55 protein-coding genes (2 of these 55 cut by a window edge) are annotated in these 55923 nt (G+C 64.5%); 17 read left to right on the top strand and 38 right to left on the bottom strand.

Going from position 1 to position 55923, the window contains the following annotated elements; all coding sequences use genetic code 11:
* Together glyS and ACTJKX_RS14475 are read right to left on the bottom strand one after the other, a co-directional pair.
* Positions 1-1018 carry the 5' portion of a glycine--tRNA ligase subunit beta gene (gene glyS, locus ACTJKX_RS14480; RefSeq protein WP_440725673.1) on the bottom strand. It extends 1088 nt beyond the left edge of the window, so the window shows 1018 of its 2106 coding nt (coding positions 1-1018); its start codon is at positions 1016-1018; the stop codon falls past the left edge of the window.
* 74 nt (positions 1019-1092) lie between these two features.
* Positions 1093-2016, bottom strand: coding sequence for a glycine--tRNA ligase subunit alpha (locus ACTJKX_RS14475; RefSeq protein WP_311943182.1), 924 nt, complete (start codon positions 2014-2016; stop codon positions 1093-1095).
* 324 nt (positions 2017-2340) lie between these two features.
* On the opposite strand from ACTJKX_RS14475, the gene ACTJKX_RS14470 reads away from it, so the two are divergent.
* On the top strand, positions 2341-2748 hold the full coding sequence (locus ACTJKX_RS14470) for a hypothetical protein (RefSeq protein ID WP_440725672.1): 408 nt from the start codon (positions 2341-2343) through the stop codon (positions 2746-2748).
* 101 nt (positions 2749-2849) lie between these two features.
* On the opposite strand, the gene ACTJKX_RS14465 is transcribed toward ACTJKX_RS14470, so the two are convergent.
* Positions 2850-3023, bottom strand: coding sequence for a hypothetical protein (locus tag ACTJKX_RS14465; protein ID WP_156771628.1), 174 nt, complete (start codon positions 3021-3023; stop codon positions 2850-2852).
* Positions 3024-3053: 30 nt separating this feature from the next.
* Positions 3054-3956 carry a S49 family peptidase gene (locus tag ACTJKX_RS14460; RefSeq protein ID WP_440725671.1) on the bottom strand — a complete coding sequence of 301 codons (903 nt, stop codon included), beginning with the start codon at positions 3954-3956 and terminating at the stop codon, positions 3054-3056.
* 301 nt (positions 3957-4257) lie between these two features.
* Here ACTJKX_RS14460 and ACTJKX_RS14455 point away from each other — a divergent pair, with 301 nt between their 5' ends.
* Positions 4258-4572, top strand: coding sequence for a hypothetical protein (locus ACTJKX_RS14455; protein ID WP_311943175.1), 315 nt, complete (start codon positions 4258-4260; stop codon positions 4570-4572).
* Between the two features lie 78 nt (positions 4573-4650).
* Here the strand turns inward: ACTJKX_RS14455 and ACTJKX_RS14450 are convergent, their stop codons facing one another.
* The 7 genes from ACTJKX_RS14450 to ACTJKX_RS14420 form a co-directional block, all read right to left on the bottom strand.
* Positions 4651-5595 (bottom strand): amino acid ABC transporter substrate-binding protein, encoded by a 945-nt coding sequence (locus ACTJKX_RS14450; RefSeq protein ID WP_440725670.1) that lies wholly within the window; start codon positions 5593-5595, stop codon positions 4651-4653.
* Positions 5596-5798: 203 nt separating this feature from the next.
* Positions 5799-7085 carry a dicarboxylate/amino acid:cation symporter gene (locus ACTJKX_RS14445; protein WP_376717754.1) on the bottom strand — a complete coding sequence of 429 codons (1287 nt, stop codon included), beginning with the start codon at positions 7083-7085 and terminating at the stop codon, positions 5799-5801.
* A 581-nt stretch (positions 7086-7666) separates the two neighbouring features.
* On the bottom strand, positions 7667-8428 hold the full coding sequence (locus ACTJKX_RS14440; protein WP_311943170.1) for an SDR family NAD(P)-dependent oxidoreductase: 762 nt from the start codon (positions 8426-8428) through the stop codon (positions 7667-7669).
* Positions 8429-8463: 35 nt separating this feature from the next.
* Complete coding sequence (locus ACTJKX_RS14435) at positions 8464-9267, bottom strand: ABC transporter permease (protein ID WP_311943168.1); 804 nt, start codon at positions 9265-9267, stop codon at positions 8464-8466.
* A complete protein-coding gene (locus ACTJKX_RS14430) occupies positions 9267-10130 on the bottom strand; it encodes an ABC transporter permease (protein WP_440725669.1) in 864 nt (287 codons plus the stop codon). Before ACTJKX_RS14430 ends, ACTJKX_RS14435 begins: the two co-directional genes overlap by 1 nt.
* Before the next feature lie 229 nt (positions 10131-10359).
* The gene (locus ACTJKX_RS14425; protein WP_394311822.1) at positions 10360-11523 is read right to left on the bottom strand and encodes an ABC transporter substrate-binding protein; all 1164 of its coding nucleotides are present in this window, start codon (positions 11521-11523) and stop codon (positions 10360-10362) included.
* A 48-nt stretch (positions 11524-11571) separates the two neighbouring features.
* Positions 11572-12660 (bottom strand): ABC transporter ATP-binding protein, encoded by a 1089-nt coding sequence (locus ACTJKX_RS14420; RefSeq protein WP_440725668.1) that lies wholly within the window; start codon positions 12658-12660, stop codon positions 11572-11574.
* Between the two features lie 217 nt (positions 12661-12877).
* Between ACTJKX_RS14420 and ACTJKX_RS14415 the strand changes: the two genes are divergently transcribed.
* Positions 12878-13636: a helix-turn-helix transcriptional regulator gene (locus tag ACTJKX_RS14415; protein ID WP_440725667.1), complete on the top strand. Its 759-nt coding sequence runs from the start codon at positions 12878-12880 to the stop codon at positions 13634-13636.
* 164 nt (positions 13637-13800) lie between these two features.
* Here the strand turns inward: ACTJKX_RS14415 and ACTJKX_RS14410 are convergent, their stop codons facing one another.
* Together ACTJKX_RS14410 and ACTJKX_RS14405 are read right to left on the bottom strand one after the other, a co-directional pair.
* A complete protein-coding gene (locus ACTJKX_RS14410; RefSeq protein ID WP_440725666.1) occupies positions 13801-14577 on the bottom strand; it encodes a tRNA1(Val) (adenine(37)-N6)-methyltransferase in 777 nt (258 codons plus the stop codon).
* Positions 14574-14798, bottom strand: a complete 225-nt coding sequence (locus ACTJKX_RS14405) for a putative signal transducing protein (protein ID WP_311943155.1) — start codon at positions 14796-14798, stop codon at positions 14574-14576. Before ACTJKX_RS14405 ends, ACTJKX_RS14410 begins: the two co-directional genes overlap by 4 nt.
* Positions 14799-14912: 114 nt before the next feature.
* Between ACTJKX_RS14405 and ACTJKX_RS14400 the strand changes: the two genes are divergently transcribed.
* Together ACTJKX_RS14400 and ACTJKX_RS14395 are read left to right on the top strand one after the other, a co-directional pair.
* On the top strand, positions 14913-15929 hold the full coding sequence (locus ACTJKX_RS14400; RefSeq protein ID WP_311943153.1) for a polyprenyl synthetase family protein: 1017 nt from the start codon (positions 14913-14915) through the stop codon (positions 15927-15929).
* An 83-nt stretch (positions 15930-16012) separates the two neighbouring features.
* Complete coding sequence (locus ACTJKX_RS14395) at positions 16013-16591, top strand: DUF1993 domain-containing protein (RefSeq protein ID WP_311943150.1); 579 nt, start codon at positions 16013-16015, stop codon at positions 16589-16591.
* 40 nt (positions 16592-16631) lie between these two features.
* Here ACTJKX_RS14395 and ACTJKX_RS14390 read toward each other — a convergent pair whose 3' ends face one another.
* Positions 16632-17114, bottom strand: coding sequence for a MarR family winged helix-turn-helix transcriptional regulator (locus ACTJKX_RS14390; protein WP_440725665.1), 483 nt, complete (start codon positions 17112-17114; stop codon positions 16632-16634).
* A gap of 107 nt (positions 17115-17221) precedes the next feature.
* On the opposite strand from ACTJKX_RS14390, the gene ACTJKX_RS14385 reads away from it, so the two are divergent.
* On the top strand, positions 17222-17635 hold the full coding sequence (locus ACTJKX_RS14385; RefSeq protein WP_367626633.1) for a VOC family protein: 414 nt from the start codon (positions 17222-17224) through the stop codon (positions 17633-17635).
* Between the two features lie 73 nt (positions 17636-17708).
* Here ACTJKX_RS14385 and ACTJKX_RS14380 read toward each other — a convergent pair whose 3' ends face one another.
* A complete protein-coding gene (locus tag ACTJKX_RS14380) occupies positions 17709-19160 on the bottom strand; it encodes an MFS transporter (RefSeq protein WP_440725664.1) in 1452 nt (483 codons plus the stop codon).
* Positions 19161-19301: 141 nt separating this feature from the next.
* On the opposite strand from ACTJKX_RS14380, the gene ACTJKX_RS14375 reads away from it, so the two are divergent.
* Positions 19302-20204 carry a LysR family transcriptional regulator gene (locus ACTJKX_RS14375; RefSeq protein WP_311943142.1) on the top strand — a complete coding sequence of 301 codons (903 nt, stop codon included), beginning with the start codon at positions 19302-19304 and terminating at the stop codon, positions 20202-20204.
* Between the two features lie 47 nt (positions 20205-20251).
* On the opposite strand, the gene ACTJKX_RS14370 is transcribed toward ACTJKX_RS14375, so the two are convergent.
* The 6 genes from ACTJKX_RS14370 to hisD form a co-directional block, all read right to left on the bottom strand.
* A complete protein-coding gene (locus ACTJKX_RS14370) occupies positions 20252-20698 on the bottom strand; it encodes an NUDIX hydrolase (protein ID WP_311943140.1) in 447 nt (148 codons plus the stop codon).
* A 465-nt stretch (positions 20699-21163) separates the two neighbouring features.
* Positions 21164-21991 (bottom strand): ABC transporter permease, encoded by an 828-nt coding sequence (locus ACTJKX_RS14365; protein WP_415080570.1) that lies wholly within the window; start codon positions 21989-21991, stop codon positions 21164-21166.
* Entirely contained in the window at positions 21988-23163 is a 1176-nt protein-coding gene (locus tag ACTJKX_RS14360; protein ID WP_440725663.1) for an ABC transporter permease, read from the bottom strand. Before ACTJKX_RS14360 ends, ACTJKX_RS14365 begins: the two co-directional genes overlap by 4 nt.
* The gene (locus ACTJKX_RS14355) at positions 23160-24224 is read right to left on the bottom strand and encodes an ABC transporter ATP-binding protein (RefSeq protein ID WP_440725662.1); all 1065 of its coding nucleotides are present in this window, start codon (positions 24222-24224) and stop codon (positions 23160-23162) included. The genes ACTJKX_RS14360 and ACTJKX_RS14355 overlap by 4 nt, the downstream gene beginning before the upstream one ends.
* 228 nt (positions 24225-24452) lie before the next feature.
* Positions 24453-25502 (bottom strand): ABC transporter substrate-binding protein, encoded by a 1050-nt coding sequence (locus tag ACTJKX_RS14350; protein ID WP_440725661.1) that lies wholly within the window; start codon positions 25500-25502, stop codon positions 24453-24455.
* Positions 25503-25670: 168 nt separating this feature from the next.
* Positions 25671-26972 carry a histidinol dehydrogenase gene (gene hisD, locus ACTJKX_RS14345; protein ID WP_440725660.1) on the bottom strand — a complete coding sequence of 434 codons (1302 nt, stop codon included), beginning with the start codon at positions 26970-26972 and terminating at the stop codon, positions 25671-25673.
* A gap of 125 nt (positions 26973-27097) precedes the next feature.
* On the opposite strand from hisD, the gene ACTJKX_RS14340 reads away from it, so the two are divergent.
* The 5 genes from ACTJKX_RS14340 (at position 27098) to ACTJKX_RS14320 (ending at position 33316) form a co-directional block, all read left to right on the top strand.
* Positions 27098-27643, top strand: coding sequence for a cupin domain-containing protein (locus ACTJKX_RS14340; RefSeq protein ID WP_311943128.1), 546 nt, complete (start codon positions 27098-27100; stop codon positions 27641-27643).
* A 237-nt stretch (positions 27644-27880) separates the two neighbouring features.
* Complete coding sequence (locus ACTJKX_RS14335) at positions 27881-28948, top strand: phosphotransferase (RefSeq protein WP_394311841.1); 1068 nt, start codon at positions 27881-27883, stop codon at positions 28946-28948.
* Positions 28945-30243: an aspartate aminotransferase family protein gene (locus ACTJKX_RS14330; protein ID WP_440725659.1), complete on the top strand. Its 1299-nt coding sequence runs from the start codon at positions 28945-28947 to the stop codon at positions 30241-30243. The genes ACTJKX_RS14335 and ACTJKX_RS14330 overlap by 4 nt, the downstream gene beginning before the upstream one ends.
* A 372-nt stretch (positions 30244-30615) precedes the next feature.
* On the top strand, positions 30616-31353 hold the full coding sequence (locus ACTJKX_RS14325; protein ID WP_440725658.1) for an RNA polymerase sigma factor: 738 nt from the start codon (positions 30616-30618) through the stop codon (positions 31351-31353).
* The gene (locus ACTJKX_RS14320) at positions 31343-33316 is read left to right on the top strand and encodes a vWA domain-containing protein (RefSeq protein ID WP_440725657.1); all 1974 of its coding nucleotides are present in this window, start codon (positions 31343-31345) and stop codon (positions 33314-33316) included. Before ACTJKX_RS14325 ends, ACTJKX_RS14320 begins: the two co-directional genes overlap by 11 nt.
* Before the next feature lie 233 nt (positions 33317-33549).
* Here ACTJKX_RS14320 and ACTJKX_RS14315 read toward each other — a convergent pair whose 3' ends face one another.
* The 11 genes from ACTJKX_RS14315 to ACTJKX_RS14265 all read right to left on the bottom strand — a co-directional run bounded on the left by ACTJKX_RS14315 (position 33550) and on the right by ACTJKX_RS14265 (position 42828).
* Positions 33550-34050: a F0F1 ATP synthase subunit B family protein gene (locus tag ACTJKX_RS14315; RefSeq protein ID WP_367626637.1), complete on the bottom strand. Its 501-nt coding sequence runs from the start codon at positions 34048-34050 to the stop codon at positions 33550-33552.
* Between the two features lie 31 nt (positions 34051-34081).
* Positions 34082-34627 (bottom strand): F0F1 ATP synthase subunit B family protein, encoded by a 546-nt coding sequence (locus tag ACTJKX_RS14310; protein ID WP_440725656.1) that lies wholly within the window; start codon positions 34625-34627, stop codon positions 34082-34084.
* A gap of 159 nt (positions 34628-34786) precedes the next feature.
* The gene (locus ACTJKX_RS14305) at positions 34787-35014 is read right to left on the bottom strand and encodes a F0F1 ATP synthase subunit C (protein WP_068291855.1); all 228 of its coding nucleotides are present in this window, start codon (positions 35012-35014) and stop codon (positions 34787-34789) included.
* A gap of 43 nt (positions 35015-35057) precedes the next feature.
* The gene (locus tag ACTJKX_RS14300; protein ID WP_376717746.1) at positions 35058-35792 is read right to left on the bottom strand and encodes a F0F1 ATP synthase subunit A; all 735 of its coding nucleotides are present in this window, start codon (positions 35790-35792) and stop codon (positions 35058-35060) included.
* A 43-nt stretch (positions 35793-35835) separates the two neighbouring features.
* Complete coding sequence (locus tag ACTJKX_RS14295) at positions 35836-36204, bottom strand: AtpZ/AtpI family protein (protein ID WP_440725655.1); 369 nt, start codon at positions 36202-36204, stop codon at positions 35836-35838.
* A gap of 292 nt (positions 36205-36496) precedes the next feature.
* The gene (locus tag ACTJKX_RS14290) at positions 36497-37093 is read right to left on the bottom strand and encodes an ATP-dependent Clp protease proteolytic subunit (RefSeq protein ID WP_311942106.1); all 597 of its coding nucleotides are present in this window, start codon (positions 37091-37093) and stop codon (positions 36497-36499) included.
* 10 nt (positions 37094-37103) lie between these two features.
* Positions 37104-37529 carry an SRPBCC family protein gene (locus ACTJKX_RS14285; RefSeq protein ID WP_440725654.1) on the bottom strand — a complete coding sequence of 142 codons (426 nt, stop codon included), beginning with the start codon at positions 37527-37529 and terminating at the stop codon, positions 37104-37106.
* Positions 37526-37840: an ArsR/SmtB family transcription factor gene (locus tag ACTJKX_RS14280; RefSeq protein WP_311942113.1), complete on the bottom strand. Its 315-nt coding sequence runs from the start codon at positions 37838-37840 to the stop codon at positions 37526-37528. Before ACTJKX_RS14280 ends, ACTJKX_RS14285 begins: the two co-directional genes overlap by 4 nt.
* Positions 37841-38034: 194 nt before the next feature.
* Positions 38035-41493, bottom strand: a complete 3459-nt coding sequence (gene smc, locus ACTJKX_RS14275; protein WP_440725653.1) for a chromosome segregation protein SMC — start codon at positions 41491-41493, stop codon at positions 38035-38037.
* Positions 41494-41529: 36 nt separating this feature from the next.
* The gene (locus tag ACTJKX_RS14270; RefSeq protein WP_311942118.1) at positions 41530-42192 is read right to left on the bottom strand and encodes a DsbA family protein; all 663 of its coding nucleotides are present in this window, start codon (positions 42190-42192) and stop codon (positions 41530-41532) included.
* 96 nt (positions 42193-42288) lie between these two features.
* Positions 42289-42828 carry a DUF721 domain-containing protein gene (locus tag ACTJKX_RS14265; protein ID WP_440725652.1) on the bottom strand — a complete coding sequence of 180 codons (540 nt, stop codon included), beginning with the start codon at positions 42826-42828 and terminating at the stop codon, positions 42289-42291.
* A gap of 69 nt (positions 42829-42897) precedes the next feature.
* Here ACTJKX_RS14265 and mutY point away from each other — a divergent pair, with 69 nt between their 5' ends.
* Positions 42898-43977, top strand: a complete 1080-nt coding sequence (gene mutY / locus ACTJKX_RS14260; protein ID WP_440725651.1) for an A/G-specific adenine glycosylase — start codon at positions 42898-42900, stop codon at positions 43975-43977.
* A 51-nt stretch (positions 43978-44028) separates the two neighbouring features.
* On the opposite strand, the gene ACTJKX_RS14255 is transcribed toward mutY, so the two are convergent.
* Both ACTJKX_RS14255 and ACTJKX_RS14250 read right to left on the bottom strand, forming a co-directional pair.
* Positions 44029-44706, bottom strand: a complete 678-nt coding sequence (locus ACTJKX_RS14255; protein ID WP_394311861.1) for an aspartate/glutamate racemase family protein — start codon at positions 44704-44706, stop codon at positions 44029-44031.
* Between the two features lie 2 nt (positions 44707-44708).
* The gene (locus ACTJKX_RS14250; RefSeq protein ID WP_440725650.1) at positions 44709-46163 is read right to left on the bottom strand and encodes an MFS transporter; all 1455 of its coding nucleotides are present in this window, start codon (positions 46161-46163) and stop codon (positions 44709-44711) included.
* 197 nt (positions 46164-46360) lie between these two features.
* Here ACTJKX_RS14250 and ACTJKX_RS14245 point away from each other — a divergent pair, with 197 nt between their 5' ends.
* Positions 46361-47203 carry a MurR/RpiR family transcriptional regulator gene (locus tag ACTJKX_RS14245; protein ID WP_440725649.1) on the top strand — a complete coding sequence of 281 codons (843 nt, stop codon included), beginning with the start codon at positions 46361-46363 and terminating at the stop codon, positions 47201-47203.
* A 625-nt stretch (positions 47204-47828) separates the two neighbouring features.
* Here the strand turns inward: ACTJKX_RS14245 and ACTJKX_RS14240 are convergent.
* The 4 genes from ACTJKX_RS14240 to ACTJKX_RS14225 are packed head-to-tail and all read right to left on the bottom strand — an operon-like array spanning position 47829 to position 52991.
* The gene (locus tag ACTJKX_RS14240; RefSeq protein ID WP_440725648.1) at positions 47829-48635 is read right to left on the bottom strand and encodes a crotonase/enoyl-CoA hydratase family protein; all 807 of its coding nucleotides are present in this window, start codon (positions 48633-48635) and stop codon (positions 47829-47831) included.
* 29 nt (positions 48636-48664) lie between these two features.
* Complete coding sequence (locus ACTJKX_RS14235; protein WP_440725647.1) at positions 48665-50338, bottom strand: acyl-CoA dehydrogenase; 1674 nt, start codon at positions 50336-50338, stop codon at positions 48665-48667.
* A complete protein-coding gene (locus ACTJKX_RS14230; protein WP_440725646.1) occupies positions 50335-51948 on the bottom strand; it encodes an AMP-binding protein in 1614 nt (537 codons plus the stop codon). The genes ACTJKX_RS14235 and ACTJKX_RS14230 overlap by 4 nt, the downstream gene beginning before the upstream one ends.
* Before the next feature lie 8 nt (positions 51949-51956).
* Positions 51957-52991, bottom strand: a complete 1035-nt coding sequence (locus ACTJKX_RS14225) for a glycine cleavage T C-terminal barrel domain-containing protein (RefSeq protein ID WP_440725645.1) — start codon at positions 52989-52991, stop codon at positions 51957-51959.
* A 176-nt stretch (positions 52992-53167) separates the two neighbouring features.
* Here ACTJKX_RS14225 and ACTJKX_RS14220 point away from each other — a divergent pair, with 176 nt between their 5' ends.
* The 3 genes from ACTJKX_RS14220 to ACTJKX_RS14210 form a co-directional block, all read left to right on the top strand.
* Positions 53168-54067 carry a LysR substrate-binding domain-containing protein gene (locus ACTJKX_RS14220; RefSeq protein ID WP_440725644.1) on the top strand — a complete coding sequence of 300 codons (900 nt, stop codon included), beginning with the start codon at positions 53168-53170 and terminating at the stop codon, positions 54065-54067.
* 680 nt (positions 54068-54747) lie between these two features.
* On the top strand, positions 54748-55209 hold the full coding sequence (locus tag ACTJKX_RS14215; protein WP_440725643.1) for a DUF4126 family protein: 462 nt from the start codon (positions 54748-54750) through the stop codon (positions 55207-55209).
* Positions 55206-55923: the 5' portion of an FAD-containing oxidoreductase gene (locus tag ACTJKX_RS14210; RefSeq protein ID WP_440725642.1), read on the top strand. It continues 665 nt past the right edge of the window; the window shows 718 of its 1383 coding nt (coding positions 1-718); the start codon lies at positions 55206-55208; its stop codon lies beyond the right edge, outside the window. Before ACTJKX_RS14215 ends, ACTJKX_RS14210 begins: the two co-directional genes overlap by 4 nt.

Below are 55923 nucleotides of genomic sequence, written 5' to 3'. Positions count from 1 at the left end.
GGGGTTTCTGGTCGGTTTCCCAGAAGAACTTGGCGTCGGAGAGGCGCGCGCGGATGACGCGCTCATTGCCGGCGACGATGGCCGCTCCGCCGTCGACAGCCTCGATATTGGCGATCAGGATGAAACGGTTGGCGAGGCGCCCCGTCTTGGGATCGCGCACCACGAAGCATTTCTGGTTGGCGCGGATGGTGGCCTGGATCGCTTCGTCCGGTACCGAGAGGAAGCTCTCCTCGAAGGAGCCCATCAGCACCACCGGCCATTCCACCAGGCCGGCGGCCTCATGCAGCACCGCGTCGTCCTCGACCAGTTCCAGCCCCTGGGCGAAAGCGAGGTTGCGGGCATCGGTAAGGATGATGTCGCGTCGGCGGGCCGGATCGAGCACCACCTTGGCGGCCTCCAGCTTGGCGACATAGTCTTCGAAGCGCCTGACCTGGATGGTCCCCGGCGCCATGAAGCGATGGCCCTTGGTGGTATCGCCGACGGCGACGCCCTCGATCTCGAAGCGCACCACTTCCGGGTCCTCGGTCTCTGGGCCGAAGGTGCAGAGGATCGAATGCAGCGGACGCACCCAGCGCAGGCTGCCCGAACCCCAGCGCATGGATTTGGGCCAGGGGAAGCTGCGCACCACTTCCGGCACGATCTCGGCGATGAGGTCGGGTAGGGCCCGTCCGGCCTTTTCCACCACCGCCACGTAGAACTCGCCCTTCTTGGGATCGCTCTCGATGCGGGCCTGGTCGAGCGAGGCGAGGCCGGCGGCCTTTAGGAAGCCCTGGATAGCGCCGTCGGGGGCGCCGACACGAGGGCCCTTGCGCTCTTCGCGCGTATCGGGCTGGCGGGCCGGCAGGCCATGCACGGTCAGGGCCAAGCGGCGCGGCGTGGCATAGGCCGAGGCGCCCTCATAGACGACGCCGCGCGCAACGAGCGCATCCGTCACCATTTTCTTGAGGTCCTCGGCCGCCTTGGCCTGCATGCGGGCGGGGATTTCCTCGGAGAAGAGTTCGAGCAGGAGGTCGGGCATGGGATCGGTTTCGAAAGCTGGTGACCTGGAAGGCCGGAAAGGGAAGGGATGGGGAGCGCGGAGAGGGTCTACGATCAGGCCCCGCCGGCTTCGGTCTTGACCCAAGCCTCGCCGCAGGCCTTGGCGAGGTCGCGTACGCGCAGGATGTAGCTCTGGCGCTCGGTCACCGAGATAGCGCCGCGCGCGTCGAGCAGATTGAAGCGGTGGCTCGCCTTGATGCACTGGTCATAGGCGGGCAAAGCGAGCTGATGCCGATTGCCCTTGTCGCCGGCGGCAAGCAGGGCCTTGCACTCCTTTTCGGCATCGATGAAGTGCTGCTTGAGCATCTCGATGTCGGCATGCTCGAAATTATGGCGCGAATATTCCTGCTCGGCCTGCAGGAAGACATCGCCATAGGTGACCTTCTCGGCGCCGTCGCGGCCGTTATAGTTGAGATCATAGACGTTCTCGACGCCCTGGACATACATGGCCAGGCGCTCGAGGCCATAGGTCAGCTCCCCGGAGACAGGATTGCATTCCTGCCCGGCGACCTGCTGGAAATAGGTGAACTGCGACACTTCCATGCCATCGCACCAGCACTCCCAGCCCAGGCCCCAGGCCCCGAGCGTGGGGCTCTCCCAGTCGTCCTCGACGAAGCGAACGTCATGGACCAGGGGATCGAGCCCGATGGCGGCCAGCGAGCCGAGATACAGGTCCTGCAGCTCCGGCGGCGAAGGCTTCAGGATGACCTGGAACTGGTAATAATGCTGCAGGCGGTTGGGGTTCTCGCCATAACGCCCATCCTTGGGGCGGCGCGAAGGCTGCACATAGGCCGCTTTCCAGGCCTTGGGGCCGAGCGAGCGCAGGGTGGTGGCGGGGTGGAAGGTACCGGCGCCCACTTCCATGTCGTAGGGCTGCAGCACGACACAGCCGTGATCGGCCCAATAGCGCTGAAGGGTCAGGATCAGGCCCTGGAAGGAGCGTTCAGGGCGCATATGGGCGGGGGTAGCGTCGGCCATGACGGTTCTCGAACTAGAGCATTTTCTCCAGAAAGCCGGCCGGCTTCTCAATTGAGAAGATGCGTCAAAACAAAAGAGACCGAGAAAATTGCGGTTCAGGGAAATCGCACTTTTCTTCAGCTGAGCCGTGCCGGAGAAACTGTTTCCGCCGGTACAGACCAGGGCCCGACCCTTAGAGCAAGATCGACACTGGGGAAACCTGTTTGTGCGGCGCGCGGCCTTGTGCCTGTCCGCACAGATGCCGGGAAGCACTCATGAGACAAGGGACGCAACGGGACACCACAACCGATCCCGTCCAAACCAAAGCTCAGGAGAGTAAGTATTATGTCCAGGCAATCCCTTCTTCGTACAGGACTTATCGCGGCCTTGATCTTCGGCTCGGTAGCCGGCTCGATCTCCACGTCCTTCGCCGCTACGACCGGCCCGGGTGCTGGCGGCAATGGCGGTGGCCGAGGCGCCAGCTCGGGTGCGTCCGGCGGCGGTGGTGGCGGTAATGGCGGCGGGACCTCGCCGGAGGCCCGTGTGATCATCACGAACCCGCCGCCCTGCCGCACCCATGCCTGCAATCCGCCGCGACCCCGCCCGGCCGTGGCTCCCGTCAAGGTCAAGTTCGTCGATCAGCAGCGCTGCACCAATGTCTGGCGCCAGGTGGTGCTGGACGACGGCTCCATCATGGAGGACCGCAGCGCGCCGATGCGCAAGCATTGCCGGATCATTCGCAACTTCGATTGATCCAAGCCCCGCCAAAAAAGCAGAAGCAGGTTCGCGAGAACCTGCTTCTTTGCATTTGGCGGATCTGCATGAGGACCCGCAACCAGAACGGCCGCGCCGCTTTATTCGGGGCGATAGACGCCGCTACGCGGGTCGCGGCGCAGGTTGATGGCTTCCTGTCGCACGGGCTGGGGTTTGTAGAGTTCGTTGTTCACTCGCTCCCATTCGCGCTTGACCAGGCGCGCGAGAACCACGGTCCCGACAAGGCTGGCGACGGCTAGAACGACAGGATGCATGGCAGGTCCTCTTCATTCATCATTCCGTAACTATAAACCGAAACGGGCACGAATTGCACGCCCTTCGAGTGCGGCAAGAATGCCTTCGGTTAATTGCTCGCTTTCAGCAGCCGAGAAATGGGCGCCAAGGCCGAAGCGCCGGGCAAGCAGGCCACGCGGTTCCGACACGGTCTTGAAGCGTACCTTCTCGCCATAGCGCGCGCGCATGGTGGACCTCACATCGCCCATGGCATCGGCAAGGCCGAGCTCGATGGCCCGCGGCGCGAGCCAGAACTCGCCCGAGAACAGCAGCTCCTCCTCGCCCTTGAGCTTGCCGGCGCGGCGTTCCCGGACCAGGGCGATGAACATGTCATGGATGTCATGTTGCAGCGCCGCCAGCCTTTCGACATCCTCGGGCTTTTCGGGCCGGAAGGGATCCAGCATCGTCTTGGAGCGCCCGGCCGTGTGAACGCGGCGCTCGACCCCGATCTTCTCGATCAGCTTGTCGAAGCCGAAGGAGGCGGAGACCACACCGATGGAGCCCAGGATCGAGGCGGGGTCGGCAACGATCTCGTCGGCGGCGCAGGCGATCATGTAGCCCCCGGAGGCCGCGACGTCCTCGACGAAGGCAAAGACCGGCAGCTTTTTCTCGGCGGCGAGGGCGCGGATACGGCGCATGATCAGATGCGATTGCGCCGGCGAGCCACCGGGTGAATTGATCACCAGCGCGACCGCCTTGGCGCCTTTCACGGCGAAGGCACTGTCGATGAGCTTGTCGAGCTTGGTCATGTCCAGGCTGCTCGAGAACCGCGAGCCGGCACCGATGGTGCCGGAAAGCGGAAGGACGGCAACCACGGGCGCCGGGTGACGCCATTTCTCGGGCAGCAATTGTCGGATCCGGCCGATACTTCGCTTCAATGGATTGGTCGATTGCGGGATATCAGGTGTCGTCAACGCAGCTTCGCCTCTTCCTGTGCAGCATGGGCGGCAGTCCTCACGAGAAGGTGATGAACGCCTTTGCCGCATATAGGCATGAAATCCTGGCGGTACGATAGGTTGCCGCGCCGGCTGAATGCAGGATGAACGGGTCGATCAAGTCGCATTCAGCCAATGCCGGGATAGTGGAAGCGGGAAGGGACGAACGATAATCGCCGCTCCCCCCGGAACCTTCACGGTTTCGGCAGTTAGTATCATAGTAAGCCGGCCCGTCGGGGTCGGGTCGAGCTTTCGCCGATTTGAATCGCAGGAGGAACGAATGTTTCGCAAACTCGCTCTGGCAGCCGCTCTGGCTTTCGGCATGGGGGGCGCTGCAATGACCGCCCAGTCGGCCCAGGCTGCGGTGATCCATCCCGCAGCCAATGCTGGCGTGATCCAGGCCATTGAACAGTCGGCCCCGTCACCGGATGCCGCGCAGAAGGTCTATCACCGCGGCCGCCCGCATTATTATCGCCCGCACTATTACCGCCCGCATTGGCGTCCGCGTCCGGCACGTTACTGCCGCTGGCAGCGTGTACGCGTCCACACCTATTACGGCTGGCGCTGGGTGAACCGTCGCGTCTGCTGGCGCTGATGAAAATCGTCTCCGCTGCCTGACGATCGACACCCCCGAACTTGGTTCGGGGGTGTTTTTCATCGGGGCCTCGGTCGATCAGAACGCATCGATGCCGAGCGCCCGCCAGGCTTCGGTCAATTGCAGGGAGATCGGCAGATTGAGATTCTCCCCGGTCGGCGTCGGCTGGAGGAACCATCTGCGATAGGTCCTCACCAGCCTGCCCTGCTCGGCCATGGTCGCAAAGGCGCGTTTGACGGCCTCGGCCATCAGGGGATCGTCCTTGCGGAACATGATGCCATAGGCGTCATAGGTGATGAAATCGCCGACCACGACCAAGGTCTTCTGGGCATGGTTGCGCGCGATGAAACCATAGAGCAGCACGTCGTCTGTGGCGAAGGCATCGGCCTTTCCGGCCGCCAGCATGTCGTAGGACTGCTGATGATCGGGCGCCGAAGCGATGGTCATGCCAAGATGATATTTGTCGTTGAGCTGCTTCAGCGCCGCTTCGTTTGTGGTGGCCGCCGTCACCACCAGGGTCTTGCCCTGCAGATCCTTGTAGGAGCGGATGCCCGAGCCGCGCTTGACCAGCAGCTTGGTGCCCGCGACATAGGTGACGGGCGAGAAGGAAACCTGCTTCTCGCGCTCGCGATTGGCCGTGGTCGAACCGCATTCGAGGTCGACCTCGCCCGAGGTCACCGCCGCGATGCGGGTGTCCGAGGTGACGAGCCTGTAGTCGATGCGAACCGGCTTGTCATGCAGCTCGCGCGAGATCTCGTCGACCACGCCCTTGCAAAACTCGATGGCGTAGCCTTGCGGTTCGGCCTGTTCCGGCTGTTTGAAGGAGAAGGGGAAGGAGGCGTCGCGATAGCCGATCATGATGGAGCCCGTCTGGTTCGCCTTCAGCAGCGTGCCGGATAGCTCCAGCGGAAAGTAATCCTGCTTCGGTGCGGCCGTCAGGTCCTGCCCGATCATGTCCTCGGCCTTGGCGGGGACATTTGCCGCCAGAATGACGATGGCCGCTAGCGCCAAGAGTTTATGCAAGACTCTCTCCTGAAAAATCCGGACAGCGGGTGGATTGGCACCGCCACGCTGGAGCAAAATGGCTTTTTCGTGAGGTGCCATTTCCCCTAACTCTTTGTTTTGGCGCATTTTCCTGGTCGAAAAGCCTGTCGACTCTTCTCAAAAATGCTCTCGGATGCTCGACGACGGCAGGCGGCGGCACGAGCCGTGCCGCCGCCATTGGCTCAGGCGGGTGCCGCTGCGGGTGCCACTTCCGGCGCGTTGATGTCGTCCTTTTCCGGACCGAGGCCGCCCTCGAACTTGGCGACTGCCGACGCCGCCAGCGAGTTGCCGATCACATTGGTGGCGCTGCGGCCCATGTCGAGGAACTGGTCGATGCCGATGATCAGATAGAGCCCCGCATCCGGGATGTTGAACTGGTGCAGCGTCGCCAGGATCACCACCAGCGATGCCTTGGGCACGCCGGCCACGCCCTTGGACGTCAGCATCAGCGTGCCGGCGATGGCAAGCTGGGTGCCGAGCGAGAGTTCCATGCCATAGGCCTGGGCGACGAACAGGGTCGCGAAGGTCGTATAGGCCATGGTGCCGTCGAGGTTGAAGGAATAGCCGAGTGGCAGCACGAAGCTGGCGATGCGCTTGGGGACGCCGAACCGCTCGAGCTGGTCGAGGATCTTGGGATAGGCGGCTTCCGAACTTGCCGTCGAGAAGGCGAGCAGGAAGGGCTCGCGCATGCGCCTGATCAGATTGCCCATGCGGGCACCGAGCAGGAAATAGCCGATGGCGATCAGGAACCCCCACAGGATGAGCAGCGTCAGGTAGAAGCCGCCGAGGAACTTGACGAAGTTCAAGAGCACGCTTGGGCCGGACGTGGTGATGACGGAGGCCACGGCCGCGCAGACGGCCAGCGGCGCCAGCGTCATCACATAACCAGTGATGGTCAGCATCATGTGGGCGACGTCATCGGCAAGGTGGACGAGAGGCTTGCCGCGCTCGCCCAGGGCCATGATGGCAACGCCCGCAAACAGCGAGAACACAACGATCTGCAGGATCTCGCCTTCGGCCATCGCCTTGAAGATCGAGGTCGGAACCAGATGTTCGATGAAATTCTTGAAGCTGAAGGAGGCGGTCGCGATATTGGCGGTATTGCCGCTCTGGTCGGCGATCACGATGCCGTGGCCGGGCTGGATGAGATTGGCCATCACCAGGCCGAGCAGCAGCGACACGATCGACGCCGAGATGAACCAGCCCATGGTCTTGGCGCCAACCCGTCCCAAGGTGGCTGCGTCGCCCATGTGGCCGATGCCGACGATCAGGGTCGAAAGCACCAGCGGGCCAATGATCATCTTGATCAGCTTCAGGAAGATCGTGCTGACGAGGGACATGTAGTCGGCGATCGTGGCCGCGGTTTTCTTGTCGGGGAAGGAGTAGAAACAGGCGATACCGATCGCGATGCCCAGCACGAGACCGACCATCACGTAGATGAAGTTCCTATTCAAGTTGACCCCCCTCATTTGACCTAACGGTTGCATCTGGCGGGATGCAGACAAGCGAGATTCCCCTGGGCAAATCATCAGACAAACGACGCTGGAGAGACGCGTATGCCAAAAGTTTGCAACAGATTTGTCATGTTATTGACATAGTTGCACTCCAGCCGGCGGCCCGAGTCAAGCCTTTTCAAAGCGCTTTTGCAGATGTCGACCGACACATTTCCTGCCGAATATTGACAGGGTGTTTTGCTCGAAAAACAGGAGCGTTCATTTTGGTCAACGCGAGGCAGCACCATACCGTCCGCGTGGAAAGGCGCGCGGGAGGCGAGCAGAGCCGATTTGTATATCAGGAATCCTAAAGGCCACCCCGTCATTGCGAGTGAAGCGAAGCAATCCAGGGGCCGTAAACTCTGTGCCTTCAAGCCTCCGGATTGCTTCGCTTCACTCGCAATGACGGAACGGGTAAATCAGACGTCATCCGCGTTGGCCCAAGCTTGCGGCGACGGCCCATGCCAAGTCTTTGACACTTCCTACGATGTCTTTGACACGTCCTACGATCGCGGGAAGGCCGTGCTTCGGCACGTCGGCATCCCCGAGGCTTGGTATCAGCCGATACTCTCGCCGCCGTCGACGACCAGAGCCTGGCCGGTCATGAAGGCGGAACGATCCGAGACCAGGAAGAGAATGGCCTCGGCGATCTCTTCCGCCGTGGCCCAGCGGCCCATCGGGATCTTTTCGCGAACATAGGCCTCGATGGCGGCACGGCCGCCCATCTGGGCAATGAAGGGCTCGTTGAAGGGGGTGTCGACCCAGCCGGGGCACAGGGCGTTCACCCGGACCTTGTGCCGGGCATAGTCGAGTGCCATCTGGCGCGTCATCGCCACCACGGCGTGCTTGGACGTGGCATAGGCGATCATTTCCCGGTCGTAGAACACGCCGGAATTGGAAGCCGTGTTGAGGATGACACCGCCGCCCGCCGCGATCATCGCCGGCATGGCGAGCCGGGCCGCCAGGAAATGGGCGCGGACATTGATGCGCCAGGAGGCATCGAGCCCGTCGAGGCCGACTTCGGTGAGCGGCCCACCGACCTGGATGCCGGCATGATTGTGCAGGATGTCGATGCGGCCGTGACGGTCGAGTGTGCCGCCGATGAGGCGCTCGACGGCCGCGTCATCCGCCACGTCGGTGGCGACAGCATCGGCACGCCCGCCTCGTGCGCGGATCATGCTGGCGGTCGCCTCGCCGGCGTCCTTGTCCCGATCGGCAACAATGAGGATGGCGCCCTCGCGCGCCATGGCAAGGGCGCCGGCCTGGCCGATGCCGGAGCCGGAGCCGGTGACGATGGCGATGCGGTTTTCGAGGATCATGGTCATTCACTCGGGAATTGGTGGCGCGAGGGCCGTTATCGGCGCTTGCGCAGCAGGAACTGGGCCAGCAGCACCATCAGCACCGAGGCGACCAGCACGAGCGTGGCGATGGCGTTGATCTCGGGGGTTACGCCGCGGCGGATCGAAGCGAACACATAGATCGGCAGGGTGGTCTGGGGACCCGCCACGAAGAAGGCCACGATGAAGTCGTCGAAGGAGAAGGTGAAGGACAGCAGGAATCCCGCCAGGATGGCCGGGAAGATCTGCGGCAGCACGATGGAGCGGAAGGTGGTGAAGGGCGTGGCGTAGAGATCGCTCGAAGCCTCCACCAGGTCTCGGCTCAGGCTGCCGAGCCGGGCCCGCACGATCATGGTGACCAGCGCCATTGCGAACAGGCCATGGGCGGCGATGATCGAACCATAGCCGAGGCCGAGCCGGGGCGGGGTCTCGCCCGGCCAGATCGCCGCAAGCAGCGGGTTGGCGAAGGCGAAGACCTGCACCAGCGCCACCAGCGTGGCGATGCCGATGACCACGCCGGGCACCACGATGGCCGCGCCGAAAAGGGCGTCGAAGACGAGGCGGGTCCGTGCTCCCACGCGCGACAGGCCAAGGGCGGCGGCCGTGCCGAATACCGCGGCCAGCAGGGCGCTGCTGGAGGCGACGATCAGGCTGTTGCGCAGGGCTTCGGTGAGGAAGGGGTTGGCGAGCGCCGTGCCGTACCACTTCGTCGAGAAGCCAACGATCTCACTGGCATTGCGGCCGGCGTTGAAGGAGAACAGCACCAAAAGCCCGATGGGCAGATAGAGGAAGGCGAAGACGGCGGTGACGAAGGCTCTCATCAGATCAGGTCCACCTGCCGGGCGCCCGAGACGCGTGCGGCGATACGGTTGGCGATCATGAGCACCACGACCGAGGCGACCACCAGTGTCACGGCGATGGCCGAGCCGAACGGCCAGTTGCGCGATTGCAGGAAGAGGTCGACCAAGGCGTTGCCGATGAAGAACACCTTGCCGCCGCCGAGCAAGGTCGGGATCAGATATTCGCCGAGCAGCAGGATCATCACCAGGCTGAAGCCGGTCATCACCCCGGGCAGGGACAGCGGCAGCGTGACGCCGAAAAAGGTCGAAAAGGGTGTGGCGCCGAGATCGGCCGAGGCTTCGAGCAGACGGCGATCGAGCCGTTCGAGGCTGACATAGATCGGCAGGATCATCAGCGGCAGGTAGCCATAGACGATGCCGATCAGGACCGAGCCCGGCGTATTGAGCAGCCTGACATCGGGAATGCCGACGAGGTCGAGCAGGGCCGGGATGCCGCGCGAGCCCAGGATGTACATCCAGGCATAGGAGCGCATCAACAGGCTGGTCCAGAACGGGATGACCACCAGTGCCAGCAGGATCAGCCGCCAGCGCGGCGGTGCCTTGACGGCCAGATAGTAAGCGACGGGATAGGCCACCAGCAGGCAGGCGAAGGCGCCGGCGGGCGCCAGGATCGCGGTGTTCCAGAAGGCGGTGGAGCGTGCGCCGAGATTGGCATATTGCGCGAAGGAGAGTGCGGCCTGGTAGCCGCCTTCCGGCGCCCTTTCGCCGACGCTGAAGACGAGCACGGCGATGAAGGGCAGTACCAGGAAGACCACGAGCCAGGCACTCGCCGGTGCGAGCAGCAGGGTCGTCACGAGTGTGCGGCGGGCGCGTGAGGAGACCACTGGATCGTTTCCGAGGGAAGGATGGAACTGCACTGGCGGAATAGGTTCTCAGCGTGAGGGATGCAGTCATTCCCGGCCGAGCCGCTCGCGAGCGAAGCGAGAGAGGGTGAGAGGGAGGGAATCCAGGGGCAAACACGGCGCCCCTGGCCCCTGGATTCCCTTCCCGCCACCTGCGGTGGCGCCGGGAATGACGGAGCGACCTTACCTCCAGCCATCCTGAGGGGGCCGGTCAGGCCGATTTGAAGCGGGCCATCAGCTCGGCGCGGCCCGGATCGGTCAGTGTCGCCGCTGCCCCGAATTCCAGCGGCTTCAGCAGTTCGGCGGCCGGATAGAGAATGGGATTGGACAGGAAGTCCTTGGGAAGCAGGGCGTTGACGCGCGAATCCGTGCAGGGCGCGCCATTGGCGATGTGCTCCTTCACGGCATTTTCAGGCGTCATCAGATAGTTGAGCAGGGCATAGCCGGCCGGCTTGTTGGGCGCGTCCTTGGGGATAGCGTAGAAATCGGTCCAGATCTCTCCGCCTTCCTTGCCGAGGATGTATTTGATGTGGGGCAAATCGCGGTTGAGCTGGGCCCCGTCATTGGTCCAGCACATCGTCATCCAGGCATCGTTGGCGCGCATGGGCGGCTGGTAGTCGGAAGACACGGCATAAAGATGCGGCTTGGCCTTGATCAGCAGTTCCTCGGCCTTGGCGAGCTCATCCTGCTTCAGGGAATTGAAGGAATAGCCGAAATATTTCAGGGCATTGCCGATGGTGGTGAGCTGGTAGTCATGCACCATGGTGCGGTTGGAGCCCTCGGCCATGGCGGTGTCCCAGAAATCCTTCCAGCTCGCCAGCGGCTTGGTGAGCTTCTGGGTATTCACCGCAAAGCCTGTGGTGCCCCAGTTCTTCGGCACGGCATAGACCGTGCCGTCGACGGTGCCTTCGGCCGTGAAGCGGGCATCCTCGGTCGAGGCGCTGTAGGCCGGCAGCTTGGCAAGGTCGATGGCGTCGATGAGGCTGAGCTTCTTGTAGGTGGAAATGGTGTAGTTGGTCGGCACGAACAGGCTCCAGCCGGTGGCACCGGCCTGGAGCTTGGCCAGCATCTCCTCGTTGGAGCCGAAGACGTTGACCTCGACGGCGACGCCCGTCGCCTTGGTGAAATTCACGAAGGTCTGCGGGTCGTGATAATTGGGCCAGGTGGCGATCGACATCTTGTCGCCGAGTTCGCCGGCCGCGTAGGCGGGGGCGGGCAGCATGCCGTTCTCGCGGCCGAGCACGGCCATTGCCAGGCCGAGGCCGGTGGCGCCGAGGAAATGGCGGCGGCTGATCGAGCCTTTGCGGTAGCGCAGGAGCTGGTCGACAAAGCCCTGGGCCGAGATTGGCAGGTCGTCGCGATAGGATTTCGACATGGCTCATTTCCCTCTGGTGGCGTCGCTTTTTGCGGCTTTTCAGGTCGTTCAGGCGGCGAAGGCGAGTGGAGCACCCGGTGCGAAACCGACCGAGACGCTATCGCCCGGCCCCTTGAGACCGGGACCGTGTGCCAGGTGGTCGGCCGCGACCAGGATGGTTCCGACATCCCGGATCTCGATGGCGTATTCGGCGGTCGAACCGAGAAAGATGCGGTTGTGCACGGTACCCTGCAGCCTCGGTCCGTCACCGGTCTCCAGCCGCATAGCTTCGGGGCGGATGCTCACGCGGGCCGCCTGGCCGGGTCGTAGTGGCATGTGGGTCCGGGCCTGAAGCGTAGTGCCGTCGGCCAGCACGATGCTGGCCGCCTTGCCCTCTGCCGCGGTGACCTTGCCGTCGAGGAAATTGGACTTTCCGACGAAATCGGCGACGAAGAGATCGGCCGGATCGTCATAGATCTGGCTGGGAGCCCCGGTCTGGACGACACGGCCCTTGTTCATCACGCAGACGAGGTCGCTCATCGACAGCGCCTCTTCCTGGTCGTGGGTGACCAGCACGAAGGTGATGCCGAGGGACCGCTGCAGATTCTGCAGTTCGAGCTGCATCTCGGTGCGCAGCTTCTTGTCGAGCGCGGCGAGCGGCTCGTCGAGCAGCAGCACGGCAGGCTTGTTGACCAGGGCACGCGCCAGGGCGACGCGCTGCTGCTGGCCGCCGGAGAGCTCGTGGATGCGCCGGCGGCCATAGCCGGAGAGACGCACCATGGCGAGCGCCGCGTCGACGCGCCGGGCGATCTCCGAACCGGCCAGGCGAGGGCGGGCCTGGCGCAGGCCATAGGCGATGTTGTCGCCGACGCTCAGATGTGGAAACAGGGCATATTGCTGGAAGACCATGTTGACCGGGCGGCGAAAAGGCGGCGTTCCGGCCATGTCCTGGCCGCGGATCAACACCTGCCCGCTGCTCGGCTGCTCGAAGCCGCCGATCATACGCAGGCAAGTGGTCTTGCCGCAGCCCGAGGGGCCGAGCAACGCGACAAAGGCACCGTTGGGGATGGCAAGGTCGATGCCATGAACCGCGATGACCTCACCGTAGCGCTTGGCGACGGCGCGAAATTCGATATCGGGCGAGGTCGTGTCGTTCATCTGCGCTTGTCCCCTCGATCGGTGCCGAGCCGTTTCGTTCTGGCCGGTTCGTTCTTGCTTTTCGGCCCTCGACGAAGAGAAAGCTAGCAGAGCCGATTTCCTCTCGTATATACCTACCCGGGGGTATATGCTGCATGTTTGTTCATCATAGGGGGTAGAAATCGGCAGCTCCAGGCATAATTTGGCGGCATCCACGGCGCTGGCGGAGGCGATAAAAGTGGCGGGCCACGCTGGGCCGGGCGAGTTCGAGCGTGCCCTGCTGGCCTGGCTCGGCCTGCATGCGCGCTTCGATCACAGCGTGGTGTTCGCCTATCGCGGTTCGGCGCGGCCGCCGATGCTGTACGAGACCTTCTCGCCTGCCGAGAGCCATGTCTTCGTCGCCCTCTACCAGGATGGCGCCTATCTGCTCGATCCCTTCCACCGGGCTGCGATCGGGGGATGCGAGGGCTTCCGTCGCATGCGCGAGCTGGCGCCCGACCGTTTCTACACCAGCGAGTATTTCCGCTCCTATTACAGCCAGACCGGGCTGGCGGAGGAGGTCGGCTTCTTCGTGCAGCTTCCCGAACAGACCTCGGTGGTCTGGTCCCTGATGCGCCTGGCCGCCTCCGGCCCGTTCGGCACGGCGGAGGTGCGCGGCCTGCGCGACCTGACCCCGATCGTCCTCGCGCTCTGCGCCCAGCATTGGCGCGACCTGCCGGAGTTCGGCGAGGCCGGCAGCCGGGTGACGACCTTGCCGCTGCCGGGCAGCGATCTCGACCGGGCTCGGCTCTGGGCCAGCCAGTCGCTGACGGCGCGGGAGGGAGAAATCGTCAATCTGGTGCTGCAGGGGCATTCGTCGGATTCGATCAGCCGCCTGCTTCATATCTCGACGGGCACGGTGAAGGTGCATCGCCGCAACATCCGCCACAAGCTCGGCATCCATTCCCAGGCCGGCCTGTTCGCCCGTTTCCTCTCGCTTCTGAACGAGGCGGGGTAGGTCCGATGCGGCTCATCTCAGAAGGAAACACTGCGAATTGTCATAGCCGGGCTTGACCCGGCTATCCAGAAGCTCGGGGCTGGATTGCCGGGTCGAGCCCGGCAATGACAAAGGTCGTGCAAATCCGAAGAGCTTAGTGAACTGCATTGGGGTTATGCCCGCTGCTAGGCTTGCCATTCGATCGAGGCTTCGCCGCGATGCAGGGCGTCCGCCTCGGCGGTGAAGCCGCCGTCCTCATCATGCAGGATCAGTGGCGGCAGCAGGAGGAAGGGCGCACGCGAGCCCTTGATTGCACGAATGAGCAGGCGGGCGGCCGGCAGGCCGACGCGCGGCTGCACGGGCTTGACCCGGATGTCGCCGAAGCGGCGGTCGAGGCTTGCCAGAAGCCGGGGCAGGGCGTCGGCCCGGTGGATGAGGGTGAGGCTGCCCTTGGCGCGCAGGAGGGCGAGGGCGCAGAGGATCCAGGCCTCCTCGTCGGCCTGGCCGTGCACATGTGCACCGGCGCGATAGGCGTCGGGCGCCGGGCGAATCGTGCCCGGAAGATGGAAAGGCGGATTCATGATGACGTGGTCGGCCGTGCCGGGCAGCAGGAGCCCCTCCTTCGACGGCCTTTGCGTGACGTCGGCCTCGAGCGTGGTTACGCGTTCTGTAAGGCCGTTGCGTGCTGCATTCTCGACCGCCAGTGCTGCGATGGCCGGATCGATCTCGACCAGGACGAGGCGGCATTGCGGGCAACGGACGGCAAGGCCGAGGCCGGCGGCGCCGATCCCCGCGCCGAGGTCGTAGACGGTTTCTCCTGCAGAGGGCGAGAGGCAGGCCGAAAGCAGGGCCGCGTCGGTTCCGACACGATGACCGCTGGCGGGTTGGGCGATTTCGAGCCGGCCGCCCAGAAAGGCCGAGAGCGTGGTCCCGGCCGCGGTCCCAGTCGTAGGCTTGGTCACGGCGTGCGCAACTCCTTGCCGAGGCCTGCTTCGGTCAGCCGCTGGCGGGCCAGCACGCTCTGGTCGGTGTCGACCAGGATGCGGCGCTGGATCATGCCGAGCGAGCCTTCCAGCACGCTCATATGGGTGTCGAGCACCAGGTGGACGACGCCCGCCTCGGTCAGCAAGGCCTCGATATAGGAGATCAGCACGGGATCATTGGTACGAACGATTTCTTCCATGCCGCAATCGTTGCGATTATCGCAACAATTGCAACGAGCTTGTTGGCGCGACAACAGCAAGCTTGTATGGGGAGCCGCGCATTTCTATGGTGCCGGCAAAACGGAGTGCATGTATTGGGCGTCGTTGTCGCATTCGAGGACAAATCCGGGTCGCAAGGCTCGCTTCAGCCGATCGTCGACCTGACCAAGGCGGATATGGCGCGGGTCAACACCACCATCCTGTCGCGGACGGGATCGGAGGTGACGATGATTCCGGAAGTCGCCAACCATCTGATCTCCTCCGGAGGCAAACGCCTGCGCCCGATTTTGACCCTGGCAACCGCGCAACTCGCCCGCTATCAGGGCGATGGCCATGTGAAGCTCGCGGCCTCGGTGGAGTTCATGCATACGGCCACGCTCTTGCATGACGACGTCGTCGACGAAAGCGACATGCGGCGTGGCAAGCCGGCCGCCCGCATGCTGTGGGGCAATGAGGCGAGCGTTCTGGTCGGCGATTTCCTGCTCGGCCAGGCTTTCAAGATGATGGTGGAGGTCGGCTCGCTCAAGGCGCTCGACATCCTGTCCACGGCCGCGACCGTCATCGCCGAGGGCGAAGTGGCCCAGCTTGCCGCCGCCAAGAACACGGCGACCACCGAGGACGAATATCTGGCGGTGATTCGCGGCAAGACGGCGGAACTCTTTGCGGCCGCCTGCGAAGTCGGCCCGGTTCTGGCCGAGCGCCCCAAGGACGAGCAGGCCGCCTGCCGCTCCTTCGGCATGAATCTCGGCATCGCCTTCCAGCTCGTCGATGATGCGCTGGATTATGGTGGTTCGGACGCCAAGCTCGGCAAGAATGTCGGAGACGACTTCCGCGAGGGCAAGATCACCCTGCCGGTGGTGCTGGCCTTCCGGCGCGGCAACGAAGCGGAGCGCGATTTCTGGCGCCGGACGCTGGAGCGCGGCGAGATCGCGGAGGCCGACCTCGAGCATGCCATCGGCCTGATGCGCCGCCACAAGACGCTGGAAGACACCATCGAGCGCGCCCGCCACTACGGCGCCATGGCCAAGGACGCCCTGGCGCTGTTCGCCGACAGCCCGATGAAATCAGCCCTGGTCGATGTGGTGGAGTTCTGTATCGGCCGCGCTCACTGAGCCCGGTCGGTCGCTTTCCGGCCGGATGCGGAACTCTCCACGCGTAATGCGGACGGTTCGAGGCCGTCCAGGGAAGCAAGCCCATGGCTGATCTCTTCGACGTTTCCGTACCGGTTTTCCTGCGCTATCTCACCAATCTCGACGCGATCCTCGACAAGACGGCCGAGCATCTGCAGCTCCAGGGCACGGAGCAGGCGGAGGTCCTCAACCTCGCTTTGCAGCCGAACATGTTCCCCTTGAAGTGGCAGGTTCGCATCGCGCTCGGCTTCTCCATCCGGGCCATCAATCCGGTGCTGCAACAGCCGATCATGCTCGATGACGGCCCGATCGAATCGATCGAAGATATCCGCCTCCTGCTGGGAAACACCATTGCCCGGCTGAGGAACGTCTCACGGCGCGATTTTGCCGGCGGGGAAGCGAGGCTGGTGCGGGAAAAGGCCGGCCAGGCCGTGTTCGAGGCCAAGGCCGTGGACTTCGTCACCCAATATGCCCTGCCGAACTTCTTCTTTCATCTCGGCATGGCCTATTCGCTGCTGCGCCTCGCCGGCTGCCCGATCGGCAAGGGCGATTTCGACGGCTTTCATCAATATGAAGCAGGCGTCAACCTGGTGCGGGAGGTGCAGCCGGAGCCCAGGCCGCTGATCCAGCGGCTGCCTGGTTGAAGCGTAGGTGCTTGGCTTCGAAGGGAGCGCGAGCCCTTCGTCAAAGTGCGGTGATCAGCTTTCTGAGCAGGCTATCGAGGGTTTCCTGCTCGGCCTGCGTCAGCACCGACAGCAGCCGCTGCTCATTGGCAACATGGCGCGCAATGGTCTCATCGATCACGATCTTGCCGGCCTCGGTAAGGGCGATCAGCTTGCCGCGACGGTCATTGGGATCGGGACGCCTCTCGACCAGGCCGGCGCGCTCCAGCCGGTCGAGGCGATTGGTCATGCCACCCGAGGAGATCATCGCCGCTTCGTAGAGGCGGGTCGGCGACAGCATATAGGGCTCGCCCGAACGCCTCAGCGTGGCCAGCACGTCGAACTCGCCCGGCTGCAGGCCTGCGGTGGCGAAGAGCGGGTTCATGTGGTCGCGCAGCATCCGTTCGGAGGCATCGGACAGGCGGCCGAATACCGCCATCGGCAGGGAGGGAAGGTCGGGTCGCTCGCGGGCCCATTGTTCGACGGCTGTGTCGGCGCGGTCCATTGGCAGGTTCTCTTGGCACAAAGTATCTTGACATTAAGATACTTTGTGCTTACTAACATCATAGCGAGACAATAAATCAACTCGCCCATTCGGTGAAGGAGGAAGTGATGGCCAAGATGATTTTCTTGAATCTGCCGGTGCGCGATCTTGCCGCCGCGACCGCATTCTATGTCGCCTTGGGCGGCGAGGTGAACCCGCAATTTTCCGACGAGCAGACCAAATCGGTGATGCTCTCCGACGCGATCGTCGTGATGCTGCTCACTCACGAACGCTATGGACAGTTCACCCAGCGCCCGATCGGCGATGCGCGCCAGTGGAGCCAGGCGCTGATCGCCCTCAATGTCGATACGCGCGATGCGGTGGACGCGACGCTGGCCCGCACAACGCAAGCGGGCGGAAAGGCCGACCCCAACCCGGCGCAGGATCACGGCTTCATGGTCAGCCGCAGTGTCGAGGATCCCGACGGCAATGTCTGGGAAATCGTGTGGATGGATCCTGCCGCGATGGCGCCGCAGGGCTGAGGCGCGAATTCATCACTCTCCCCCTCCAGGGGAGGGTGAAACTTGCGCTTGGGCTTCACTTGCATCCAGCAATTTAGGGTGCGTCCTGGGGATGTGCGGCGCGGCCCGCCAGGATGCGCGTTCCCGCAGCCAGGATGATCGCCACCACGATCAGGAGCGCGGCGGTGCCGAATGTTGCCTGCATGCCGAAGGCGACGGCCTCCGGCGGGGCCTTGGCGATATCACCCGTTCCCGCGGCGAAACGGAAGATGGCGCCCATGGCCGATGCCCCGGTTATCAGGCCGAGATTGCGCGACAAATTGACGAGGCCTGATGTCACGCCTCGCCGGTCCGCTGGGACACTTGCCATGGCGGCGGTGTTGTTGGCGGCCTGGAAAAGCTGGTAGCCCGGCGTCAGGATGACGATGCCGGCAATATAGCCCGCGACGCCGAATGCCGGGCCCATTGTAGACAGGACGATGGCTCCGACCGCCATCTCGGTCAGGCCGATGAGGATCAGGCGAGGCGCACCCAGGCGATCGACGATGCGTCCGGCAAAGACCCCGCTCAGGACGGAAAGGACGGGGCCGATCGCCATCACCGCGCCGATTTCAGCCTCGTCGAGAGCGAAGACGCCGGACAGGTAGAATGGCCCGACGACGAAGGTCGTCATCATTACCGTGGCGACCAGGGCGCTCGTCGCCAAATTGGCGCTCAGCCCCTCGCTGCGGAAGGCGGCCAATTGGATCAGGGGTGGACTGATACGTGCCTCGACCAGCAGGAAAAGGGCGCCGCCGATGACGGTTGCCAGCAGTAGGCTCGCACCGGTCCAGGCGGGAGCGCTGCGCCCCGTGGTCATGGCCAGGGCGTAGGCAGCGAGCGTTGCGGCGAGCAGGAATGTGCCGAGGCTGTCGAATCTGTTGCGGGCATCCCGGGATTTGCCGCCATCCTCGCGCAGAAAGCGACGAGCAAGATAGAGGGCCAGGAGGCCCAAAGGGATATTGAGAAGAAAGATGCTCCGCCAGCCGAAGGCGGAAATCATGAGGCCTCCGAGCGATGGCCCCAGGGCGGTGCCGACGGCCGACATCGTGCCGAGCAGCCCCATGGCACTGCCGGTCCTTTCCCTCGGAACGGCTTCGCCGATAATAGCCATGCCGAGAGCCGCCATGATGGCGGCGCCGAGGCCCTGTGCAGCGCGCGCCGCGACCAGCAGCCCGAAGGTCGGCGCTACCGCGCAGCAAGCCGAAGCCAATGTAAACAGCAAGAGACCCGACAGCAGCAGCCTTCGCCGCCCGACGATGTCCCCCAATCGCCCGACGCTGACGACCAGGGTGGTCATCGCCAGCAGATAGGCCAGCACGATCCACTGCACCTGCTCGAATGAGGCCGAGAACGCCGCGGCCAAAGTCGGCAAGGCGACATTGGCGATGCTGGTGCCCAGGGAGGACAGCAGGATGCAGAGGCTGAGGCAGGCGAGGGCCCCGTGGAACGGAGGCGTGGGTTTTTCATGCACCCGTCCATCATCTCTCGTCGCTGATTTCGGCATGGATTGCGTCTTCCGTCGGTTCGAAGGGGGGAACCGCTGAAAGATAGGCCTGTGCCTGATATGGCGGAATGCGCATCATTTGCACTTCATTGGTGCATCGAACGCCATGCCATAATTACCCTTGGATGCTATGATCGGTCCATGACGCTGCCCGATTTCAATCTTCTCATCACGCTCGACGTCCTGCTGACGGAAGGCAGTGTCGCTCGAGCGGCCCGTCGTCTCAGGCTCAGCCCCTCGGCGATGAGCCGAGCCCTGGCCCGATTGCGGGACACGACCGGCGATCCGCTGCTCGTTCGCGCCGGCCGCGGCCTCGTACCGACACCGCGGGCCTTGGAACTGCGCGAAAACGTCGGCCAACTCGTCCAGGCGGTCGAAAGCGTCCTTCGTCCGGTGGAAGCGCTCGACCTGAAAAAGCTCACGAGAACCTTCACCCTGCGCAACAGGGAGGGTTTCGTCGAGAATTTCGGACCCGATCTCATCGCTTATGCCCGCGAACAGGCGCCGGGGGTCACGCTGCGTTTCGTGCCGAAAGCCGACAAGGACAGCACGCCCCTGCGCGACGGCAGTGTGGATCTGGAGACGGGTGTCATCGGCGACTCGATGGGGCCGGAAGTGCGCGCGCAGGCCCTGTTTCGCGATCGTTTCGTCGGTGTCGTCAGGATGGGCCATCCTCTGAGCGAGGCTCCGATCACGCCGGCCCGCTATGCACAGGCAAGCCATGTCCTGATCTCACGCCGAGCCCTCTATAGGGGGCCGGCCGATGGCAGGCTCGAAGCCCTCGGTCTCGAGCCGAACATCGCCACGATCGTCAGCAGCTTTTCCGAAGCGCTGGCCCTGGCCCGCTCGACCGACCTGGTCGCCACGGTGCCCGAACGTTCGACCGGCCGCCTGCGCGCCGGCCTGTTCTGCTTCCCGCTGCCGTTTCCCCTGGCGGAGATCACGATCTCTCTGCTCTGGCACCCGCGGCTCGATGCCGATCCGGCCCATCGCTGGTTGAGGGACTGCGTCCGGAAGGTCTGCACCGAGCAACTGGCCGGCTAGGTAGGCGCGTTTCTTCCGGGATCGCAGGCATCCCAGTGAACGGTGTTTTATGGCGCCATCGCCGGCTTCAGGCCGGACAGCAGCTTGGCGAGGCCGGGGTCGTCCACGATGATGGAAGCGTCGCCCAGACCCATCCATTGCACACGGCGCTGGGTCTGTTCCTTCCAGGCCGGCAACATGCCGGTGACGCGCAAGGGATAGACATTCACCTTGATCAGTTCGAAGCGATCGGTCAGGCGCTTCCAATAAACGAAGGAGCCGAGCGCCTTCTTGCGTGGCTTGCCGGTTACACCGGCCTCCTGCTCGGCCTCGATGCGGGCGGCGACATGATCCTTGCGGCCCTTGATCGGCCAGCCCTTCGGCACGGTCCAGCGATGGGTGGTACGGGTGGTCACCAGGCAGACCTCGATGCGGCCGTCCTTTTCGCGCAGCGGCAAGGCCGCAACCTGGCGGCGCGTCGGATTGGGCAGGATGTCGATGGCGATACTCGGCATGGTACTCTCACGCTCTTGATTGGAGCAAAGGCTCCTACGCGACTGACTTGCCGATATCCTCGCTCAAATACCGCTATGCCGGCGTGACATGGCGCACGTGGTGGGCGAGTCTCCAGACTCGCCTTTTTCAAGGTGTTTGACGCGATCGAGTCAGGTCTGATCGTCGAGGTCGCGCTGCCCCTCACCTTACCTCTCCCCGTAAGGACGGGGCGAGGAGGCGCAAGCGTTGTGACTGATTCTCGGAGCATTCATCTCGCCCAACCGTCGTGCGAGATGAAAGATTTCCCGAATATGATTCGACGTCAAAGCCCCCTCGCCCCGTCCTTACGGGGAGAGGTAAGGTGAGGGGCGGCGCCATCCAGCGTATTTATGGACTATTTTACAAACCTTTCCCGGTTCGTTCCAAACACTTTGAAAGGGGTGGTCATCAGACCCGCCCCCCGCGGATTGGATCGCAGCCTGGCATCACTCCTCGGCCGGCAGCACCTGCTTGCGCTTGCCGATGAGAGCCAGGATCGCGGCGCCCTTCACGGCAAGGGCCAGGACCAGCGTGATCACGATGATCAGGAAGGCGGCCGCCGCGATGGCCGGGCTGATGTTCTCACGGAGCGAGGAGAACATCTGCCGTGCCAGCGTGGTCTGGTTGGGGCCGGCGACGAAGAGGGTGATCACCACCTCGTCGAGCGAGGTGGCGAAGGCGAAGGCCGCACCGGTGAGGATGCCGGGCAAGGCGAGCGGGAAGGTCACGGCCCGGAACACCGTGCCGGGTGAAGCGCCGAGGCTGGCCGCCGCCCGTTCCAGAGCCGGATCGATGCTGGCGAGCGAGCCGGAGACGTTGACCAGCACGAAGGGCACGCACAAGACGGCATGGGCGATGATCACGCCGGCATAGGAGGAGGCGAGGCCGAGCCTAGCATAGAGGATCTGCATGCCGACGCCGAGCACCACCGCCGGCACCACCATGGGCAGCAGGAATATCGAGCGCAGAATGCCCGAGAACGGCACCAGATTGCGCCTCAGGCCGAGCGCGGCGAGCGTGCCGACCACGGTGGACAGCACCGTCGCGCCGGTGCCCACGATCATGGAATTGACGATCGAACGCTGCCAGGCGTCGCTGGTAGCGAGCGTATCGAACCAGCGCGTCGAGGGCCCCGTCATCGGATAGGTCAGGAACACGCTGTCGGTGAAGGCGAGCGGCAGGATCGCCGCCAGCGGCACGACCAGGAACGCCACGATCAGTGCGCCGAAGGCAAGGCGCAGGGCGTTGAAGGAGCTCTTGCCCAATCCCGTCATGTCTGCACCATCGGCGTGCGCGAGAGCCGTCCATAGACGAGATAGAGCACCGTGGTCGGCACCAGCAGGAAGATGCCCAGCGCCCCGGCCATGCCCCAATTGGCGGTGCCGGTGGCATAGAAGGCGATCACCGAGGAGATCATCTGCTCATTCGGGCCGCCGACCAAGGCCGGGGTGATGTAGTAGCCGAGCGCCACCATGAAGACGAGGAGCGAGCCCGAGAGCACCCCGGGCATGGCCAGCGGCAATAGGACATGCCGCATGGCCCGCAGCGGCGGAGCGCCGAGCGAGGCGGCGGCCGGCATCAGGTTGCGCGGGATTGCGACGAGGCTGGCATAGGTCGGCAGCACCATGAAGGGCAGCAGCACATGGGTCATGGCGATGAGAATGCCGGTGCGGTTGTAGATCAGCGGCAGCGAGGCATCGATCAGGCCGAGGGCCTTCAGCGTCTGGTTGATCAGCCCGTTCTCCTGCAGGAGGATCATCCAGGCGGCGGTGCGCACCAGCAGCGAGGTCCACAGCGGCAGCAGCACGGCGAGCAGCAGGAGATTGCGCTTCCAGCCGGAGACGCTGGCGGCCAGCATGGCGAAGGGCAGGCCGATGGCGACGCAGAGCAGCGTGACCTGCAGGGCGATCATGAAGGTCCGCAGCATGATCATGCGGTTCACGGCCATGTCATCAGGTACATTGGCGACGCTGCCGTCATCGGCCCGCTTGAGATCAACGGCGGCCAGCAGGTTGGCGTCGGTATAGGCCGGCATCGAACGCCTCAGCGCCAGCCAGAAAGCGGGCTGGTTCCAGCGCGGATCGATGGTGGCGAGGGCAGGCGGGCTGTTCTCGGGCGCGTTGCGGATGGCGGTCGCGGTCTTGGGCAGCAGCGTGCGGAAGCCTGCCTGCTGGCTGTTGAGGGCGCGCACGGCATCGCCGAACTGCTCCTGGGGGATCGTCGTGCGCAGATCCTTGGCGAGCGCGGCCTGGACCTCGGGCGGCGGCAGGCCTTCGCCCTGCCAGCCGGCGATCGCCTCGGCCGTCTGCGGGAAGGCGTGCCGCACGGTGCCACCCTGCACGGAGGTGACGATCATCATGCCGAGCGGCCAGAGGAAGAAGATGCCGAGGAAGGCGATGAGGGGCAGCACCAGGAGAGCAGCCTTCAGGCGCGGGGCCGCCGTCATGGCAGGACCAGCGTACAATCGTCGGGCGCGAAACCGACATGGGCATCGGAGCCGATGGGGCGGCTCGCCTCGCGCCTGTCGGCCTTGGCCACCAGGCGGCGCTCGCCGCTCTTGAGGTGCAGGCGGACGTGATCGCCGTGATAGACGTCGTCCTCGACGCGCACGGGCAGGCTGTTGGCCAGGGCCGGGGCGTCGCTCAGATGCAGCCTTTCCGGCCGCACCGAGACCAATACCGGCGCACTCGGCTTGGGCGAAAGCTCGGTGCGGCAGGAGACCGTCGGCCCCAGGGCCAACTCGACGGTCGCCAGGCCGTCCGAACAGGACTTCAGGGTGCCGTCGAGCAGGTTGGTCTCGCCGATGAACTCGGCGACGAAGCGCGTGCGCGGACGGTCGTAGAGGCCGGACGGGGTGTCGAGCTGCTCGATCTTGCCGAGATTGAGCACGGCGACCCGGTCCGACATGGTCAGGGCCTCGCCCTGGTCATGGGTGACGAAGATCACGGTAAGGCCGAGCTTGCGGTGGAGCTCGCGGATCTCGAGCTGCATGTGCTCGCGCAACTGCTTGTCGAGCGCGCTGAGCGGCTCGTCCATCAGCACCACCTTGGGCTCGTAGACGAGGGCGCGCGAGAGGGCGATGCGCTGCTGCTGGCCGCCCGAAAGCTGGGAGGGCTTGCGATCCTTGAGATGGCCGAGCCGGACGAGATCGAGCGCCTTGGTGACCCTGGCGTCGCGCTCGGCCCGGCCGATGCCGCGCATCTTGAGCGGGAAGGCGACGTTCTCGGCGATGGTCATGTGCGGAAACAGAGCGTAATTCTGGAAGACCACACCCATGTTGCGCTTGTAGGAGGGCAGGGTCTCCACGCGGGTGCCGTCGACGAGCAGGGCGCCGCTGCTGGGTGCCTCGAAGCCGGCCAGCATCATCAGGAGGGTGGTCTTGCCGGACCCGGAGGGGCCGAGCAGGCTGACGAATTCACCCCGGCCGACATGGAAGTCGAGATTGTCGACGACCTTCATCGTGCCGAAGGATTTGCTGACACCGTCGAAGTGAATGAACGAGTCCATCGGATCCGAAAAGCTCCTTCCAGGTGCGGGCCTTGGGACGTTGGAATGAGCGATGCCCGGGCGGACATCGAGACACAACCCAGCCGGCATTAACGCAGCCTTGTCATGCCCGGGCTCGACCCGGGCATCCAGTGCCTCGCCTCAACCTTGAAAGCGATCCTGGATTGCCGGGTCAAGCCCGGCAATGACAAAGGTCGGTATTTGGGGCGGGAGAATGCCGTCGGACGGCTATTGCCCCAGCCAGGCGTTGAAGCGCTTGGTCAGGTCCTCGATGTTGTCGTTCCAGAACTCGGTGTCGATGGAGACCGAATCCGTCATGTTGGCCGGAGAGGTCGGCAGGTCGACCGCAAGGTCGGCGGGCACCGCGGCGGCAGCGGCCTTGCTCGGCAGGCCGTAGGCGATGTCCTGCGGCAGTTTGGACTGGTTCTCCGGCAGGCTGGCGAAGGCAATGAAATCCATCGCCGCATCCTTGTTCGGGCTGCCCTTGAGGATGACCCAGCTGTCTACGGCATAGATCGAGCCCGGCCACACGCCCTTGAAATGGGTGCCTTCGGTCTTGTTGATGCCGGTGATGCGGCCATTATAGGCGGAGGTCATCACCACCTGGCCCGACTTCAGGAGCTGGAGCGGCTGGGCCCCCGATTCCCACCAGACCATGTCGCCCTTGATCTCGCCGAGCTTCTTGAAGGCGCGATCGACGCCCTCGGGCGTGCGCAGCACCGTATAGACGTCCTTGGGCGCGACGCCATCGGCCATCAGCGCGAATTCGAGGGCATATTTCGGGCCCCGGCGCAGGGCGCGCTTGCCCGGGAACTTCTTGGTGTCCCAGAAATCGGCCCAGGATTTCGGGGCTTCCTTCAGCTTGTCGCTGTCATAGGCGAGCTGGGTCGACCAGACGATCGCGCCCACGCCGCAATCGCTGACGGCGCTGTCGATGAACTTGTCCTTGCCGCCGAGCTTGCTCCAGTCGAGCGGCTCGTAGATGCCGTCGGCGCAGCCGATCGCCAGTTCCTCGGCTTCGACCTGCACGGCATCCCAATTGGGCGTGCCGGCCTTGACCTTGGCCTGCAGCACGCCGATGCCGCCGTCCCAGGCTTCGTCAAGCACGGGCTTGCCGGTCTTCTCGGAAAAGGGCTTGAAATAGATCTTGCGCTGGGCGTCCTGGTAGTTCCCGCCCCAGGATACCACGGTCAGGTCGCGCGCCGAGGCGCTGGCGACGCCGGCAAGGGCGGTACCCAAGGCAATGCCGGAGGCAAGAAGGAGGTGTCTGAAGCGCATAGCGGTCTTCCCCACTGGTTCGGTCTCTGGTTTGCGTCGCGGTGTCTCTTTCCTTTGGGAAAGGACCCGTCTCTTCCGTTGCACGCGGCTCGCCGCCGCATGGGATTGTCGCATCGGAACCTGCGAGGCCGCCAATGGCAATGGCGGCGCCCGCGTCCGGTGAAAAAATTAGACGCCGATCTCCGCAAGCAGCTGCTTGGGAGAAAGGCGCAGGGCTGCCGCCCGGCGATGGCCTTCCAGCCCCTCGCTGGCGCTCTGCCGGATGGCCGGCGGGGCGACGGCGGCGATGCCGCGATCGTCCAGCCACTGATGGGTACAGGTCTTGAGGTAGGATCCGACCCACAGGCCTCCTGTGTAGCGCCCCGCGCCCATGGTGGGCAAGGTGTGGTTGGTGCCGCAGCACTTGTCCGAATAGACGACGCTGGCCGAGACGCCGATGAACAGCGAACCGTAATTGCGTAGCCTGGCCGCGGTGGCGTGGGCATCGCGCGTATGGACCTGCAGGTGTTCGGCGGCGATGAAGTCCGAATAGGCCAGCATGGCCGCTTCGTCGTCGCACACGACGATCTCGCCATAGTCGCGCCAGGCCGGGCCGGCGACATTGGCGGTGGGCAGATTGGCGAGTTGGCGCTCGACCTCGGCCAGGGTCGCTTCGGCCAGAGCCCTGTCGGTGGTGATCAGGCCGACGCGGGTGCGCACGTCGTGCTCGGCCTGGGCCAGCAGGTCGACGGCGATGGTGACCGCGTCTCCGGTCTCGTCGGCCACCACGAAGATCTCGCTGGGGCCGGCGAGCTGGTCGATGCCAACCAGGCCGAAGACCTGGCGCTTGGCCTCGTTGACGAAGGCATTGCCGGGCCCGAAGATCTTGTCGACGGCCGGGATACTTTCGGTGCCATAGGCCATGGCGGCGATGGCCTGGGCACCGCCGACCCGGAAGATGCGGTCGGCGCCGGAAAGGTGGCAGCCGGCGATCATGGCCTGGTGGGCGCCCGGCGGCAGGCAGGCGATCACCTCGTCGCAGCCGGCGACCTTGGCGGGCACGATGGTCATCACCGGTGCCGACAGCAGCGGATAGCGCCCGCCCGGCACATAGGCGCCGACACGGGCAATCGGGATGATGCGGTGGCCGAGATGCAGGCCGGGCAGGGCCTCGATCTCCAGGGGCAGCAGCGTGGCGCGCTGGGCTTCAGCAAAAGCGCGCACCCGCTCGATGGCGAATTCGGTATCGGCACGGGTCTGCGGATCGAGGGCGTCCACGGCGGCCTGGCGTTCGGCGGCGGTCACTTCGAAATGCTCGACATCGATTTTGTCGAACTCGCGCGAATAGTCGCGCAGCGCCGCATCGCCACGCTTGCGCACCTCGTCGATGACCTGCTTCACGGTCGCTTCCACGGGGCCATTGTCGGTCAGGGCGCTGCGTCCCGGTGCCTTGATGGAGGTGATGCGGGCTTGGATGGCGGGGTCGAGCATTGCTGGCCTTTTCGATCGAATGAGATGCCGAAAGACTTGCCGCCGCAAGCGCCCGGGGCAATTGCCCCGGATAGCCTCGTTCAATATATTCACCACATGAATGGTGCGAAGCCCGGAGAGGGACGATGAAGATCGGAGACAAGCTGCGCGAATTACGCCACCGGCGCAAGCTCAGCGTCAGGGAGGTCGCCCTGCGCTCGGGTGTGTCGCATTCCTCGGTCTCGCTGATCGAGCGGGACCTGATCAGTCCTTCGCTCGACACGCTGCGCGCGGTGCTCGACGCGCTCGGCACCACGCTGCCGGGCTTCTTCATCGACCTCAAATCCGCGCTGCCGCAGAGCCCCTTCTACCGGGCTGGTGACCTGACCGAGATCGGGCAGCCGGATGCGATCTCCCATCGCGTCATCGGCCTCGACTATCCCAACAAGTCCATGCTGCTGCTGCACGAGACTTACGCGCCCGGTGCCGATTCAGGCGAAGCCTATGCCCATTCGGCGCAGGAAGGCGGCATGGTGCTGAGCGGCGCCATCGAGATCACCGTCGACGGCAAGGTCGAGGTGCTCCACCCCGGTGACGGCTACTACTTCGACAGCCGCCTGCCGCACCGTTTCCGCAACATCGCGGACGGACGCAGCGAGATCGTCAGCGCGATCACGCCGCCGACCTATTAGGGCCCACCCTTTTCAAGATGTTTCGAGCATGCCGGGAAAGGTTGATGGAGTAGTGCATAAATACGTAGGACAATGCTGCCCCTCACCTTACCGCTCCCCGTAAGAACGGGGGGAGGTAAGGTGAGGGGCAGCGCGACGTCGACGACAGGTGCTTTGGTCGATTTACCGATCATTGCGCTGGCTCTCCCGCCAGCCGGGGGTTGCGTTGCCGCCTGAGGGATGGGAGAGGGAGGGGCCATGGCGCTTCAGCAGACTTCGACCGTTCTCTCCACGCCGGCTCCGCCTGTTTCCAAGGCGCGTGCCGAGGCCATCATCCGTGATCATTACGGCCTCGACGTCGAGGCCTTCCCGCTGATTGGCGAGCGCGACAGCAATTTCCGCCTTCATGCGGGCGACGGGCGCGAATTTCTCCTCAAGATCGTCAATCCGGCCGAAGACGTGTCGGTGACCGATTTCCAGACGGAGGCTCTGCTGCACCTCGCGCGAGGCGACGCCGACCTGCCGGTACCGCGGGTGGTGCGCACGCAAGCGGGCGAAGCCTATTTCTGGCTGCGCGAACCGGACCAGCAGCCGAGCCTGGTGCGCGTGCTGACCTATCTACCCGGCACGCCGCTGGCCAAGCTCGAACGCGGCCCCACGCTTCGCCGCAATCTCGGTGCGGGCCTGGCCCGGCTCGATCGCGCCCTCGATGGCTTCGAGCATGCCGGCAGCCCGGCCGATCTGTTGTGGGACCTCACCCACGCCCCCAGCCTGCGGCCGCTGGTCGTGCATATCGAGGATAAGGATCGCCGTGGCCTCGTCATCGCCGTGCTGGATCGGCTGGAGACCCATACATTGCCCCTGACGGCCGGGCTCCGGACCCAGGTGATCCACAACGACTTCAACCCCTCCAACATCCTAGTCGGGCCGGGGAGGGAGGGGGCGCTGGATCAGCTCGCCGGCATCATCGATTTCGGCGACATGGTGCGTGCGCCGCTCATCAACGAGGTGGGCGTATCGGCCTCCTATCACATCGGGGAGGGAGAGAGCTTCCTGGAGCCGGTCAAGGAGTTCGTCGCCGGCTACAACCGCGTCCTGCCCCTCGCGGACGAGGAGATCGCCTGCCTGTTCGACCTCATCCAGGGACGCATGACGCTGACGGCCATCATTACGGCTTGGCGCTGCACGCTGGAGCCCGAGAACCGCGACTACATCCTGCGCAATGCCGGCCGGGCCTGGGCGGGATTGGCGGCTGCGCGCTCGCTCTCGCCAGCCCAGGCGGCGGACGAATTCCACCTTTATTTGAGCAAGGATCGCCTCCCATGACGATGGTCAATGCCTTCGATCCCAGCAACACGGCCGGCTTCGCCGCCGAGGAGGCAGCCCTGATCGAGCGTCGGCGGCGCGTGCTCGGCCCGGCCTATCGGCTGTTCTATGCCCATCCGGTGCATGTGGTCAGGGGCGAGGGGGTCTGGCTCTACGGGCCAGATGACACCGCCTATCTCGACGCCTACAACAATGTCGCCAGCGTCGGCCATTGCCACCCGCATGTGGTGGCGGCGCTGGCGCGCCAGGCCGGGGTGCTCAACACCCATACGCGCTACGTCACCGACGGCATCCTCGATTATGCCGAGCGGCTGGTCGCGACCATGCCGGCCGAGATCGCCAACATCATGTTCACCTGCACCGGCAGCGAGGCCAACGACCTGGCCCTGCGCGTCGCCAAGGCCGTGACCGGCGGCACGGGCGTCATCGTCACCGAGAACGCCTATCATGGCGTGACCGACGTGCTCGCCCACATGTCGCCCTCGCTGGGCGCGGGGGCCCCGATCGCCGAGACGGTGCGGGTGGTGCCCGCACCCACCTCCGCCGACACGAGCGGCGAAGCCTTTGCGCAAGGCGTGAAGGCGGCGATCGCCGACATGGGGGCGAACGGCATCCGCCCTTCGGCGCTGCTGGTCGACACCATCTTCTCCAGCGATGGCGTTTTCGCCGACCCGTCGGGCTTCCTGCGCCCGGCGGTGGAGGCCATCCGTGCCGCCGGCGGCCTGTTCATCGCCGACGAGGTCCAGCCCGGCTTCGGCCGCACCGGCGCCGGCATGTGGGGCTTTGCCCGGCATGGCCTGGTTCCCGATCTCGTCACCATGGGCAAGCCGATGGGCGATGGCCATCCGATGGCCGCCATGGCCGCGAGGCCCGAGCATCTGGAGGCTTTTGGGCGCGAGGTGCGCTATTTCAACACCTTCGGCGGCAATCCGGTCTCCTGCGCTGTGGGCATGGCCGTGCTCGACGTCATCGAGGACGAAGGCTTGATCGCCAATGCCCGCGATGTCGGCGCGGCGCTCAAGGGTGGCCTGGAGGATCTCGGTAGGCACGATGGCCGTATCGGGGAGGTGCGTGGTGCCGGCCTGTTCATCGGCGCCGACATCGTCGATGCCAAGGGCGCCCCGGATGCGGCCGCGGCTGCCGCCATCGTCAACGGCCTGCGCGAGCGCCAGGTGCTGATCTCGGCCACCGGCCGGCAGGGGCACAGCCTGAAGATCCGCCCGCCCATGGTGTTCTCGCATGAGAATGCGGCCCTGCTGATCGAGCGATTGAAGGCGACCCTGGCGGACCTGTAGGGGCGGCTAGGCAGGAGGCACCACCCACAAAGAACGAGCGGGCACATAACCGCTACGCAAACAGAACGAGGCGCGACTGACTTCCCCACTGCGTGGAGAAGGCAATGGCGTCTCATTCTGCGATGAAGTCGCAACTCTGTCTCTGCACCACCCGTGCGTTCGCGCACGGTCCCCTCCCGGCGCCCCTGGTCCAATACCCTGTCGCGAGCCGGCGGGGTGGGAGGCCGTAGAAAAATCTTTTCTCAACCCGCCAAGGAAATCGCCTCGTCCTGCGTCTGATGGAACGGTCAACAACTGGCCGGGAGATTGGAATGCCATCATATCATCTTGACGGGGCCGGCTCGTCCGGTGCCGGCGGCGGGGGAGAGTGTCATGACGGCCCTGGCAGCAAGCTTTGATGCAAGGAACCTTGGCCTCTCGCCGCCAAGGCTGCAGGCGTGGCCGCCGCGGCTGGCCTGGCTCTGGCTGCCGACATTGGCATCGGAGCCACCCGAAAGCCTGGGTGCGGTGCGTACGAGCGAGGGCACGGCGGATGGCGCCGATGACGACGACGCCGGTCTGGCTGCCCGGGCCTGCAGGGGCGACAGCCGTGCCTTCGAGAAACTGATCCGGCGCCACCACGCCATGATCCATCGGGTGGCCTGGCGCCAGACGGGCTTCATCGAGGAAGCCGAGGACATCGTGCAGACCGTGCTGATGCAATTGGTGGAAAAGCTGGCGAGCTATCGCGGCCAGGCGCGCTTCACCACCTGGCTGATCGGCATCACCATCAATGCCTGCCACGATCATCGCCGGCGCAAATCGAGCTTCGGACGCATGAGGCAAGCGCTGTCGAGCTTCGTGTCCGTTGGCGGAGCGGCGAGCGATGACGGCGATCTCGTCCGGCAAAGCTGGCTGAAAAGTGCGCTGGCCGGCTTGTCGCCGGAACTGCGTGCCACTGTGGTGCTGGTGGCGGGGGAAGGGCTCAGCCATCGCGAAGCCGCCGCCGAGCTCGGTATATCCGAAAATACCGTGTCCTGGCGCATGCACCAAGTGCGCGAGCAGCTCGCTGAAGCAGCCGGACACGAAGCGGCGGCCACGGGCCGCAAGGAGATCCGCGATGAGCGTTGATCACGAAGACCGCAAGATCGAACTGCCCGATGCCATCGCCTCCGAGACGGCGCGCGAGAAGGCGATATCGCAGGCCATGATGGCCTTCGAGGCCAGCCGGCCCAGGCAGGGCGCCGCTCCAAAGTGGTGGCAGGGCCTCGGCTTGGCGCGGTTGGGCGCACGCCCAAGCTTGCGCATGGCGTTGGTGACGGGAGCGGCTCTGCTCGTGATGGTGCCGATCGGCACGTATATGCTGAAGCGGCAGGAGGCACTGCTCAGTCAGGGCGGCACCGACATCGAAGCAATCACCCAGGTCCAGGTCGAAAGACTGCGTAGGCCGGACGACAACCAGAACGTGGCTCAGCAGGCACCGGCAACACCGACTGAATCGGCGCAGGACAAGACTGTGCTGGCCAGGCCCGTGGCGGCGCCGCCGCCCAGTCCCAGCGCTGCGCGCGACACACGGATGATGCCGGGGATGATCGGAGGCTATTCGGCAGAAAACCGCTATGAGGCTTCCGACGCTTTCGGCCCCAGGGCCTCGCAGGAAATCGGCCGCGACAAATTCTCCAACGCGCCGCAGAACGCCTTCATGGCTGTGTCTCAGGATCCGGTCTCGACCTTCTCGCTGGACGTCGACACCGCGTCCTATTCCTATGTACGGGCTGCGCTCAACCAGAACCTGCTGCCCCGGCCCGAAGCGGTGCGCGTCGAGGAGATGATCAATTATTTCCCCTATGACTATGCTGCCCCTGCCAGTGCCGAGGAGCCGTTCTCGACGGCCGCCACGATGATGCCCAATCCCTGGCAGCCAGGGCACAAGCTCCTGCGCATCGGCATCAAGGGCTACAGCCTCCAGGCCCAAGAACGGCCGGCTGCCAATCTTGTCTTCCTGATCGATACCTCCGGCTCGATGAACGAAGCGAGCAAGCTGCCTTTGCTGGTCAAGTCGCTCGGCATGCTGGTCGATACGCTGCGGCCGGAGGACAAGGTCTCGATCGTCACCTATGCCGGTTCGGCCGGCGTGGTACTGCCGCCGACCAAGGCGTCCGACAAGGCCTCCATCCTCTCGGCCCTCGACAGGCTGCAGGCCGGCGGCTCGACGGCCGGCGGGGAGGGGATTCGCCTCGCTTATCAGCAGGCAGAGGCGAATTTCGACCCCAAGGCGGTCAACCGCGTGCTGCTCGCCACCGATGGCGATTTCAATGTCGGCATCACCGAACCCGGCGAACTGCGCGGCTTCGTCGAGCGCGAGCGCGGCAAGGGCATCTTCCTGTCCGTGCTCGGCTTCGGCATGGGCAATCTCAACGACCAGATGATGCAGGAACTGGCGCAGAACGGGAACGGCGTCGCCGCCTATATCGACACGCTGAACGAGGCCCGCAAGGTGCTGGTCGAGGAGGCGACGTCGAGCCTGTTTCCCATCGCCAAGGATGTGAAGATCCAGGTCGAGTTCAATCCGACGGCGGTGAGCGATTATCGCCTGATCGGCTACGAGACCCGCATGCTCAAGACCGAGGATTTCAACAACGACAAGGTCGATGCCGGCGATGTCGGCTCGGGGGCGAGCGTGACGGCGATCTACGATGTCGTGCCGGCCGGTGCGACGCGCCCGGTCGACGGCAGCCGTTATCAGGCAGCCCAGCCGGTCCTGCCGTCGGACAAGGCCGACGAATATGCCTTCGTGAAGATCCGCTACAAGCTGCCGGAATCCGAGACGAGCCGGTTGATCACCACCCCGGTGACGCATGCCGGAGAAGCCGTCACGCTGGCGCAGGCACCCAGCGACGCGCGCTTTGCCGTGGCCGTGGCGGGTTTCGGCGAATGGCTGCGTGGCGGCAAATATGCCGGCACGCTCAAGCCCAACGACATCATCGCGCTCGCAGCCGGTGCCAAGGGCGACGACCCCTATGGCTATCGCGCCGAGTTCGTCAATCTGGTGCGGGCGGCCAAGACGGCGAAGGGCTTGCCGCAGCAGCCGTAATGTGGTCATCGCCCATCAAGATAAAATACCTTCTCCCCTTGCGGGAGAAGGTGGCGGCAGCCGGATGAGGGGTGGACGCGCCATACTCGGTATGCGCAGCAAAACCCCTCATCCCCCTACCGGGACCTTCTCCCGCAAGGGGAGAAGGGATCCGATTTTGCGCGCTTTCCGCAAAAGAAAAAGCCGCCCGGCCTTTCGGCGGGTGGCTTTTCAAGATGTTGTGCCAGTCCTGCTCAGTTGAGCTTGGCGCGCACTTCGTTGAGGGCAGCCGACATCAGATTGCCGGCGCTGGCAGCGGGCTGGTCGGCAAGGATCGTGGTGGCAGCCTTGACGGCGGCATCCGCAGCGGCAGCCTTGACCTCGGCAACGGCCGACGACTCGGCTTGCGCGATCTTCTGATCGGCCAGCTTGGTGCGGCGGGCGACGAAGTCTTCGATCTTGGCGATCTGCTCGGCCTTGAAACGCTCGGCCTCGGCCTTGGCAGCTTCGATCATTGCAGCAGCTTCGGCTTCCGCTTCCTTCTGCTTCTTCTGATAGTCGGCCAGCAGCTTCTGGGCTTCCTCGCGCAGGGAGCGGGCCTGCTCGAGTTCGGCACGCACGGCATTGCCGCGGGCGTCGAGGCCCTTGCCGATCTGCCCGAAGGCACCGAGCTTCCAGGCGATGGCCAGGAAGATCAGCGTGGCGATGAGGATGTAGAACTCCGGCCCTGCAGGGTTGAAGAGTTCGTGGATCATCTCGGCGAAATATTCGATCACGCCCGCCTCCTTACTTGGCCATGGCGGCGTCGACGGCGGACTGAACCGTCTGCGGCTCGGGCGCCTTGCCGAGCAGTTGCTCGACGATGGCGTTGGTGGCGTCGACGGCGATGCCGTTGACGTTGCCGAGCGCAGCCTGCTTGGTCGCCAGGATCTTGGCCTCCGCTGCAGCCAGCTTGGCCGAGAGATCGGCTTCGAGCGACTTGCGGGTGGTATCCGTTTCGGCGGTCACGGCAGCACGTGTTTCGGCTGCAATGCTCTGCGCCTTGGCGCGGGCCTTGATCAGCGCGGTCTGATAGGAGGCCACGGCCTCGTCACTGTCCGCCTTGGCCTTCTGAGCAGCCGCAAGGTCCGCCACGATCTTAGCCGACCGCTCGGAGAGGATGCCGGCGATGCGCGGCAGCGCGATCTTCGACATCAGGATGTAGAGAAGCCCGAAAGCGATGACCAGCCACACGAGCTGTGAGGCAAAGGACGAGCTGTCGAAGGGCGGGAATGCGCCCTTGGCCCCATGTGCATCGCCGGGAACCTCGGTTCCTGCGTGACTTTCAGCCATGAAACACCTTCAACGGATGTGCACTCACGTCTTTGCAGGCCAAGCTACAAACAGATGGAGCCACAAACAGGGGATTGCTGCATTCCAGCCAATCAAACGATGAACGGCCTCGCGATTTCTGATCGCGAAAGCCGTCCCGTTCGGCGTGGCTGGCGCGGATCAGACTGCGAAGAGGAGCAGCAGAGCGACGAGCAGCGAGAAGATGCCGAGAGCTTCGGTCAGAGCGAAGCCGAGGAGCAGCGTGCCGCGCTGGCCGTCGGCAGCCGACGGGTTACGCAGGGCGCCCGAGAGGAACTGGCCGAACAGGTTGCCGAGGCCGATACCAGCGCCGGCCATGCCGATGCAAGCGAGACCAGCGCCGATATACTTAGCTGCGACGGGATCCATGGAGAACTCCTGTTGGTGTAGGTTTTGTTGGATTTAGACGGGATCAATGGCCGGGGTGAAGGGCGTCATTGAGGTAGATGCAGGTCAGCGTGGCGAAGACATAGGCTTGCAGCACGGCAACCAGCACTTCGAGCGCCACCAGGGCGATCACGAGAAGCAGGGGCAGGGGCGAGAGGATTGCCGTCGCCACGCCGGCACTGGCGAGCATGACGATGAAACCGGCGAAGATCTTGAGCGCGATATGGCCGGCCAGCATGTTGGCGAAGAGACGGACGGAGAGGCTGATCGGGCGCGAGACGAAGGAGATGATCTCGATCGCCACCAGCAGCGGCAGCAGCACGGCCGGTACGCCGGAGGGCACGAACAGCTTCAGGAAATGGGCGCCGTTCTTGTAGAAACCGTAGAGGATCACCGTCGATATCACCAGAGCCGCCAGCGCAAAGGTGACGATGATGTGGCTGGTGACGGTGAAGAAGCCGGGAATCAGGCCGAGCACGTTGCAGAACAGCACGAACATGAACAGCGAGAACACCAGCGGCATGAAGCGCATGCCCTCGTTCCCGGCCGAGGAACGCACGGTGCCGGCCACGAATTCGTAGAAGGTCTCGGCGAGGGACTGCCAACGGCCCGGCACGGTGGCGCGGGAAGAAGTCGTCGCGATCATCACCAGCGCGATGAGGATCACCGCCAGGAACATGAAGAGAGCCGAATTGGTGAACGCGATGCTGCCGATATGGAAGAGCGGCTTGATCTCGAACTGCGTAATCGGACTATGCATCGCCAGCGAGGCCCTGTCTTCTAGTGTGGCGCGAGGCGCCGGTTCATTCCTGTTTGTCGGGCGTTTTGCCCAACGTATTCGAGGCACGCAACAAGTTCCGGACACCTGCCGCAAAGCCCAGCATCAAAAAGATGATGAGCCCCCACGGCGAAGTACCGGCAAACCGGTCCACGACCCATCCAAGCAGACCACCGGCGACGATGCCACCGACGAACTCGGACGAGAGGCGCATGGCCTTACCGATCGCAGAAGGATCGCCCTCCTGCTTGCGCACCTTGGCCGCTTCGGCTGCTTCCCCGGCCTTGATGGAACCGAGGCGCTCGTCGAGACGGCGCAAGCGTTCGTTTAATTCACGATCGCGGGATTCGTCTTTGCCGGATTTGCCGGCCTGGTCCGCTTCGTCGCTCGCCATTGCGGCAACATGCTCCCTGGCCGGCCAAAACAGAGCCGGACGCCCCCCTTGAAAACGGCGGGACCATACCCACGCCCCCTTGCGGTGTCAAGGCGAGGCGAAATTATGCCAAGTCTTTGAGAACAAATAAAAAATGGGGAGAATGGCATCGGCTGCCGGCTTTTCTTCACGGGACAAGCCATGGTTGCGACGTCACATTTGGCCATGTCGGCCTGCGCAAGCCCGCCTTGAAGCAGCCGCGACGCCGCCACAGATGGGCGGCGGGGCGGAAATCGGCACGAGAATCAGGCCCTCATGCCACCTCCAGGCGTTCCGGCGCAACGTGATCCACGAGGCCCCAGGCCTGGGCTTCGTCCGCCGACATGAAATTGTCGCGGTCCATGGCCGCCTCGACCTCCGCGACGGTGCGGCCGCAATGCTGGGCATACAGGCCGTTGAGGCGAGCTCTCGACTTGATGATGTTGTTGGCGTGGATGAGCATGTCGCTGGCCTGGCCCTGATAGCCGCCGGAGGGCTGGTGCACCATGATCGAGGCGTTGGGCAGGGCGAAGCGGCGGCCGGCCGTGCCGGCCATCAGGATGAAGGAGCCGAGGGAGAAGGCCGATCCCATGCACAATGTCGAGACCGGGCTCTTGATGAACTGCATAGTGTCATAGATGGCAAAGCCTGAAGTCACCGATCCGCCCGGGGAATTGATGTAGAGCGAGATCTCCTTCCTGGAGTTCTCCGCCTCCAGGAACAGGAGCTGGGCGCAGACCAGGGCGGAGACGCCGTCATCGACGGGGCCGTTGATGAAGATGATGCGCTCGCGCAAGAGGCGGGAGAAGATGTCGAAGGCGCGTTCGCCGCGGGTGGACTGCTCCACCACCATGGGGACGAGAGAATTCATCACGGGTTCCTCAAGCCGCCTTTAACAGCATGGTCGGCTGGTTGAGATTGGCGGCGACGGGCCGCAGGACGAAGCTGCCCTGGGTAATGCGCAGCAGCGTGGAACCCTCACCATGCGGCGCGAGCTCGAAGGTGACGACGCTGTCGAGGATGCGCTCCTGCATCTTTTCGCTCCAGGCATAGCGCAGCATTTGCGGGGCCTCGGCGGCGAGCAGACGGCAATCGACCAGTTCCGGCTCGCTGGAATCCCGCCGTGGCGAACGGGCGGCATCGGTGCCGTTCTCGGCCGGCCTCAGCCAGGCGGCGACATAGTCGGGAATGGTGAGAGCACGCCAGACCTTGGCAGGCGGGGCTTCCAGCACGCTCTCGAAGTGGAGGTCGTCCGGCGCCGCCTTGTCTTCCATACTCTTGGTCGTCGCGTCGCGCAGGATCGTCATTGGTCCATCTCCTTCAGCACGGCCTTGAGTCTGTCGATGCGCCCGGGCCAGAAGCTGGCATAGCGGTCGACCCATTCGGCCAGAGGGGCGAGGGCCTGGGGGGCGGCGCGGTAATGCACCATGCGCCCCTCGCGCCGCTCGGCCACCAGGCCAGCCTCGCGCAGCACGGCCAGGTGCTGCGAGATTGCCGGCTGGGAAATATCGAAGCCGGCCTTGATCTGTGAAACGCTCATCTCGCCGTCGGCGAGCCGCTCGAACACGGCACGGCGGGTGGGGTCGGCGAGGGCGCGGAAGAGGTTCGTCTGCATCATGCAAAACACATAAGCATTTACTTATGGATTCGGCAAGGGAAGATCGTGGGTTCGGTGTGCCGGTCTTCCGACCTGCAGGGCAGTACGATATTTGGGTAGAAAGTTGTGCCGGTCCCGCTCCATCTCTCGATAGAGCTGAGGAGGGGGGACACGGGGCGCATTTCCATGCCGGTCTCAAGACCGTCACAACAGGATTACACCGCTTCCAGGAACTTCTCGGCTTCGCTCAGATTGACCGAGACCAGCTGGCTGACGCCGCGTTCGGCCATGGTGACGCCGAACAGGCGATTCTGGCGCGACATGGTGATCGGGTTGTGAGTGATGGTGACGAAACGCGTCTCGGTCTCGCGAATCATCGCATCGAGGAGATCGCAGAAGCGCTCCACATTGGCGTCATCGAGTGGCGCATCGACCTCGTCGAGCACGCAGATCGGCGCCGGATTGGTGAGGAACACCGCAAAGATCAGCGCCATCGCCGTGAGGGCCTGCTCGCCGCCCGAGAGCAGGGACAGGGTCTGCGGCTTCTTGCCGGGCGGACGGGCCAGCATTTCCAGGCCCGCTTCGAGGGGGTCGTCCGACTCGGTGAGCTGCAGTTCCGCCGTGCCGCCGCCGAACAAGGTCTGGAACAGGCGCTGGAAGTGACCGTTGACCACGTCGAAGGCGGCGAGCAGCCTCTCGCGCCCTTCGCGGTTGAGGCCGGCGATCGCCTGGCGCAGGCGCTTGATCGCCTCGACCAGATCGTCCCGCTCGCTGACGAGGCCGTCGAGCTGGGTCTGCACGTCCTTCTGCTCGTCCTCGGCCCTGAGATTGACCGCGCCGAGGCGCTCACGCTCGCGCTTGGCATCCTCCAAAGTGCGCTCGACCGCACGCCGGTCGGGAATGGGTGCGTCGGCTGCGAGATTGGCGAGCTTCAGGAGGCCCGTCGGGGCAACGTTCAGCGCTTCCTCGATCTCGGCTACGATCTGGGACCGGCGCGCGCGCAGGGCGTCCAGCTTCTCCTCCGAGCGCACCTGCTCCTCGCGGGCCTGGCTCAAGGCAACCAGCGCTTCGCGGCCCTGGCGATCGGCCTGGGCCAGGCGGGTCTCGGCCTCGGCCAGGCGATCGGCGGCAATCTTGCGTGCCTCTTCCGCGGCTTCGGTCTCCGCGATCAGGCCCCGCCGCCGTGCCGCGAAGACGACCGGTGCGTCGTCAAACTCCGCCCGTTCGATTTCCAGCTCCGTCAGGCGGCTGGTCAGCGTCTCGATCTGGGCCGCGCCATTCTCCTGGCGGTCTTTCCAAGACTGGCTTTCCTGGCCGATGGCGGCAAGGCGCCTTGCGCGCAATTCGTCCTCGCGCGCCAGCGTCTGGGCCTGGGCGCGTGTCTCGGCGACCTCGGCACGGCCTTCCGCCACGGCCTGGCGCAATTCCTGCAAGCGGGCATTGAGGGCGCTGCCGTCGGGCAGCGCCGACAAAGTCCGTCTTGTCTGCTCGCAGGCCTCGTGCGCTTCGGCAAGGTCGCTGCCGAGGCGGCTGCCGGCCTCGTCCAGAGCCGAGAGCCGGCTGGCGAGTTGAGCAGCCTGACGCTCGGCCGCGACGGCGCGCTCACGCAGCTGGTCGGCTTCGCGGCTGAGATTGCGCCAGGCGTCGCGCGTGGTGCGCTCGCGATCGGCGGCCTGCCGCGAGGCGGCCTGCGCCATCTCGGCTTCGCGGCGGCGGGGCGTGACGGCATCCCGGGCCTCCAGGGCCTGCTCTTCCAGTTCGGCCAGACGGTTGCGCTCGGCCAGGCGTCGGGCGGCGGGAGAGGGGGCTTCCGCCGCGGCCACGAAGCCATCCCAGCGCCATAGATCGCCCTCGCGGCTCACCAGCCTCTGCCCTGGGGCGAGCAGGGCCTTGAGGCGGGGACCATCGGCTCGGTCCACGATGCCGATCTGCGCCAGGCGGCGCGCCAGGCCGTCGGGGGCCTGGACGAAGCTCGCCAGCGCCTCGGTACCGGCGGGCAAGGGCGGATCGCCGTCGGCGACGGCGGCACCCGACCAATGGGCCGGCGCGTCGAGATCGGTGGGGGCGTCGATATCCTCGCCGAGTGCGGCGCCGAGCGCGATCTCATAGCCCTTGGCAACCTTGAGGGCGTCGGCGATGGGAGGGTATTTGGCACCAGCCGGTGTCAGCACCAGCTTGGCCAGGGTCCGCGCCTCGGTTTCCAGGCGGTTGGCCGTGCGTTCGGCTTCCTGGAGAGGCCCGCGTGTTGCAGCTTCGGCGTCCCGCGCCTCGGTATGGGCAGCCTCGGCTTCCATGGCGGCCTGCTCGGCCTGGCTGCGCCGCTCCTGCAGCTCGGCCAGCTGTTGCTGGAGCTGCTCGGCGATGGCGGCGGCATTGGAGCCGGTGCGAAGGGCTTCGCCCTCACGCTGGATCTCGGCGAGCTGGCGTTCCAGACGGACCATACGCTCCCCGGCCTCGCGCTCGCTGCGTTCGGCCTGGACGCGCGAGGCCTGGAGTTCGGCCAGCGCGCTCTGGGCCTCGCCCATCGCCCTTTCCTCGCCGGCCAAGGCGGCTTCGGCGTCCCGCAACAGGCCGGCGGCCTCGGAGGCCCGTTCCTTGCTGCCGTCCTGCTCGGCCCTCAGGGCGGACTCCTCGGCCGTCAGACGCTGCAGCATGGTGCCGGCATCCGATATCATCGACTTCTCGCGCGTGATGTCGGCGCCGGCCTGGCGGATACGGTGGTCGAGCTCGATGCGCCGCTCGCCGGCCCGCCGCTCCTCCTGGTCCAGCTGCTCGCGCGCCAGCACCAGGCGATGCAGGGCGGTGCCGGCAGCATGTTCGGCCTCACGCAAAGGCGGCATCTCATGGGCGGCGATGGCGGCGAGGCGGGCCGTCTCGGCCTGTGCGCGCGTGCGCTCGGCCACGGTGCGGGTATCGAGGTCGAGGCGTTTCTCCGCCTCGATCACCAGCCGCCCCGCTTCCTCGAAGGCGATGTGGAAGATGAGGGCTTCGGCCTGCCGGATCTCGTTGGAGAGGCCGCGATAGCGAAAAGCCTGGCGGGACTGGCGCTTGAGGCTGTCGAGCTGGGTTTCGATCTGGGTCAGCACGTCCTCGAGCCGTTCCAGATTGCTTTCTGCCGCCTTCAATCGCAGCTCCGCCTCATGGCGGCGCGTATGCAGGCCGGAGATGCCGGCCGCCTCCTCGAGGATGCGGCGGCGCGATTGCGGCTTGGCGGCGATGAGTTCGGCAATCTGTCCCTGGCGCACCATGGCGGGCGAGCGCGCGCCGGTGGAGGCGTCGGCGAAGATGAGCTGCACGTCTCGGGCGCGCACTTCGCGGCCGTTGATGCGGTAATTGGAGCCGCGATCACGCTCGATGCGGCGGGAGATTTCCAGAATGTCGGCGTCGTTGAAGGCAGCCGGGGCGGTACGGTCCTTGTTCTCGACCGTCAGCATCACCTCGGCCATGTTGCGAGGCGGCCGGTTCCCCGAGCCGCCGAAGATGACATCGTCCATCTCGGCGGCACGCAGGTTCTTGTGGCTGCTCTCGCCCATCACCCAGCGCAGGGCTTCGACCAAGTTCGACTTGCCGCAGCCATTCGGCCCGACGACGCCGGTCAAACCGGGTTCGATCAGGAAATCCGTCGGTTCGACGAAGGACTTGAAGCCGAGAAGCCTGAGCTTGGTTAGTTTCATCCATCACCCCGCAGTCCGGCGGGGCCGGGACTGCTTTCAGGATTTGAGGAACGGATCGACGACCTGGGAGAACTCGTCGATCGTGATCTCGCCGCCCTTCCTGATACCGTTGATGAAGAAGGTCGGCGTGCCATCGATACCGAAAGCCGAAGAACCACGCTCCTTCACGGCATTTACGCCAGCATAGAGCGTCTGGTCTTTCAAGCAGGCCTGGAACTGTTCCTGTGTAAAACCGGACTGCTTGGCGATGCCGAACAGGGCCGGAAGCACCTGCTTGGCGTCGTTGACGAACGCCCAGCTCTCCTGCTGCGAGAACAGCACGTCGAGCATGGTGTAATATTTCTCAGGCGGTGCGTCCTTGGCAATGCAGCGTGCCAGCATGAAGGCGGCCGTGGCACGCGGATCGAGCGGGAACTCGCGCATCGTCCACAGCACCTTGCCGGTATCGATGTATTTTTGCTTGATGGCCGGGAACACGTCCTTGGCAAAGCGCGCGCAATGAGGGCAGGTCATCGAGGCATATTCATAGACCTTGACCGGCGCATCCGGCTTGCCGAGCGCGATATCGGGGATGGGGCCGGGCACGGCCAGTTCGAGCAGGCTGACCTTGTCGTCGGCCGCGAGGGCGGGCAGGGCCGCAAGCGCCGGACTCGCCGCAAGGGCTGCGATCAGGGTACGGCGGGAAAGCATCGGGCTCATCGGCGACTCATGTCCTTTGTCATTGCGCGCGTCGGCGCACTCTATGTGTGCGGTACTTGAGCCTTGCAATTATGGCAACAGGCAGACCGACCACCTTCACGTAGGTGTGACCGGCTTGACTGTAGCCGGCTTGGTGCGGCGGGACGAACCGCGAACCTGCCGCCCCAGCCGTTCCAGCGCCTCGCGCAGGCCGGGGTTCTCGATGCCGCTGAGATCGTCGGCCAATTGGCGGGAGGCCTCGGGGGGCAGGTCGGGAATCCCGGGCCTCTGCCTCGGTGCCGGATGGTCCACCGGCCCCTGCTTGAGGCGCAGCTTGCCGACGCAGCGCCAGCCGAAGACGGCATTGATGCGCTCGATGATCTGGCCGGCCGACATCTCGACCTCCAGCGCGAAGGCGCTCTCGACCCGCAGGATCAGGGTCGCGGCAGCAGGCGCCGCATCGGAGGCTTCACCCTTGGGGCGAGGCGGCCACTGCATCTTCACAGGCAAGGAATGGGCCGAAAGGCGGGCGCCGACAATATCCGGCCAGTGCCCGATGATATCGGCCGTGGCGAAGCCGCGTGCCTTGAGGGCGTCGGCCAGGGCCGGGCCGACGAGATCGGCGAAGGGGCGAGCCGACCTTCGCTTGATGGACACCCGCTGTTGAGATGCCTGTTGTGAAGAGTTGGGCTTGTTGATCATGGCCGATCTGTGGAATGAGGGGCCATGCTTAATAGTGTCGCTCCCGAGGTCAAGTCCCCAGAAGGCCTGCACGCAGATGCCCTGCTCGCCTGGTATGACAGGCATCGCAGGAGGCTGCCCTGGCGGGCGCTGCCCGGCGAGAAGCCGGATCCCTACCGCGTCTGGCTCTCCGAGATCATGCTGCAGCAGACCACGGTGAAGACCGTCGGCCCCTATTTCCAGGCTTTTCTGACACGCTGGCCCACGGTCGACGCCATGGCCGAGAGCGATGAGGAGGATATCCTCAAGGCCTGGGCCGGGCTCGGCTATTATTCGCGAGCCCGCAACCTGCATGCCTGCGCCCGTTTCGTCAGTGCGAGGCTGGACGGTCGTTTTCCCGACACGGTCGAGGGCCTGAGGCAGCTGCCGGGGATCGGGGCCTATACGGCGGCGGCCGTGGCCGCGATCGCCTTCGACCGGCGCGCGGCCGTGGTCGACGGCAATGTCGAGCGGGTGGTGACCCGGCTCGAAGCGCTGGAGACGCCCCTGCCGCAGGCCAAGCCTCGGATCGCCGAAATCGTCGACGGCATGACGCCGGCCGACAGGCCCGGCGATTTCGCGCAGGGCATGATGGATCTCGGGGCGACGATCTGCACCCCGAAACGCCCGGCTTGCGGCCTGTGCCCCTATCTGCCCTTCTGCAGGGCGCGCCGCGAAGGGACGCAGGAGACATTTCCGCGCAAAGCCCCCAAGGCCAGGCGTCCTTTGCGCAAGGGCGCAGCGTTCTGGATCGTCAGGCCGGATGGCTGGGTGCTGGTGCGCAAGCGCCCCGACAAGGGTCTGCTCGGCGGCATGACGGAGATTCCCTCCAGCGTGTGGAGCGAAGACTTCGATTCAGGCACTGCCGTCAACTACGCGCCGCTGAAGGCGAAATGGCGCAAGCTCCCGGGCGAGGTGAGCCATGGCTTCACTCATTTCGAGCTCGCCGTCAGCGTCTATGCCGCCGATGCCCTGCTGAGCACCAAGGCGCCCGCCGATTGCCGCTGGGTTCGCCTCGATGAGCTCGACGGCGAAGCCCTGCCCACCGTGATGCGCAAGATCGTGGCACTGGCGCGGGGGAGTTAAATACGCGCGGGCGGGATACCGTTCGCGCGTCTTCCTTGCTACGGGCGTTGGTCAATTCCGGTGCCCGTTACCGTTCTCGATCGCGGCGATCATCAGATCCACCGCCGAGCCGATGGGCGCGATGATGGGGATGTCGAATTGCGTGCGCAGATATTCCGCTGCCTCGCCCAGCGGCCCGCCGCCGATGATCACAGCTTCCGCGCCGTCCTCGATGCACTGCCTCACCGCGGCTGCCAGCTCGCAGCGCAGGCGTTCCGCATCATCGGCAAGCTTGACCGGATCGCCCGGCGTGCAGCGTATGCCCGTATAGAGGTGTTGAAGCCCCAGGCTGGTCGCGCGCGCGGCGATGGCGTCGGCCAGATCTGGCGTGACGGTGGCGACGCCGAATTTGCGTCCGCCCTGCGAGGCGTCGATCATGGATGCCTCGCAGATGCCCATGACCGGCACCTGCAGGTTTTCCTTGAGGTGGACGACGCCGGGGTCGCCATAGGCACTGACGATGATGCCGATGCAGCCCGCATCCTGCGCCCGGCCGATCTCGATGACCTGGCTTGCCGAGGCGGTAAGCTGGGTTTCGTTGACGATCATCGAGGGGCTGCGGGTTGCCGTGGCGGCTTCCAGCCGAAGCCGCCCATCCGCTTTGCGGCGGGCAATGGCCAGCATCATCCCCGTGGTCGCTTCCGAGCTGTTGGGATTGATCAATAGGACATGAGGGGACGATGCTTGCATTGTCAGGCCTGTTCTCTGGCAGTTTTGGTAAAATCGACGGTCGGGGTTTCGGATTCGGCCGGCTGGGTCAGGTCTTCCATGGAACGGCCATAGGTCTCAGGCCCGAGCTGAATGCAGAAGGCGAAGACCGCATACATCGAGGCAGCGAGGCCGAAGACCCCGAGCATGCCGAGATTGTCGAAGAGGAAGCCCGCCAGGGTCGGCACGACCGAGCCCGCGGCCGAGCCGCTCGCCAGGATCAGCGCCACGCCGAAGCCGCGAATGCGGGTTGGATAGAGTTCGGGCGCATAGATCCAGATCGAGGTGTTGAGCAGCAGCACGAAGAACTGGAAGAGCGCGCCGAAGAACAGCACCAGATAGAGACCGTTCCCCAGACAGACGATGGCCAGGGCTGCCGCGCAGGCACAGACGGAGCCGATGCTCAAGACCCTCTTGCGCGGGAAGTAATAACCGAACATCGAAGCGGTGATCGCCCCCAGCACGCTGCCGCTCTGGATGATCATGCTGAAGAGCAGGCTGCCGGAGAGCGTGTGGCCCATCGACATGAAGATCATCGGCATGAGGGTGAGCACGGAAAGCTGTGCCCCGTAGCTCATCAGGATCGCGATCGCCACGGGAATGGTGCGTCCGAGATAGCGTACCTGGAACAGCTCCCGCCAGCTGCTTTTCGCAGGCTGGTCGCTGCCGTCTTCGGGTTTCGACAGATAGGCCTTGATCCGCAATTCCTTCGGGCGCAGCGAGCCTGAGGCCAGGATGGAGAGCACCTTGTTGGCTTCGTCGATCTTGCCCTGCGAGGCCAGGAAACGCGGTGTTTCCGGAACGTAGCGGCGGAAGAACACGACGAGGAAGGCCGGGATCGCCAGCACACCGAAAAGCCAGCGCCAGGCATCGTCCCCCGCGAACAGGGTGAAGACCACGAGCCCGAAGGCCGGGGCGAGGAAATTCCCAAAGCCGCCGGCGCCGACATTGACCAGGCCAGCCGCGGTGCCGCGGAATTTCGGCGAACAGAACTCGGCGAGCATGGTGACGGCCGTGGAGATCTCGCCGCCGACTCCGAAGCCGACGATGGCGCGCGCGATGCAGAGCACGCCGAAGCTCGGCGCAAGCGCGCAAAGCGCGGACCCGAGCGTGAACAATAGCAGATTGATGGTCAGCATGACACGGCGGCCGTAGCGATCGCCGAGGATGCCGGAGAGGAGGCGACCCGCAGCCGCACTCGCAAACGTAATGGTGTTCAGGAAACCGATGTCGGCGCCGGTGAGGCCCCATTGCGCCTTCAGCATCGGCGCGATCAGCCCGATGGTGTTCTGCTCGAAGGCGTCGAACAGACATCCGATCAGGATGAGTGCGAGAATCTGCTTGTGGGCCGTGGTGACGCCGATCGTCCCCAACGCCTGTTCCATCTGCTTTTGTACCGGCGACGATGCGCCGGATGGGATCATCTGTTCCCCTGCCATGGCGATTTAATCCTTTGGATGATGTCTTGAAATTATTTTTTCATAATTAAACTCAAAGAAAATATTTTTGCAATTGGTATTTTTGTTTTCGCTTAGGGCATCAATTTGCGAGGATTTGGGACGATAAGATTGTGCAAACGGTCAAAATCTCCTACTGCTCGGAATGTCATGAAAAAGAGATTTCAGCAGCCTCGGTCATGCAATCTTCCGAAAGATCCTTCCTGACCCGCGTGCGGGACGTCCTCGACGAGCTTCCGCCAGCCGAACGGCGGCTCGGGGAATTCGTGTGTGACTTCCCCGGTGAACTGGCGAGCTATTCGGCATCGGAGTTGGCGGCTTTGGCGCATGTCTCCAATGCCACGGTGACGCGGTTCGTGCGCCGGCTGGGCTACGAGAGCTATGAGGAATCGCGCCGCCACGTGCGCCAGGAGAGGCAGACCGGGTCGCGGCTGTTTCTTTCCAGTGCGGCCGACGCTGCCGTTGGCCAGTCGCTTTCCAGCCATGTCGGCCAAGCCATCACCAATCTGGAGCAGACCTTTCTGTCGATCCGCGAAGCCCAGATCGATGCGGTGGTGGATGCCATGCTCGGCGCGCGCAGGACCTGGGTCGTGGGTTTTCGCTCCAGCCAGCCCTTTGCCGCCTATCTGCAATGGCAGATGCTGCAGGTCATCGACAATATCGTCGCCATCCCCGGCCCGGGCCAGACACTCGGCGAATATCTGGCGAGCATCGCAGCGGACGACGTGGTGGTGGTTTTCGCCTTGCGCCGCCGCATTGCCAAGCTGGACGATATCCTGGCCGCCATCGAGAGGCGGGGCGCCAAACTGCTCTACATCACCGATGAGGGTGCCCCTCTGCGCTCCTCGGCGCAGTGGCATTTCTACTGCCAGACCCTGGCGCCCGGCCCCTTGTTCAACCACACGTCGGTGATGGCGCTCTGCCATCTCATCACCACCCGCGCCATCGAGAAAGCCGGTGCCGCCGGGCGCAGGCGCCTGCGCGACATCGAAACCTTCGGGGATGCGCTCGAGGAACTCTAGCTGCGTCAGGAGGGCCGGTGCCCAGAGCAGTGCAGTTGCCTTGGGAAAGACGCTCCGATTTGTCACAGCCGGGCAGGTTTTGACCGAGACCGACACTTGCTGACCTTAGAGATTTGAAGCCAGCCCCCGCAACCGCTTCCTGCATAAATCAAGCGCCATCTGGGTCTAACCGCCCCGGTGGCGTTTTGCGTTTGAGATTCGTGAACTCGGGGGGAGTTTCGCCACGAATGACGATTTGGCGCCTCTATTCGGTCGTTCGGAACTCCTGCACCAACAACTTAGAAGCTGCCGTTTGGCTCAGGATTTGGATCTTGTTGTCGAATGCCCAGTAAAGGCACTGCTGCTATTCCGCGATGTCGGGCAATCAACTCAGCATGCCAATAGACGACCTCAAGTGACTCGCACGACCCCAAAACGATGCTTCGCCGTAATCGAGTGTCTTCATGATACCCTCGACACTTGGTTGGCTCAGACCGGGGCAGCCCGCGCCGCACAGCCCCGGAACTCGGTCAAGAACGCTGTCCGACCAATGTGATGCCAGAGAGACACAGTCGACTTCACAGACTGGACGCTGCCGGTTCAGCGCCAGTCATGTTCCTTTGGCAGGAACACGGGCGCAACCTCATCAATTGTTGGGCCGCACCCTGGCCGCCGATTTGTCGGCAAAGGCCGCAAGACGGGCGCGGGCGTCAGGCTGGGTGTTCACCACGCCCGCCACCACCGCCTCGGCATAAGCTGCATCCAGCGCCGACATGTTCTGCATGTGGCTGACTGCCGAGCAGATGGCAAAGTTCGAAAGCGGCAGGTTCTGAGCCGCCTTGCGAGCCAGTTCCATCGCCCTTTCAAGGCTGGAGCCTTCGGTGATGTACTGCGCAAGCCCCAGATCGACTGCCTCCTGCCCCTGATAGACACGACCCGTCAGCATCATGTCGATCATTCGTGACTTGCCGATCAGGTCGGTAACGCGGATCGTGGCGCCGCCGCCCGTGAAAAGTCCACGTTGACCCTCGGGCAGCGCGAAATAAGTCGTCTGGTCCATTACCCGGATATGGGCCGCGCTGGCGAGTTCCAGGCCACCGCCGACAACAGCACCCTTCAGTGCAGCGATGACGGGGACACCGCCGTACTCCATCTTGTTGAACGCCTCATGCCAACGCATGCAAAGATGCATGAACTCGGCCGGGCTGCGGTCGGCCTGATGATGTTCGACCAGGTCCAGCCCGGCGCAGAAATGATCCCCGTTGGCGGCCAGCACAATAGCGCGGATCCCGGCGCGCGGCGCGGCCGAGAAGAACTCGACGAGCTCTTCGATCGTGTGCGAATCCAAGGCGTTCCGCTTGGCGGGACGGTTCAGGGTGACAACCCAGACGCCATCCTCATGCGCATCTACGGCCAGGTTCGCGAAGCGGGTGCGGTTGATCTCAAGAGTCATTCTGCGGTCCTGTTCAAAGAGCAAGGGGATTAGACGGCGGCGTCCAGGAGGCTAGCCGCCCCCTGGATGACGCGGGCGCGCTGGAGACCAGTCTCGGGCAGGATGTGATGGGTGTAGAATCGCGCGGTGGCGGTCTTGGTGATCATGAAGTCGCGGTCGCCCGCGAATGCTTCGCCCGCAAGGACCGAGCGCGCCATCTGCCAGCCTGCGACCAGGTTTCCGGCGAGCAAGAGATAGGGCACGGCACCGGCATATGCTTCCTTCGGGGAGGCAGTGAGAAGGTAGGCGACGGTGGCTTGGAAGTCTTGCCGCGCTCCGCCGAGCCGCGCCGCGATGTCCCGAGCGGCCGGTGAGCCGTCGCTGAGCGCCGCTTCCGTCTCTGCGACCATCTCGACGATACGGGTTGTCGTGGCACCGCTGTCGCGCAGTGTCTTTCGGCCCAGAAGATCATTGGCCTGAATGGCAGTGGTGCCTTCGTAGATCGGCAGGATGCGGGCATCGCGGTAGTGCTGGGCGGCGCCGGTTTCCTCGATAAAGCCCATGCCGCCGTGGATCTGTACCCCGAGAGAGGTGACCTGCACGGCCATTTCGGTGCAGAACCCCTTGACCAGCGGCACGAGGAATTCCGCCATTGCGGCATCGCCACGGTCCTGCCAACCCGCAGCAAAGACCGCCAACGCACGGCAAGCTTCGGTTGTGGCGCGCATATGCGAAAGCATCCGGCGCACATCGGGATGCTGGATGATGGCGACTGCTCCGGGGGCGCTGCCGTCGACCGGGCGGCCCTGGAGACGGGATTTCGCGTATGCCAGCGCCTGTTGGCTCGCGCGTTCCGAGATCGCAACCCCCTGGACGCCGACCGCAAAGCGGGCGGCGTTCATCATCGTGAACATGTACTCCAGCCCAGCGTTTTCGGACCCGATCAGAAACCCGGTCGCGCCTTCATAGTTCAGGACGCAGGTCGGGCTGGCCCGGACGCCCAGCTTGTGCTCGATACTCTGGCAGGTCACACGGTTGCGGGTGCCATCGGGAAGGACCTTCGGCACCAGGAACAGGCTGATTCCCTTGACGCCCCGCGGGGCATCGGGCGTGCGGGCAAGGACGAGATGGATGATGTTCTCGGCCAGGTCATGTTCGCCATAGGTGATGAAGATCTTGGTCCCGGTGATCCGATAAGTGCCGCCGCCTTGCGCCTCGGCACGTGTTCGCAGGAGAGCTAGATCACTGCCCGCCTGCGGTTCCGTCAGGTTCATCGTACCGGTCCAGTGCCCCGCAACCAGCTTCGGCAGGTAGAGGGCCTTCATCTGATGCGATCCGAAATGGCGTAAGGCTTCGATAGCGCCATCGGTCAGAAGAGGGCAGAGCGCAAAGCTCATGTTCGCGGCATTCAGAATTTCGCCCGCCGCAGCGCCCACCGTCCGGGGCAGACCCTGGCCACCGTACTCTACGGGATGCGGCAAACCTTGCCAGCCCATTTGAACGAATTTGTCATAGGCGGCGCGAAAGCCTCCAGGTGTGGTCACCCGACCAGCGTCGCAACGGGATCCTTCGCGATCGCCCGGGAGGTTTAGCGGTGCGATTTCCTCCGCACAAAAGCGGCCGAGCTCCTCAAGCACGGCGGCAGCCGTGTCCAGATCGATTTCGGCCGGCGCCGCAAGGGCGATGTTGAAAAGCAGGTCCTTTACGGGAGCTTCCCAAGTCATGATTTTGGCCCCAGATCGCGGGCGGCTGCGCGCAGAACGAACTTCTGGATCTTACCCGTGGCGGTCTTCGGCAGCGCGCCGAAAATCACGGTTTTCGGCGCCTTGAAGTGAGCGATGCGGTCGCGGCAAAAGGCAATGAGTTCGGCCTCGGTCAGGGGCGCCCCGTCGCGAAGTTCGACGAAAGCGCATGGGCTTTCGCCCCATTTCGGGTCCGGGCGGGCCACGACGGCCGCCGCAAGTACGGCCGGGTGGCGATAGAGAATGGCCTCGACCTCGACCGAGGAGATATTCTCGCCTCCGGAGATGATGACATCCTTCAATCGGTCGCGGATTTGCAAGTAGCCGTCGGAATGGATCACGGCAGCGTCGCCTGACCAGAACCAGCCGCCGGCGAAGGCTTCGGCGGTGGCGGAGGGGTTCTTGTAGTATCCCTTCATCACGGTGTTGCTCCGGATGGCGATTTCGCCCTGGGTCAGGCCGTCGCGCGGCACGTCGGCTCCGGTCGTGCGGTCCACCACGCGGATGTCCTCGACCATGGGAAAGGCCACGCCCTGCTGCGCCTGCTTCTCGGCTCGGGCACCGGCGGGCAGCCTGTCCCATTCCTCTTGCCACAGGCACTGCGAGATATGGCCGTAGGTTTCGGTCAGGCCGTAGACCTGCATTACGTCGAGGCCGAGGGCCGAAGCCTTTTCTAGGATAGCGGGCGGCGGCGGTGCGCCTGCGGTCAGTACCCTGATCTTAGGATCGAAGGGCCGGGCATTGGGGCTGTCGCAAAGCATCTGCAGCACGATCGGCGCCGCGCCCAGATGGGTGACCCGATGCACTGCCATGGCGGCCAGCAATTTCGCCGGGGCGATGTCGCGCGTGAAGATTATATGGCCGCCGACGATGGCCATGGCCCAGGGGTGATTCCAGCCATTGCAATGGAACATGGGCACGACCGACAGGTAAGTCGGATGCGGTGGCAGGGCCCAGCCCGCAACCGTTCCCATCGCCATCAGATAGGCGCCCCGATGGTGATAGATCACGCCCTTCGGCCTTCCTGAGGTGCCTGACGTGTAATTCAGCGCCAATGCCTGCCATTCATCTTGCGGCAGCGCCCAGTCCATCGGTGGATAGGCGGTCAGATCGTCAAAGGTGGTCTGGCCAAAGCCCGTGTGGTCCGGAAGGTCAGTGATATCGACCACCGGAAGGTCTCTACCATTGATCTCGAACGCACGACGCAGCAGAGGAGCAAGCGCGGTATCGGCGATCACCAGCCTGGCGTCCGAATGGTCGATGATATAGGCGACCGTTTCGGGTTCCAGCCGCGTGTTGATCGTGTTCAATACGGCGCCGAGCAGCGGAACGGCGTAGTGCAACTCGAACAACTCGGGGATGTTGGGCGACAGAACCGCCACCGTATCCCCCGCCTTGACGCCCAAGGCCGCCAGCCCCGCGGCTGCCGATCGACAACGCGCAGCGGTCTCATGCCAACTGCGGCGAGTGTCGCCATAGGTCACGGCAGGGAGGTTCGCGTAGACCGTTTCGGCCCGCTTCAGGAAAGACAGGGGCGACAGCGCCACGTGATTGGCGGCGTTCCGCGTATGAGCGTCAAGTTGCTGGTGCATGTCGAGACTCAGAGGAAGGGAAGATCGACCAGCTTGGCGGCAACCGGCCCATGATCGCGCAGAACCTGCACCGTTTCGCCCGTGCGAACGCTTGCGTCGATCAGCGCATAGCCGATGTTGGCTCTCATGCGCGGCGACCAGACGCAGTTCGTCATCATTCCAATGCGCTGGCCATTCCGGATGATCTCCTCGCGGCGGAATCCGAGCGGTGCGGGGACCTCGCCTTCCAACACCAGGCCCAACTGGTGTCGCCTTATCCCTTCGGCTTTGATCCGGCGCAGGGCCTGAATTCCCACCACATCGTCGGATACGTCAAGGTCGACATATCTGCCCAGACGCACTTCGAACGGATTCGTCGCCTCGTCCGTGTCGCCACCGATCGAGACGAGGCCGCTTTCGGTACGTTCTGCCGTGGCGGGCGCGCCAGGGCCGATGTCCCAGGGTCGGCCCGCCTCCTTGAAGATGTTCCACAGCGCTGTGCCGCGCGTACCGTCTTTCAGATAAATCTCGAACCCACCCTGCTTCGACCAGCCCGAGCGCTGCACCGCAACGGGGATACCCTCGATCTCGGTCTCGCGGAACCAGAAGTATTTGAGGCCCCGCACCCAGTCGCCCAGCACATGGGCCACCACGTCCTCGGCCTTGGGGCCCTGAAGGGCCATCGGCGAGACGTCGGGCTCACTGACCTCGACATCCAGGCCGCGCTCGGCGGCGATGGCCCCGGCCCAGAACCAGATGTCGCTGTCGGCGATCGAGAACCAATAGAGGTCGTCGGCCAACTTCAACAGGATAGGGTCATTGATGATCGTGCCGCGATGATTGCATAGCGGCACGTATTTCCCCTGTCCCGCCTGGCAGGTCGAAAGGTCGCGCGGCGACAGGATCTGCGCGAGCCGACCCGCGTCTGGGCCCTTCAGCTGTACCTGCCGCTCCACGCCCACATCCCATTGCGAGACCCCGTTGATCAGCCGCCAATACTCCGCCTCCGGGTTGCCATAGGAGGTCGGCATGATCATCCGATTGTAGATGCTGGCAGCGGTCATGCCATCGGCAACCGCGCAGGCATAGAAGGGCGAGGGACGCAGGCGCGCCGTCGGGAATACGTTGAACATGGGGCCTCCCTGGATGCCTCCAAAGACCCCTCTGGCGCGAATTGGTCAAACGACGTATTCGGGGGGAACGCCTATACAAATAGTTATGCCTGCGTTTTGGAGCCGTGATGAACCTGGATCTCCCCCCGCTGACCTGGCTCCGTGCCTTCGAGGCATCGGCCCGGACGCTGAGCTTCACACAGGCGGCAGCCGAGCTGCATCTCACCCAGGCCGCTGTCTCGAAACACGTGAAGGCGCTGGAGCAGCACCTGCGGCGTCCCCTGTTTATCCGCCGGCCGCGCGGGCTGGAACTGACCAAGTCTGGCGCCGCCTATCTGCCCAAAATCCAGGACGTCATGGAGCGCCTGGCCATCGGCACGCGAGAGGTCTTTGGCCAGCGCCGCAGCAGCGTCCTGACCCTGCGCTGCGCGGTTTCCTTCGCCGTCAACTGGCTTGCCCCGCGCCTGCCCGACTATCTCAACCGATATCCGGGCAAGACCATCCGCCTTTTGTCCAGTGTCTGGAAAGATGCCATCGACAGCGACGATTTCGACCTCGACATCCAATATGGCAACGGGCAGTGGCCTGGATTCAACAGCCGTCGCCTGACTTGGGAGACGATTACGCCACTCTGCGCCCCTTCGAGCCCGCCGCAAGTGACCGACGATCTGCGACACCACAGGCTCCTGCATGTGCTTGGCTATCACGAGGGCTGGGGCATCTGGTTGAAGGCAGCCGGAGCTCTTCATGTCGACGCAGGCTCCGGGCTGCATCTGGACACGTCCCTGACGGCATTCGAACTGGCGGCGCAGGGCGGCGGTATCGCGCTTGGGCGCAAATCGCTGGCCGAACATGCTTTGGCCTCGGGACGGCTCGTCGCGCCGTTTGACCTCGCCCTGCCGATTGACGAAGCCTTCTACCTGGTTGAGCCCGCAGGCAACAGCACGCATCCCGACGCCGGCTTGTTTGCCGACTGGCTTCTGACTGTTGCGCAAGCATCTGGAAACGTGCGCAATCGCGCCACCTGATCGCGCCCGCGCCGTCGTTTTTCAGAGGTGTTGCTTGCCGACAAAGACCTGCCGGGTCTGGCCTATGATGTAAGCGCCCATGCCTGTAACATGACGCCAAGATATCCTGCGCCTCGCGCGAATGACAGATACCAGGACGCGGCGTGTCGAACGTCTCGTCTGGCAAACGCCCGCTAAAAGGCCGGAGTAGCTGCATCTGTCGATAGGGACAAAGACCGTATTTATAGGCTGCTGCCGAACTTGCTCGTCAGCAGGCGGCTCCGGAGATGGCGAGTGGATTCTTGGCACGAGCCACCCGGCAAGCTATCTGATCACAAACATGCGAAGCCGGCCAGTCCGCTGACGGCCCCATTTCAGACATTCGACAATGTGCGTCTCAAGGTTTGCACTTGGCGCTCGGAAACCTTGGTAGCCGCTGTGGAGTGTCGCGGGTTGATCAAAACCGGGGCTTGACCCGGCTATCCGGAAGCCATGTGCGCAAGCGGCCAAGACGCCGGATTACCGGGGCAAGCCCGGCAATGACAAAGCTCGCGCCAACTCAAAGATCCGTAGCTCAATTGCAGGGGTTCTAGGGGCGATATTGGAACCTGTTGCCGAGAAGGTCTCCTCTCCCGCGAATGGCTATTGCCTTTATACCATCCTACCTCCAGCATGAGGGCTCATCGGCACAGGGGGGCTGCATGTCGTTGCTCGGCGCTTTTCTGATCGGCGTGGTCGCGGGGCTGCGCACCTTCACCGCTCCTGCCGCCGTGAGCTGGGCGGCCTATCTGGGCTGGCTGCCGCTGGACGGCACGCCGCTGGCCTTCCTCGGCCATCCCGTCACAGCCTATGTCTTCACGGCGTTGGCCCTGCTGGAGTTCGTCGGCGACCAGTTGCCCTCGACGCCCAGCCGCACGGTGCCGATGCAGTTCGGTGCCCGCCTCGTCAGCGGTACCTTCAGCGGGGCTGCGATCGGATTGGCCGGCGGTTCCTGGCTGGTCGGGCTCCTCGCCGGCGTGCTCGGTGCCATCGTCGGCACGCTGGGCGGCCATGAGTTCCGCCGGCGCCTGGCGCTCGCCTTCGGGCGCGACCTGCCGGCCGCCCTTGTCGAGGACGCCGTGGCGGTCCTCGGGGCGCTTCTGATCGTCAGGGTACTGCTATGAGCACCGCGTTCGACGCCATCATCATCGGGGCAGGCCAGGCCGGACCGTCCCTGGCTGGCCGCTTCAGTTCGGTGGGGCAGCGGGTTGCCGTGATCGAGCGCAAGCATGTCGGCGGCACTTGCGTCAACACCGGCTGCATGCCGACCAAGACCCTGGTCGCCAGCGCCTATGCCGCCCATCTCGCCCGCCGAGCCGACGACTATGGCGTGGTGCTGGGCGGCGGCGTCGGCGTCGACATGAAGAAGGTCTGGGCCCGCAAGCAGGCGGTGACCATGAACGCCCGTACCGGCCTGGAGGGCTGGCTTGGCGGCATGCCGGGCTGCCGGCTGATCCGGGGCCATGCCCGCTTCACCGGCCCGCACGAGATCGAGGTCGATGGCGAGCGCCTGAGCGCGCCGAAGATCTTCCTCAATGTCGGCGGGCGAGCCCTCGTGCCGGAGATGCCGGGGCTTGCCGACATCGACTATCTCACCAACACTTCGATCGTGGAGCTCGATGCGTTGCCCGAGCATCTCGTCGTGATCGGCGGCAGCTATATCGCGCTGGAATTCGCGCAGATGTATCGTCGCTTCGGCTCTGAGGTCACGGTGATCGAGCGCGGGCCACGCCTGACCTCGCGGGAGGACCCCGATATTTCCGACGCCATCCGTGACATCCTGGCGAGGGAAGGCATCGATATCCGCCTTGGGGCGACGCAGCTCTCCTTTGCTCGCG

The organism is Labrys sp. 22185 (assembly GCF_052045555.1).
Lineage (GTDB): Bacteria > Pseudomonadota > Alphaproteobacteria > Rhizobiales > Labraceae > Labrys > Labrys neptuniae.
Note: the sequence above shows the minus strand (reverse complement) of the source record. Positions and strands in the feature narration are given on the sequence as shown.

Coding starts and splice junctions, on each gene's coding strand:
- ACTJKX_RS14475 (WP_311943182.1), bottom strand. CDS start 2,016: ATGGCCGACGCTACCCCCGCCCATATGCGCCCTGAACGCTCCTTCCAG.
- ACTJKX_RS14470 (WP_440725672.1), top strand. CDS start 2,341: ATGTCCAGGCAATCCCTTCTTCGTACAGGACTTATCGCGGCCTTGATC.
- ACTJKX_RS14465 (WP_156771628.1), bottom strand. CDS start 3,023: ATGCATCCTGTCGTTCTAGCCGTCGCCAGCCTTGTCGGGACCGTGGTT.
- ACTJKX_RS14455 (WP_311943175.1), top strand. CDS start 4,258: ATGTTTCGCAAACTCGCTCTGGCAGCCGCTCTGGCTTTCGGCATGGGG.
- ACTJKX_RS14445 (WP_376717754.1), bottom strand. CDS start 7,085: ATGAGGGGGGTCAACTTGAATAGGAACTTCATCTACGTGATGGTCGGT.
- ACTJKX_RS14440 (WP_311943170.1), bottom strand. CDS start 8,428: ATGATCCTCGAAAACCGCATCGCCATCGTCACCGGCTCCGGCTCCGGC.
- ACTJKX_RS14435 (WP_311943168.1), bottom strand. CDS start 9,267: ATGAGAGCCTTCGTCACCGCCGTCTTCGCCTTCCTCTATCTGCCCATC.
- ACTJKX_RS14425 (WP_394311822.1), bottom strand. CDS start 11,523: ATGTCGAAATCCTATCGCGACGACCTGCCAATCTCGGCCCAGGGCTTT.
- ACTJKX_RS14420 (WP_440725668.1), bottom strand. CDS start 12,660: ATGAACGACACGACCTCGCCCGATATCGAATTTCGCGCCGTCGCCAAG.
- ACTJKX_RS14405 (WP_311943155.1), bottom strand. CDS start 14,798: ATGGAAGAAATCGTTCGTACCAATGATCCCGTGCTGATCTCCTATATC.
- ACTJKX_RS14395 (WP_311943150.1), top strand. CDS start 16,013: ATGGCTGATCTCTTCGACGTTTCCGTACCGGTTTTCCTGCGCTATCTC.
- ACTJKX_RS14390 (WP_440725665.1), bottom strand. CDS start 17,114: ATGGACCGCGCCGACACAGCCGTCGAACAATGGGCCCGCGAGCGACCC.
- ACTJKX_RS14385 (WP_367626633.1), top strand. CDS start 17,222: ATGGCCAAGATGATTTTCTTGAATCTGCCGGTGCGCGATCTTGCCGCC.
- ACTJKX_RS14380 (WP_440725664.1), bottom strand. CDS start 19,160: ATGCCGAAATCAGCGACGAGAGATGATGGACGGGTGCATGAAAAACCC.
- ACTJKX_RS14375 (WP_311943142.1), top strand. CDS start 19,302: ATGACGCTGCCCGATTTCAATCTTCTCATCACGCTCGACGTCCTGCTG.
- ACTJKX_RS14370 (WP_311943140.1), bottom strand. CDS start 20,698: ATGCCGAGTATCGCCATCGACATCCTGCCCAATCCGACGCGCCGCCAG.
- ACTJKX_RS14365 (WP_415080570.1), bottom strand. CDS start 21,991: ATGACGGGATTGGGCAAGAGCTCCTTCAACGCCCTGCGCCTTGCCTTC.
- ACTJKX_RS14360 (WP_440725663.1), bottom strand. CDS start 23,163: ATGACGGCGGCCCCGCGCCTGAAGGCTGCTCTCCTGGTGCTGCCCCTC.
- ACTJKX_RS14355 (WP_440725662.1), bottom strand. CDS start 24,224: ATGGACTCGTTCATTCACTTCGACGGTGTCAGCAAATCCTTCGGCACG.
- ACTJKX_RS14350 (WP_440725661.1), bottom strand. CDS start 25,502: ATGCGCTTCAGACACCTCCTTCTTGCCTCCGGCATTGCCTTGGGTACC.
- hisD (WP_440725660.1), bottom strand. CDS start 26,972: ATGCTCGACCCCGCCATCCAAGCCCGCATCACCTCCATCAAGGCACCG.
- ACTJKX_RS14340 (WP_311943128.1), top strand. CDS start 27,098: ATGAAGATCGGAGACAAGCTGCGCGAATTACGCCACCGGCGCAAGCTC.
- ACTJKX_RS14335 (WP_394311841.1), top strand. CDS start 27,881: ATGGCGCTTCAGCAGACTTCGACCGTTCTCTCCACGCCGGCTCCGCCT.
- ACTJKX_RS14330 (WP_440725659.1), top strand. CDS start 28,945: ATGACGATGGTCAATGCCTTCGATCCCAGCAACACGGCCGGCTTCGCC.
- ACTJKX_RS14325 (WP_440725658.1), top strand. CDS start 30,616: ATGACGGCCCTGGCAGCAAGCTTTGATGCAAGGAACCTTGGCCTCTCG.
- ACTJKX_RS14320 (WP_440725657.1), top strand. CDS start 31,343: ATGAGCGTTGATCACGAAGACCGCAAGATCGAACTGCCCGATGCCATC.
- ACTJKX_RS14315 (WP_367626637.1), bottom strand. CDS start 34,050: ATGATCCACGAACTCTTCAACCCTGCAGGGCCGGAGTTCTACATCCTC.
- ACTJKX_RS14310 (WP_440725656.1), bottom strand. CDS start 34,627: ATGGCTGAAAGTCACGCAGGAACCGAGGTTCCCGGCGATGCACATGGG.
- ACTJKX_RS14305 (WP_068291855.1), bottom strand. CDS start 35,014: ATGGATCCCGTCGCAGCTAAGTATATCGGCGCTGGTCTCGCTTGCATC.
- ACTJKX_RS14300 (WP_376717746.1), bottom strand. CDS start 35,792: ATGCATAGTCCGATTACGCAGTTCGAGATCAAGCCGCTCTTCCATATC.
- ACTJKX_RS14295 (WP_440725655.1), bottom strand. CDS start 36,204: ATGGCGAGCGACGAAGCGGACCAGGCCGGCAAATCCGGCAAAGACGAA.
- ACTJKX_RS14290 (WP_311942106.1), bottom strand. CDS start 37,093: ATGAATTCTCTCGTCCCCATGGTGGTGGAGCAGTCCACCCGCGGCGAA.
- ACTJKX_RS14285 (WP_440725654.1), bottom strand. CDS start 37,529: ATGACGATCCTGCGCGACGCGACGACCAAGAGTATGGAAGACAAGGCG.
- ACTJKX_RS14280 (WP_311942113.1), bottom strand. CDS start 37,840: ATGATGCAGACGAACCTCTTCCGCGCCCTCGCCGACCCCACCCGCCGT.
- smc (WP_440725653.1), bottom strand. CDS start 41,493: ATGAAACTAACCAAGCTCAGGCTTCTCGGCTTCAAGTCCTTCGTCGAA.
- ACTJKX_RS14270 (WP_311942118.1), bottom strand. CDS start 42,192: ATGAGCCCGATGCTTTCCCGCCGTACCCTGATCGCAGCCCTTGCGGCG.
- mutY (WP_440725651.1), top strand. CDS start 42,898: ATGCTTAATAGTGTCGCTCCCGAGGTCAAGTCCCCAGAAGGCCTGCAC.
- ACTJKX_RS14255 (WP_394311861.1), bottom strand. CDS start 44,706: ATGCAAGCATCGTCCCCTCATGTCCTATTGATCAATCCCAACAGCTCG.
- ACTJKX_RS14250 (WP_440725650.1), bottom strand. CDS start 46,163: ATGGCAGGGGAACAGATGATCCCATCCGGCGCATCGTCGCCGGTACAA.
- ACTJKX_RS14245 (WP_440725649.1), top strand. CDS start 46,361: ATGCAATCTTCCGAAAGATCCTTCCTGACCCGCGTGCGGGACGTCCTC.
- ACTJKX_RS14240 (WP_440725648.1), bottom strand. CDS start 48,635: ATGACTCTTGAGATCAACCGCACCCGCTTCGCGAACCTGGCCGTAGAT.
- ACTJKX_RS14235 (WP_440725647.1), bottom strand. CDS start 50,338: ATGACTTGGGAAGCTCCCGTAAAGGACCTGCTTTTCAACATCGCCCTT.
- ACTJKX_RS14230 (WP_440725646.1), bottom strand. CDS start 51,948: ATGCACCAGCAACTTGACGCTCATACGCGGAACGCCGCCAATCACGTG.
- ACTJKX_RS14225 (WP_440725645.1), bottom strand. CDS start 52,991: ATGACCGCTGCCAGCATCTACAATCGGATGATCATGCCGACCTCCTAT.
- ACTJKX_RS14220 (WP_440725644.1), top strand. CDS start 53,168: ATGAACCTGGATCTCCCCCCGCTGACCTGGCTCCGTGCCTTCGAGGCA.
- ACTJKX_RS14215 (WP_440725643.1), top strand. CDS start 54,748: ATGTCGTTGCTCGGCGCTTTTCTGATCGGCGTGGTCGCGGGGCTGCGC.